Here is a 57,671-nt window from a genome sequence, read left to right on the forward strand (position 1 = left end):
AGCAGCAAAACACCGACCAGAACTAGACAACAACACCGCGCAGGGGGTCAATTTTCCAGAGACCACCCGGGGTCAAAGTTCCCGAAGCGTTGACATGAGCACCCGCCGTCGAGAAGAACGCCCTTTGCGGGATGCAGCGCGTCGACCGACGACGCTCGGCATTGTGTGCTGCCGACTTCAGGGCTGTGTGGTCGGGAGTCGACTACCCCTGCTGCGAAGAAGGTTGGGCTGCACGGCGGCGCGCGAGCTCTGCGGCGTAGCCGGGGCGGGTGTTGCCCGCGTCCTGGGTCCAGCGTGCGGTCGTCCGGTCCGGTCGCGGTGGCGTCACGACGGCCATCGCTAAGTTCCATGAGTAGTTCGCCCAGAGCCGAGGGCACAGCGATCGGCTGCTCGCCGAGCGGCAGCTGCACGCCGTGCCGGGTAACGAGGATGTGCTCGGTGGTCAGGCGTGCCCCGGCTCGGGCGTTTGCCCACTGTCGATCGTCAGCGGCGAGGGCGTCCTACACGGACTGCGCTCAGATCCCCAACTCTCGGGCGACCCCGGGCGCGACCGGGGCGCGGAGCCGCCGGCGACGTCGACGGGCAGCCGGGCCACGATCCGGGCAGTCAGCGCCCGCTCGGCCTGGTGCAGCGCCGAGCGCACGATGCGGTCGACCCGGCCGGCCGCCGGTGGCTCGATCCGCTCCGCCCGGCAGCGCACCAGCACCTCGTCGCGCACCGGCTCGGCACGCCCTCGGCCTCGCGCGGGGGCGACCGAGCGCCTTGTGGCTAACACGAGCACATGGACGGGTGCCGGGGCGCTGCCGCCCCAGTAGTCCCATGCGGACGTGTCGCCGCATGCAGCGCCTCCACCCGTTCGGACCGCGGCAAGCAGCACATGGTCAGCAGGCACCCGGGGCCGGGTTAGACCGTAGTCGTTGGCCGGTGCGGACTGAGGTCTCACGCTGCGGGGATGAGCGCGATTCGGCAGGTGACGCCATGCTGGTCGGTGTACAGGTCCGGGTCCATCCCGGCGGGCATCGGTGCCGTCCCGACCACGAGCACGGCGGCCCGCAGCGCGGGCATGGGCGGTCCACTCGTCACTGCCCGGTCGGGACAACAGGTATGCCTCTTCCTGACCGGTGGGGGCCTCGGCAATCCACGCGGTCAGGATCAGTGCGCCGAGCAGCCCTTCGATCGATCCGTCATCACGCCTCGACCGGTCGCTACAACTGGGCGAGGAGAGTTCAAGGCTTCTGGTGCGTGCCCATTCGTGTGTGCGTTTCGCTGACCTCGAACCCTATTTTGCCAAGCGGGGAAAGAGTTCCTCGGCGGCGGAGCGGTGCACGTCGTCCAGGCGTTCCGCGCCGGGGCCGTTGTAGGTGGCGAGGAAGTGGTCGAAGCGGGCGCTCCATTCCGGGTGTGCTTGGGGGAAATCACTGCCGTAGAGGACGTGGCCCGGCTCCGCGAACGCCAAAAGTGACGGCAGCGAGGTGGGGGTTGCGGACAGGGCTGTTCGGACTCTCGGTTCTGGTCGTGTTCCGGGGCCGCTCTGGTGGTCACCGCGTGCGGGAGTGGATCCGCCACCGCTGGTCCGTCCCGGCAGGCCCGGCAGTACCGCGACGGTCTCGCCGGCAACGGACGACGGCCGATGCGAGGCCGAAACCGTCCCTGGGCGGCTCACCCATCACTCGATCACGGGTTGAAACCAGCCGTCAGCGTGGCGGCCCCAGGATGACGTTCCCGAACATCGTCGCAGCCTCGGCCATCCGGGCCGGGGAAATCTCGAAACCGTCCGGGCGAGGTTCGGCCCGGTCGCGGCCGGCGTGGCGGAACATGCCCTCGATCCCCGCCGGGGTGTTGATCATCAGCAGGTCGGCCTTCGCAGACGTGATGCGATAGGCGTGCGGGATGTTCTTGGGCAGGAAAACGATGCCGCCCTCCGCCAGCTCCATCTCCTCCTCCCCCACCCAGACCAGCGCGGTGCCCTTGATGAGCATGAAGACTTCGTCTTCCTTGGTGTGCAGGTGAAACGGCGGCGCCTCACCCTTGGCGACGTCGAACCGGCCGACCATCAGCCGGCCGTCGGTGGCCGCGCCGTCGAGCAGAATCGACAGCGTGCCGCCGTCGAGCCACTCCAGTTTTTGCTGCTGATCGGGCTGGGCCAGGTAGGCCATGCTCATCGGCCGGCTCCGTTCGAAGTGGACGGTCAGAGGGAACCGAGGACACGCAGCCGATCGGCGACCGCGCGGCGGGCGACGTCGGTGTCCCAGGCGAACGTTTCGAACTCGTGCGGCACCCCGGGATGCAGGTGGAACTCCACGTCGACCCCGGCCGCACCGAGCCGCCGGGCGTAGTCGAGATCCTCGTCGCGGAAGATGTCGAGCTGGCCGACCTCGAGGTACGTCGGCGGCAGGCCCGAGAGGTCGGCCGCCCGCGCCGCGGCGGCGTACGGCGAGACGGCGGGGCCGCCGGCCCGGTCACCGAGCAGCGCCGACCACCCGGTGACGTTGTCCTCGTAGGTCCACGTCGCGAACGGGACCAGCTCCGGGTCCGGCGTCGTCGTGCGGTCGTCGAGCATCGGGAAGACCAGGATCTGGCGCGCCACCGCCGGGCCGCCGCGGTCGCGGGCCAGCAGCGTCACCCCGGCGGCCAGGCCGCCACCGGCACTGTCCCCCATCACGGCGATCCGGGCCGGGTCGACGCCGAGTTCGGCGGCGTGGTCGTGGAGCCACTTCAGTCCGGTGTAGACGTCTTCGATCGGCGTGGGGTCGGGGTATTCGGGCGCGAGCCGGTAGTCGACGGCCAGCATCGGCACGCCGCTCGCGGACACGTACCGGGCGATCGGCGCGTCGTAGAGCTCGACGCTGCCCAGGATCATCCCGCCGCCGTGCAGGTACAACGCGGCCGAGCCCGGGGCGGCGCCGTCCTTGGCGTACCAGCGCAGCAGCACCTTCGCGCCGTCCTCGGCGACCGCGTGGAAGTCGGTGGCCGTCACGTCGGCCGGGGTGGGCTGCAGCGCCGCGGTCTCGGCCATCATCGCTTCCAACGCGACGCGCCGGGTCGCGATGTCGCCCACGGCGGGGTGGGGTGCGTCAGCCATGGCTTCGGCCATCGGCGCCAGGATCGCGGCGACCTGAGGGTCGACGGTGAATGTCACGAAGTCCTTCTTCCCGGCACTCGTGCGCCTTAAACGGAAGATATCGTCCGACTAACAGGGCTGTCAACGACGCCTGCGGGCCATCGAGCTGCGATGATCGGTGCCGTGACCGAGGAACAGGACAAGGTCGTCCGGCGACGGGGGCCACGACGGGACGCGGCCGACAACCGCGACCGCGTCCTGGCGGCCGCCGCCGTCGCGGTCCGCCGGGAAGGGACCGCGGTCCCGATGGCCACCATCGCGGCGGACGCCGGCGTCGGCGTCGGGACGGTGTACCGCCACTACCCCTCGCGGGACGCGCTGCTCGGCGCGTTGACGCACCGGTCCTTCCAGCTGGTGCTGGACACCGCCCGCCGGGCCGCGGCCTTCGACGGACCACCGATCGAGCGGATCCGCTTCTTCCTCGAACGAACCATCGAGCACGGATCGGACCTCGTGCTCCCGATGCACGGTGGCCCGGCACCCGGCGACCAGGCCACCCTCGCGCTCCGGGACGAGGCCCACCGGACGCTGGGCTCAATCCTGGAACAAGGACGAGACGACGGCACGATCCGGGCCGACGTGACCAGAGCCGACATCGTCAGCTTCGGCGCGTTGCTGGCACAGGGCCTCCCCCACGTCCCGGAGTGGAAGCCGACGGCTCGCCGTCAAGCCGACATCTACCTGGCCGGCCTCCTGAACCGGGCGGCCGGCCGGATCCCGGCCGCTGAACCGGCGGGGTCGACGTGATGCAGCAACGCGGTCACACCGGGCGCCGCAGGTAGGCGACATTGGTCGACCCGGTCGTTCCAGCCGCCGGCGACGGCGCCCAACCCCGGGTGACGTTCGGTGGTGTAGCTGTCCAGCAGCACGCGACCCCTTCGGCAGGTCGCCGCTTGCCGGGTGTCGTCGGCGAACCCAGGTGATCAACGATGCCTTCGACCTGCCGACCGAGGGGATCGGCACCTTCGGCAGCAACACCTGACCACCCTCGACCGCTATCCGGACTGCGGACTGCGGGTCCGCTCCACGATCATCTGCAGCGCCTCGACATGCCCGAGAAACCGATGCCGGCCCTCCCCTGTGGCCTGCACCGAAGTCTTCGGCACCCGCCCGGCATACGTCCGCCGCTGCTCGACGTATCCGTCCTTCTTCAGCGTCGCCAACTGTTTGGACAGCGCGGAGTCCGACAGGGACACCGCGTCCCGCAGAAAAGCGAAATCGCACCACTGTGCCGCACACAGCACCGACATGATCGCCAGCCGAGTAGGATCCGACAGCAGGCGGTCCAGCCCGGACGGTGGTGGAGCTGTCATGCGGGCTGCCGCCGCTGGGCCACCGCGAGCAGCAGCTGCGACAGCGCGAACAGCGCGGTGAACGCGGCACCGTACAGCACCCCGCCGACAGTGTTGGGATACCCGGACAGACCGACTGCATCGGCGAGGTCACGGGTGACATCGCCGCCGTAGCGGGAGATCAGCCACGCGCCCAGACCCGCGACGAACGCCACGACGCCGAAGACCCACGGGACGAACGACTGACGGCGCTGCACGCCGCGCACCCTACCCAGCGGCGCCGGGCCGTTCACGCGGCTGGTCGCGAACACCACGGCCAGCACCACCAGAACCAGAACGGCGACGAGTTTCGCGCCACTGAGACTGATGACGTCGTTGAGCGCCATGCCTCCGGCAGCCAGCACGAAGACCGCGACGTAGACCCACCACGGCAGACGTGCCGCCCGCCGGGTCCGGTCCTGGTGCACCCGAACCGCGGCCAGGGCTTCGACTGCTTGCTGCTCGTCCATGACTGCCTCTTCCGTCGACTACTTGCCTACCTGGAAAGTACTCACTTCTTTCCAAATAGGCAAGTAGTCGACGGAGCGCTTGCGCGGGCATCTCACGCCGTGCCCTGCGACCTAACATGCCTTCCCCGAACTCCGTCGCGGTGATGGAGGGCAGGACCGCTGAGAATGGCACCGACGCTGTCCACCGCGGCCTACCGCGCCACCGGGCTCCGGCGACGTCTACCACCCAGCGAATCCATCGCGTTGCCTCTGCAGGGATTCGTGAGCCCGAGAGCAAGGGCTGTTCCAGTTTGGACGGGCCGTCCAGGTTGATCAACGCCGCCCCATCGGTGTGCGGTGCTCGAGTCGAATGAGACAAGCAGCTTTCAGGGCCACGCGACGACGTGCCCACTGACACGGGCAGATCGGCCCGGATACCAGCTGGCGCATGCCCGACGCACCGGTAACCCTGCCCGGCTGGCAGAAGTTTCTGCGCAGCTACAGCGAAGATTTTCTGCGAGTCGACTCCGAGCGGAGTTGATGGATGCACTTCGCGATCTGACTCCGGTGCGTCGGCAAGCAGAGCGCACAGGACAGCCAGTGGCTTCACGCCGGCACGACGGAGAACCGCTGCCGCGCCGCGACGTCGAGCAGCAAGCGATCCCCGCCGAGCACGTCCAGGCTCGCGGCTCATTGGCGAGAACAAGCAGCTCCGGGAGGTCCGGTAGGGATCATCCCGGATGCTCCGGACGCGCTCCGCCGCAACACTGGTTGCCTCACCGACTCGGAGGAAGAATTCCTTGAGACACCCAGGAATCAGGTTCACCGCGCTGGCCGTCGCCAGCATCGCAGGACTGTCGCTCACCACGGTCGGGACCGCCGCGGCGATCGGCGGTCCCGACCGTCAAGCGATCATCCGGGCGTTGGACCTGATGACCACGACCGGAGCCGCCGGCGCGCAGGTTCGAATCGCCGCCGACGGCCGGGAGTTCACCGCCCGCAGCGGCGTCGCCCGGCTGGGCTCCCCCGCCGGCGTGCCGGTGAACGGGCGGTTCCGGATCGCCAGCGTCACCAAGACCTTCACCGCCACCGTCCTCCTCCAACTCGCCGGCGAAGGGCGGCTCGCCCTCGACGACACCGTGTCCCGGTACCTGCCCGGACTGCTGCCCGACGGGGACCGGATCACCGTCCGCATGCTGCTGCAGCACAGCAGCGGCCTGTACAACTACTCCGACGACCTCACCGGCGACCCGGTCGAGCTCCAGCGGCACTGGGACCCCCAGGACCTGGTGGCCATGGCCACCGCCCACCCCCTGAACTTCCCGCCCGGCACCGCGTCGAAGTACTCCAACACCGACTACATCGTCGCCGGGCTGCTCGTCGAACACCTCACCGGCCGATCCTGGGCCACCGCCGTCCGGAGCCGGATCATCCACCCGCTCGGCCTCCACGACACTTCCCTGCCCGGCGACCGCACCACCATTCCCGGCCCGCACGCCCACGGCTACACCCCGCGCGACGGCACACTCGTCGACGTCACCGCGATGAACCCGTCCGTCGGCTGGGCCGCCGGCGAGATCATCTCCACCACCGCCGACCTCGACACCTTCACCGAAGCCCTGTTCGGCGGCCGGCTCCTTCGACCGGAACAACTGGCAGAGATGACCGCGCCGGCGCCGGGCGCGGCTTACGGCCTGGGCCTGAGCACCAACGTGCTGTCCTGCGGTGTGCAGGTGTGGGGCCATACCGGCGACGTCCCCGGCTACCACACGCTCTTGGCCGTCACCCGCGACGGCCGCACCCGCCTGCAACTGTCCCTGACCACCGCCACCAGGCAAACGCCGCTGCAGGGCTATCGCCAGCTCGTCGACGAAGTCTTCTGCGGGTAAGGAAAACCCATGGCACGGCTCGCCGTAGGGTGATACGCCGAGTGCCGAGGTGACCGACGGGTGAGCGGACGGTCGCGGGCGCTCAGGAACCCTCGCCGACCTGAGCCGCGCAATGCTCCCCACCTCGGTGAAGACGTCGTGCTTGGTGATGGAGAACGCGCTCAGCGCGGCCGGCAGCACCAAGGCGGGAACAACGTCAGCGCCACCACCCGCGAGCGGCAGCGACGCTGAGCTCTCGGGCCGCCGCTGCGGTGTCAAGATCGCCGGGCGATGCGGGAGGGCAGCAGGAACGCCAGCAGAGCGATGGCTGCTGCGGCGGCGCCGGTTGCGGCCAGCACAATGTGAGGTGGGGTCGTGGTGATGGTTTCGGCGAGAACCAGGCCGCCTGCGGCGAAGCCCCAGCCGATGGCGGCGTATTGCAGACTGAATCCCGTTGCGCGGCGGTCGGCGGGAAGGATTCGTTCCAGGTGCAGGGACCGGGCCAGGACTACCGGGCCTTCCAGCAGGCCCGCCAAGCCGTAGAGGCAAAGCAGGAAGGTGCTGCCCTGGAAGAAAAAACAGGAGACGACCACGGCGCCCAGCAGAGCCAGGCACACGTCGGCCTGTTGTTCGTGGCTCCCCGGCCACGTGCGACGGGCGCTGTAGAGCAGGCTGCCCAGACCGGTGCCGATCGCGTAGGCGCCCAGGGCGACGCCCGAAAGCGCCGATTCGAACAACGGCGGTGCGACGACCGTCATCGCACCCAGCAGCAGACGGAGCACGGCGGTCAGCAGGAGCGAGCGACCCAACAGGCGGGCCAGCGGCCACAGGGCCGTCCTGGCCACGTCCTCGCGGTGCGGGGGCGTGCGTGGCAGCCACAACGCCGCGACCGTCCCCATCGCGGGAATGGCTGCGACGAGGGCGATGGTCATGGTCGGTGAGAAGAGGGTGGCCGTCACGCTGGCCAGGATCGGCGCCAGCCCCCAGCAGGCTTGATTGAGCACCGTGTCCAGCGACAGCGCCCGGGGCAGGGCGGCAGGGCCGACGACGTGGGTCAGCGTCGAACGCAGGCCGCCCGGCGCGCCGGCGGGAATCGCGCCCGCGAGCGCCGCTGTCGCGAGCAGGACCGCGGGCGGGGCGTCCGCGGTCACCGAGACCGCCAGGGCGACGAACAACAGCGCCTCCACGGCCAGACACGGCGCGAGCATGCGGCGCGGTGACCACTTGTCGACCAGGGTGCCGGCGACCGGTGCCGCGCACGCCTCGCCCAGGGTGTGCGCGACGACCAGCAGGCCGCCGAACGCGTAGCCGCCACTGGCCTCGTGCCCGACCAGCACCAGCGCCAGCGGTGCCATGGCCACCGGCAGGCGGGACCCGATTGTCGCCACGGCCCACGCCGGCCAACCGCGGCTCGAGACGATGTCGCGGTAGCGGTACTTCGCCTCGTCGGTCCGCAGTGCGCTCACGATGCCTCCCGTTACCGGTGACGGTACCTTTGATGGTAAACAAGGTGGACTCAGCCCGCGATTCGGACGGAGGTGGCCATGACCGGTTCCTACGCGCGCAACCTCGCGCCGCCCGAGCTGGAACCCGTTCGCTGCCTGCTGAACAGCTGGTCGATCTCGCACCGCACGCGTGAGCCGGAGGACCTGTTCGACGAGGTCGCGAGCGGCAGGAAGACGTGGTCGGCGGTGGTGCCCGTCCTGCCGCGGCCCATCGACATGGCCGAACTGCGCCGCCTGCGCGACGACTTGCGCGACGTCTTGGGCGAGGGTGCGCCGCGGAACCTGGCCCGGTGGCTGGAGCGCTACCCGTTGCGGGTGGTGCTGGACTCCGGGACGCCCCGGCACGCGCCTCCGAACGGCCGGTGCGTCGAGCACGTGCTGGCGCTCGTGGTGGACGCCGTCGCGGCGGGCACGTGGAAGCGGCTGCGCGCTTGTCCCGACTGCCGCCGCGTGTTCTACGACCGCTCGCGCAACCTCAGCCGCACCTGGTGCGGTATGTACGCCGAAGGTCCGGACGGGCGCGCCTGCGGCAGCATCGCGAAGGTCCGCAGGTACCGCAAGCGCGCCCAAGCCCGCCTCACCCAACAGGGCGAGTCCTGACGATCTCAGGCCCGGCCGAGTTTGCCCAGGAACCGCTGCTTGTCGATGACTGCCCGCCGGTGCGTGCCTCGGCTGACGACCACACCCCCGGCGTCGGTGACGGTGAAGTCCACGTCGATTCCCCGGCCATGGCGCTTCATCACCACGTCGTAGGTCACGGTGTCGCCCATCGGCGTCGGCGCCAGGTGCTCCAGGTGGACGTCCACCCCCACGGTCATCTCGCCGGGCTCCAGCTCCGCGGCGATCGCGGCGACGCAAACCCGCTCCATCCCACCCAGAATGGCCGGCGTGGACAGCACGTAGAGCCCTTCATTGCCCCACCGGACGGCGCAGTCGTCCTCTTCGACGACCCGGCTGTCACGTCCTTCGATCGTGTGGCCTTCCATCCCTGCTCAGCTCCCCTGCGTGGCGAACCGCTCCACCACGTCCTTGTAGATGTTCTTCTTCTGCATTTCGGTGGTGCCGCCGGCGATCCGGATGGCCACCGCGTCGCGCAGCCGCCGCTCCACACCCTGTGTCCGGTCGTAGCCGGAGTGCCCGAAGATCTGCACCAGTTCCAGCGCCGAGGTCACCCCGCCTTCGGAGGCCGCCAGCTTGGCGCACGAAGCCAGAGCGTTGTAGCTGCTGTCGCGGCGGATCAGCGCGTCCGCCGCCGCGTAGGCCAGGTGGCGCGAGGCCTCGACGGTCGTGCGCATCGCCACGACTTTGTCCTGGACGTATTCGTGGTTGCCGATGGCCGTGCCGAACGCCTGCCGGCTGGAGGTGCGCGCGATCGTCGCCGGCAGCAACGCTTCCAGCTGCGAGGCCACGACGATGCCGTACATGAGCCGGTCGAACGCCAGGAACGAGTACAGCGTCGTCAGACCGTCACCGGCCGGTCCGACGATGTTCGCCTCGGTGACCGGCACGTTGCGCAGGTGGATCGGCCCGGTCGGGCTGGTGCGCTGCCCGAGCAGGTCTTCCGGCTCGCCGGTCGACACACCGGTCATGCCGCGATCCACCACGAACAGCGTGATGTCACGCTTGCCGATGCCGTCCAACCGGCCCACGACCAGCAGAATGTCCGCGACCGGCGCATTGGTGATGTGGCTCTTGTCGCCCGACAGCAGCCACCGTCCTCCGTCGTGGACGGTGGCGCGGGTGTGTACGGCGGCCACGTGTGACCCGCCCGTCGGCTCGGTGGCCGCGGTCGCCCCCACCGCGCCCGACATCAGCGGCGGCAACAACCGGGCCTTCTGCTCGGTGGTGCCGTGCTCCAGCAGCACGTGCACCAAGCCGGCGTGTGCCACGGCGGTCAGGACGAATCCGGAGTCGTCCGCTCCGAGCGCCAGGCCCTCCAGCCCCGCCAGGAAGTCCCACAGCGACCCGCCCTCGCCACCGTGCTCGACGGGCACGTGCGCGGTCCAGAACCCCTCGTCGGCGAGTGCCTTCCACGAATCGGAATGGAACGTCCCCGATCGGTCCCGCTCCGCCGCGCCGGGTGCCACTTGCTCGGCGCCGAACCGCCGAAACTTCTCGCGTCGCTCGCGCTGCTCCTGCGTCCATGTGATTTGCACTGGGGTTCAGCCCTTCCTGCTCTGCGAGATGTCGGTCAGGGAGTCGGCCACGGCGGCCGCGAACTGTTCGACGTCGTCGGTGGTGGTGCACGTCGCCACACAGCCCATGCCTCGGGGCGCGAGGACCACGCCCCTGTTCAGCAGCGCCAGGAACAACGCGTGCTGCAACTCGGCGTCGATCGAGCGGGTGTCGCGGAAGACCTCCACCCGCTCGACACCCACGTGGAGGTTGAACAGCGACCCGGTTCCCGTCACCGCGACCGGCACCGGCGCTCCGGCGACCGCGGCCGACACCCGCTCACGCAGCAGACCACCCATCGCGTCGAGAGCGGCGATGGTGGCGGCGTCGAGTTTGTCCAGTGTCACGATGCCCGCGGTCAGGCTGAGCGCGTTGCCGGTGAACGTCCCGCCCTGGTACAGCGCGGGACCGCCGGAGCGCGGGTCGTAGACGTCGGTGCCGCCGCGCGGCTCCAGCAGCGCCATGATGTCGCCCCGGCCGCCGTACGCGCCGATCGGCAGACCGCCGCCGATGATCTTGCCCATGGTGGTCAGATCCGGCGTCACGCCGTACGCCTGCTGCGCGCCGCCCACCGCCAAGCGCAGCGTGATGACCTCGTCGAACACCAGGACGATGCCCAGCTCGTCGCACAGTGCCCGCATCGCGGCCAGGTACTCGCGTTCGGCCGGGATCATGCCTCCTACACCCAGCACGGGCTCCAGGATGAGCGCGGCGATGCGGTCGGCGTTGCGCCGGATGATCTCCTCGGACGCGTCGACGTCGTTGTACGGCACCACGACGGTCTCCTGCAGCCGCGACGGCGAGATGCCCGCCATCTCCGGTACCGGCAGCGGTGACCGCGCGTCGCCCGCTGCGTCCAGCGGCGGCCGCACGCTGATCATCACCTCATCGGTGGTGCCGTGGTACCCGCCCTCGGCCTTGGCGATCGCCGTGCGCCCGGTGAACGCCCGTGCCAGCCGCAACGCGAACATCACCGCCTCCGTGCCTGACCCGGTGAAGCGCACCTTGTCCACCGACGCGACCCGTTGGACGATCCGCTGTGCCAGGTCCCGCTCGGCTGCCCCGGAGAACGAGTGCGCCGTGCCCGAGCCCAGTTGCGCCGCCAGCGCCGCAGTCACGTCCGGATCGGCGTACCCGAGCGGCAGCGCGGTGTAGTTGGCCAGGAAGTCGCGGTAGACGTTGCCGTCCACGTCCGTGAGCCGCACCCCCGAGCCGGCCTTGACATACACCGGGTGCGGCGGCCAGGCGTTGAGACTGCGCGTAGCTCCCGCCGGGATCAGGTGCGCCGTCTCCTCGAAGTGCTTGCGAGACAGGCGTGTGCGGTCCGCGTACTGCTGTGCCACCGTCATGACCGGCCACCACCCCAGGTGAGCAGCGTCGTGCCCCACGTCATGCCGCCGCCGAACCCGGCCAGCAGTACCCGATCACCCGGCAGCACGCGTCCCTCGTGCACGGCGTGGTCCAGCGTGACCGGAATCGACGCAGCCCCGGTGTTGCCGTAGTGGTCCACCGTCAGAGCGACCTGGTCGGGAAGGAAGCCGACCTCCTTGGCGACGTCGACCAGGATGCGGCCGTTGGCCTGATGCGGGACGAACAGGTCGACTTCCGACACGTTCATGGCACACGCCCGCATGACGCCGTCGATCATCTGCGGCAGCCGTTCTTCGACGAATTCGCGGACGGATCGGCCGTCCATCTTGAAGAAGTGGTCACCCGAAGCGAGCGTGTCCGCGGACAGCGGATCCCGGCTACCGCCGGCGGGAATCTGCACGTAATCGACCTTCGTCCCGTCGCTGCCCAGCCGCGAGTACTCGATGGACGCCGCCGTCTCCGATCGGCCCAGCACCACGGCCCCGGCACCGTCACCGAACAAAACCGCCGTGCGCCTATCGCGGTAATCCAGGATGCGCGAATAGGTGTCGGCGCCGATGACCAGCGCATAATCGAAGGCGGGCTCACAGAGCATCATCTTGTGTGCCACGTCCAGCGCATACACGAAACCGGTGCACACCGCGTCGATATCCATGGCGACGGCATTCGAAGCGCCCAAGTTGGCTTGCACCTGGCACGCCGTCGCGGGCAGCGGCATGTCCGGCGTGGACGTCGCCACGATGATGAGGCCGATGGCGTCGGGTCGCACCCCGGCGGCGTCCAACGCCCGCCTGGCAGCCGCCGTGGCCAGGTCAGACGTGGCTTCGGAACTGTCCGCGACACGCCGTTCCAGAATTCCCGTCCGGTCCTCGATCCAGCCCGGCGAGAGGCCGAGTGACCTCTCCAGCACCTCGTTGCCCATTGTCGATTTTGGCAAGTAAGAACCGGTCGCCAGAACTCCAGTAGAACATCCAGGCATACTCAACTCCTTTTTTTGTTACATCCAAGACGACATCACGGAATTTCGGGCACTGCAAAACGAGCACCATCCCGGGTCGGATTGAATGCGAAATTCGGAAACGCGTGGACGACAACCCGCCAGTCGTCACTTACGACGCGCTGAAGGAAGCTTGCGCTCTGACCCCCGTCCCCCATTGATTCACTCCCCTGTCCGCAAAGTACCCGGCATGCACAGAGGAAAACGACGCCATTGGATGTTCACTCGATCGGCCCAGGAGGACATGTCATGGACAGCGTTGCGCATCCAATAAGTGCAAGTGCGATTTTCGTATGACAGAAAACGAATCGATGATGGTTTCGTATCGGCTTGCGGTCGCCGGCCCGGCCAACCGATACGGGCGTCGAGCCGGGAGTGGTGACCGGCCGGCCGCGATGGCGACCGAGGATCTCGTCCAACCCGGCTGCGGCCGCGAGCATGAGCACCGTTCAGCCCGCGCCGGCGTGGGCGGCCCGGCCGGGCCGCTCGTCGACCAGCGGGGGTCGCCCTCGGGCCGCCGTGGCGTGCGTCTGGGGTCCGTCTTGTAGTACTTGTTCACCGCGTCGATGCGGGAGACTGCGCCGGTTTGCCGAACACCTTGCACAGGTGGCGTTTCACCGTGGCTTCGGAAGTGTTCAGGTGGCCGACGTTGCTCATCGCTCGCACGGTCAGCTCCATCGCCTCCCGCTCGCGGCTGGACAGCCGGTCCGTCAGCGGCTTGTCGTTGTTCGACAGGGAGTCGCGGGCCGCACCGGGCCTGAAGGGCGCAGAGCGGTTGGCGGCGCCAGGGTCTGCAGCGAAGTCGTCTCGTGCAAGTTGAGCTGAGCCGGTGCTGTTGGGCGTGTCGGTGGCCGGCATGGGGGTGAGGTCTGCGGGTGGCCACCCCACGGTGGCGTTTGTTGATACCGCACTCCACCGCATGGCGCTGCTTGTAGATCTCGGCATCGAAGGCCGGTGGCCGACCACCTTTCGATCCCTTGGCCTTGCGATGCGCGTCCTGATCGGCCTTGCTCGGAATAGTGGCTTTGATCCCACGACCCCGCAGGTGAGCGCGGTTGGCCTTCGAGGTGTAAGCCTTGCCGGCCAGCACCCGATCAGGACGAGTGCGGGACCACCCACCACCGGTCAGCCGGGGCACCCGGATCCCGGCCAGGACCGGAACGAACTGCGGGCTGTCGCCACGCTGCCCGGCGGTCAGCACGATCGACAACGGCTTCTGCCCCTGCTCACACCCCACTGGCGGGCGAGATCGCCGGTGAGCCGGTCCCGGGTCGTTTCGGCGAGCGCGCCATCGGCGTCGAGGAGCTCGACCAGGTCGGCGTGGCAGATATGCGGAAAGCCGTGGAGTCGAGCCGAATCCGCGGCTTTCCGCACGGGTGAACTTTTAACCGCGAGCCGAGCGGCCGAGGACGTAGCCGGGCACGCCGTCCGGCGCCACCTGATCCTCGAACCGACCGTGCTCGTCCTCAAACCCTGACCGGCACCCGCGTGCGCTCAGTCGTCACCGCCGCTTTCGGCCTCGTCGGCCCGCTCACGGTTGCGCTGCTGCCGCTCCCGCTCACGCCGGCTGTAGGTCGCCCGGCGGACGCGTTCCTCGTCTTCGACACTCGACCCCACCGCCCCCGCGACGATACCCACGGAAGCCGACAGCCACACCAGCTTGAAATACGAAGCCGGCCCCGCCGGATGGCCGAGGACCTGCCCGAAGTAGACGCCTTCGATCAGGACGACCGACGCCACCAGCGCCAGCACGAACAGGATGACGTACATGCAAGCCACCCCGATCGACAACGTCAACACGGTGGAAGCGTTGTACAACAGCGCTTTCCGCCGATCCAGATGCTCGGACGGCGAATCCCACAGATGATTGTGCACCACCAGCCAACCCGCCATGACCACGATCGCCAAAACCGTGATCCCGGCCAGCCGCAGCGCGGGCAGGGCTTCGGCCAGCTTCCAGAACGACGTGGTGATGATGCCGTACGCAGCCGTGGCCGCCGCGGCCGCGGTCGCACCGGCGAGGTTGGGCACCAGCCGCCACGGACGGTTGTCCCGGATCATCCCCGCCAGCAGCCGCAGGCGGCCGCGCACCCCCACCAAGGCCAGGTGCTCGTCCGCGGCGCCACGGCCGCGGATGTGCCGCGTCGGCGCCACCAGCTCCCGCAGCCGGTCCAGGACCCCCCGCGGTGGATCAGCCTCCTTCTCCGAGCGGTGCGCCACCAAGTGCCGGACCAGGTGGACGACCAGCCGGGACGCCCGGCCGCGCAGCCGCAGGGCACCGAGCGCGGGCAGCGACACCATCGCCACGCCGTGGTAGTCCGACGCGATCGGGACCGTCCCGGCCCGCCGCGGAAGGTCGGTGATCAGCACCAGCAGGTCCCAGCCGTGTTCGACCCGGCGCTGCTGCGCCAGGTCCAGCATGGGAATGTCCCCCTCCTCGTTCAGCGGAAGGGACTGCGTCTCGTGCTCGACGCGCCAGGTCGTCTCCTCGTTCAGCGGAAGGGACTGCGTCTCGTGCTCGACACGCCAGTCCGTCTCCTCGCCCAGGTCACGGGCCAGGCGGGCGGGCAGGCCGTCCGCGATTCTCCCGGCGAGCTGCCCGGGCAACCCGTCATCGGTCAGCAGGCCCACCACCAGGGCCTCCGGCGCACGCTGGGCGGTCGTGCTCGAGCCTTTCCCCGGTCTCCGAAGGGAGCTCGGCGGGTTCCCGGCTTGACCACCGGCTTCCTTCGGCGCTACCGCCCGGCCGGAGCACCGGGTACGGCCGTCGCAACCATATGAAAGAGACGACCGAGCTATCAGGCCTGCTGATCCGGACCGCCTCGGCCGGCGGCCCGGCGCCGCCCGCTGGGGCGCAGGGGCTACTTCAGCACGCTGACCGCGCGGGCGATGACCAGCAGCGACGTCAGCAGCGCCGCGACGCTCTGCACCGCCATCAGCACCTTCGCCCGCGACGACAGCGGCATCGTGTCCGTGGGGCTGAACGCCGTCGAATTGGTCACCGACACGTACAGGTAGTCCACCAGGGTCGGCACCCAGTCGGACTTGACACTGGAACCCTCGGCGACCTCCTCGACGGCGTCGTCGTTCTCGTCCTGGGAGAACCGGAAGTCGGCCAGCGGCAGGTCGGCGCGGGCGGCCTGGGTGCGCTTGACCGGGCCGCCGCGGTCCAGCTCCCAGTAGGCCAGGCCGAACGCGATCACGTTCGTCAGCCACACCTGCAGCGCACCCAGCAGCAGGGCTTGGCCACTGCCGGCCGCGCCGGCGACCAGGTCGTGGATGAGCAGCCCGAGCGCCCCCAGGTTGGTGACGCCGATGACCACGACCAGCGCCAGGGACACCACCCGGGAAAACCGCGTCTGCCGGGTGACGCGCCGCGGGTTGATCGCGATCAGCGGGACCAGCAGCACGATCTCCAGCGCCGGGACCACGAACCGCGGGGCGACCAGCAGCTGTTCCGGCAGCGCGAGGTAGAGGGTGATGGCCACGAGAGTCGCGATGGCGGCCGGCAGCCGCGCCTCACCGCGGCGCTGGTGACGAGGATGACGGGTGCGGGCCGCGACCCGATCGGCTGACATGACGGCGGTGACTCCTCGGGAACGGCCGCTGACCGGCCCTTGTTCGGCGGGCCGCCAGCCTAGCCTCCGGCGCCCCGGACCGCCGCCGACGGCACACGCAGGCCGCCCTCCGGACGGCGTCTGCTCGTGAGGCCGGCAATAGTCGTCGCCCCACCCGGCGGGCGGGGAGGGGTATACCGCCACTCTTCCCCGGGGAGGTGTCACGGGCGCCGGAGGTCTCTCAGCGTTTTCACAGCGGGTTTGCGCCAAGGTCGGCGCCGTCCGTCGTAGGGGAGGTTTTGTGCACGACCCGCTGACCCGGCGCCGCCTGTTCGGGGTGACGCTGGGCGCCGCCGCGCTGGCCGCGTGCTCGGCACCCGGGCAAACTCCGGCTCCGGTCGGTTCCACCCCGCCGCAGGCGGTGCCGCCGCCGTCGAGCACACCCCCACCGGCTCCCTCGCCGCACCCGAAGGGGCCGGCCACCGAATTCGTCCGCTCCTCGTCGGGGCGGCCGCAGGTCGCGCTGACGTTCCACGGCGCGGGCGACCCGCAGGTCACCCGCCAGGTGCTGGACGTCGTGCACCAGCACGGCGCCCGGATCACCGTGCTGGCGGTCGGCACCTGGCTCGCCGAGCACCCGGACGCCGCCCGGATGGTCCGCGACGGCGGCCACGAACTGGGCAACCACACCTGGAGCCACCCGGCGCTCGCGGGGTACGCGGCGGAGCCGATGTACGCGGAAATCCAGCGGTGCCGGGACAAACTCGCCGAACTGACCGGCTCGCCGGGGAACTTCTTCCGCCAGTCCCAGGGCCAGCACGCCACCCCCGAGGAACTCGCCGAAGCCGGCAAGGCAGGCTACGCCCGGGTGCTGTCCTACGACATCGACTCCCTGGACTGGAAGGACCCCGGGCCGGCCGCCATCCGCGCCGCGGTGGCGAAGGCCCGCGCGGGCAGCGTGATCAGCATGCACCTCGGCCACCCGGGCACGGTGGCCGCGCTCCCCGGCATCCTGACCGCACTGGCGGCCCGTGGCCTCACCCCGGTCACCGCGTCGGAACTGCTGGCGTAAGCGGATGCGCGTCCGGCTGACCGCCGTGGTCTTCAGTCTCGTCCTCGCCGCCGGCTGCTCGCCGGGCACCGGCTCGGACATGTCCGGGATGCCGGGCATGTCCGGCGGCCCGGGCACGTCCGTGCCGCACGTGCCCACTCCGCCGGTCCCGGCGCTGAACCCGCTGCCCGGCATGCCCGGCGTCCCGGACCCGCACGACGTCGATGCGGCGGCGGGCGCCGGGATGCTCTCTCCCGCGGTCGCCGGCGACAAGCCCCTGGTTTACGTGCCGCACAGCGGCTCCGGCGACGTCTGGGTCATCGACCCGGCGACCTTCCGCGTCGTCGCGAAGTACCCGGCGGGCAAGGAACTGCAGCACGTGGTGCCCTCGTGGGACCTGCGCACGCTCTACGCCACCGACGACCGCGGCGACCACGTGCTGCCGTTCGACCCGAAGACCGGGCTGCCGGGCCAGGCGTTCCCGGTCGTGGACCCGTACAACATGTACTTCAGCCCGGACGGGCAGTACGCGATCTCGGTGGCCGAACGGCTGCGCAAGCTGGTCTGGTACGACCCGCACACCTGGCAGGTCCACGACGAAACCCCGGCTCCGGAGTGCGCGGGCATCGACCACGCGGACTTCTCCCCCGACGGGCGCACGGCCGTCTTCACGTGCGAGTTCGCCGGCCGCGTCGCGGTGGTCGACGTGGCTTCCCACCACCTGCTGCGGATGATCGACATGCCGCACCGCAACACGAAAATGGGCCCACAGGACATCAAGCTCGCCCCGGACGGCTCGGTCTACTACATCGCGGACTCCGACGCGAACGGCCTCTGGGTCCTCGACGGCGCGGCGACGAAAGTGCTCCGCTTCATCCCGACCGGCCGCGGCGCGCACGGGCTCTACTTGTCACGGGACGCGAAGCAGCTGTATGTGACCAACCGCCACGAGGGCAGTGTCAGCGTGCTCGACGCCTACACCGGCGCGCCGGTCACGACCTGGCACATCCCGGGCGGCGGAAGCCCGGACATGGGCAACGTGACCTCCGACGGCACCCAGCTCTGGCTGTCCGGCCGCTACGACCGGGTGGTGTACGTACTGTCCACAAAGGATGGAACGCTGCTGGCGAAGATCCCCGTCGGGAACGAGCCGCACGGCCTGTGCGTCTGGCCACAGCCGGGCCGATATTCCCTGGGCCACACCGGCATCACCCGATGAGCCACCGCAACCACGGAGACGGGTGCGGCGGGCAGCCGAGGGAACGGGCGCCCGCTCAGGCTTCAGCCCGACGAGGTCACCACGAGCGCCGACAACCGCGCAACAGCGGCCCAGAACTCGGTGAACAGGCCTGACTCCCCGCCGCTCGCCTGCGGTCGTTACAACTGGACCATCCAATGTTACGGATGTAACCTCGCGATGTGAGCATCGAACCAGACAGCCGGGGCTGGCTGGTCATCAGCGTGTCCACCGCGAGCGCGCCGGACTCGCTGCGGGTGCAGGTGTGGCGGAAACTTCGCTCGCTCGGCGCCCTCTACCTGCAGCAGTCGGTGTGCCTGCTGCCCGCCCGGCCGCCGGTCGTGCGGGAGATCCGCCGCCTGGTCGACCGGGTCCGCCACCAGGGCGGCACGGCCCGGGTGCTGCCGATGGCCTTCACCGACCCGGCCGAGGAACAGGCGGTGATCGCCGAGCTCAACGCGGCCCGCGACACCGAGTACGCCGAGGTCCTCGAGCGCCTTCCCGGATTGCGGCAGGAACTCGCGGACGAACAGGCGCGCGGCAACGCCACCTACGCCGAAGTCGAGGAGTCCGAGGCCGACCTGCAGCGCTTCCGCACCTGGATGGGCAAGGTCGCCGCCCGGGACTACTTCGACGCCCCCGCCGGCCAGGCCGCCCGCGACGCGGTGGAGCAGGCCGCCGAGGAGCTGGCGGCCTTCGAGGAAGCGGCCCTGCACGCCGAGGCCCCCCGGCTGCGGGCGGTGAAGGAGAAATGACCGGCTCGTTCTGGGGGGACCTGCTCATCGGCGTCGGCTGCGCACTGCTGCTGACCTGGCTCGTCCTGATCGTGGCGCTGCTCGTGATCCGGCCGCGCGGTGGGCGCCTGCGGGAGGCGCTGCGGCTGCTGCCGGACGTCCTGCGGCTCATCCGGCGCCTGGCCGCCGACAAGACACTTCCCCGCGGCGTCCGGGTCCGGCTCGGGTTGCTGCTGGCCTACCTCGCGCTGCCCATCGACCTGGTGCCGGACTTCATCCCCGTCCTCGGCTACGCCGACGACGCCATCATCGTCACCGCCGTCCTGCGCAGTGTCGTCCGCCGCGCCGGACTCGACGCCGTCCGCGCCCACTGGCCCGGCACCGACGACGGCTTCGACGCGCTGACCCGGCTCACCGGCTTGCGCCGGTCCTCGCGGTAGGCGTTCGAAGCGAGAGGTGACACCGACGATTCCACCACGACGACGACCGCTTGAGGGGAATCAGCCCAGGCCGTGGACCTTCTTGTACTCCAGGGCGTAGGCGAGCTTGCCGGGCTTGGCGTCGGTGTAGGGCTTGCTCAGCTTGCCGAACTCGCCCTTGGCCTCGGCCGCGCCGTCGTTCCACGCGCCCAGGGCGTCGAGGTCCGCGGCCGTGAAGCCGCTGTCCACCACGGTGTCCTTGGGCAAGGCGACCATCGCCTGGGTGACCGACTTGACCGTCGCGAGGTAGCCGACCAGGTCACCGGAGTTCCCCGTGCCCAGGGCGACCGGCTTGGCGTCGCGCAGCCAGTCGCCCCAATAGAACTCCTGGAACGGCAGGTCATTCTGCGCATAGCCGATGTCGCGGCCGAAGTAGAGCAGGCCGCGGAACCGGTCGTCGCCGAAGTGGGCCAGCCCGACCGACTTCGGGAGCTTGTTCACGGTGATCGGGTTGCCGTCTGCATCGCGCAGCCACACCCACTTGTGCTCCTGCATCCGCGCCCAGAAGTCGCGGCGGGTCAGCGTGCTGTAGTTCGCCAGCACCCGCAACCGGACGTGCAGGTTCAGCCCGCCGTCGGGGGTCTCGGCGAAGGAGGTCAGCGTGTGGTGCCCGTCGGTCAGGAACGGCTCACCACAGGGCCCGATGACCACCGTCTTCATCGCCGCCACGCTGTCCGGCGTCTCCGCGCCGACGGCCAGCCGGCAGGTGAACGAGGACGGATCGTCCAGGCGCGCTCCGGGCGACACCGACGCCGCGGCAATCCGGCCGTCGGCCTCGCACCAGTCGTCGAACTTCTTGTCGACCGTGTCCTTGCCGAGCGTGTAGCGACCCAGCTTGGAGTAGACCTCGTCGTAGCCCAGCGACGGCTGCGTCGGGCGCACGTCCCCGATCCGCACGTCGAGCAGGTCACCGGTCTCGGCGCACAAGTACCCCGCGGACGGCCTCGACCGGTGGTCGTGACCGCAGAACGCCGGCCGGCTGCCCGGCGCACCCGGGGCGGCCGCCGCAGCCGAGCTCATCAGCCCGGCACCGGCAGCCGCCGCGACGACGACCGCGAGGAACCGGCCAAACTTGGCGCGAGTACGCATCTTCACCCCAGGGAGTGGGAGGGACATCGCCGAGATCCTGCGGTGCTCCAGGGAACACCGCTCGACACCCAGGTGGCCATCCGGCGACTCCCCCGTGAACTGACGAGCGAGGCGCTGCGACTGCCCCACGGACCGCCCCAAGCCAGTGGCAGCTTCGAGTTGAGGTCACGTGAACGACCGGTGGGTCACCTGCGGCCGCAGGTGACCCACTCGGGACGTTGTCAGCGGATGCCGACACTGTTCGTATAGATGTCCTCGTCGTTGGCGATCGACGCGTTCGGTGCGCCGGCCTGGCAGGTGCGCGGCGGGGTGCCGGGCGCGCCGGTGCCGGGGCAGAGGAACAGGTCCGGTGGGCGGGTGTCCGACCAGACCGGGTAGGCGGTGCGGGCCGTGACGGCGATTCCGGCGTAGTCACCGTAGAAGGTGCCGGTGAACTGCGTCGGCGGCGGCATGCTGCTCGACGTCGCTCGGGTTGGGGAGAACCCGGTGGAGACCGTGATGTCGGAGAAGCCGGTGGTCTCGTCGGCGCCGTACTGGCGGTCGTAGTAGCTGACCGTGAAGGTGCCGTCCGGGCTGAACGCGGCGCCTTGCCAGAACTGGTCGGTCCGCGCCTGGCCGGGTGCGGCGGTGACCACCGGCAACTGCCGGACGTCGGTGGTGCCGCCGGCGAACGAGGCGCCGGCGTTCGTCGACGTCGACAGCACGATGTCGTTGTTGCAGGTGCCGTTCTTCACCCCGGTGTAGGTGTTGATGCCGGTGGCGGGGTTGAACCCGGTCGGCGTGCAGCCGGTGGCCTCGTTGGAGTTCCGGCTGATGTAGGAGCCGTAGGTCACCAGGACGCGGCGCGGGTTCCGCGGGTCGACGCCGCCGATCGGGTAGTTGCTCGCGCGGAACACCGAGTTCGCCGACGGGCCCTTCTCCGGGATACAGGCTCGGCCGGGGTCCTGGCCGTTCTGGTAGGTCGCGCAGTCGGGCAGCTCGTGGTAGCTGCCGACGAGCACGGGGGTGGAGAACGTCTGCCCGCCGTCGGCCGAGCGGGCCAGCAGGACCTGGTTGTGGTTGTCCGCCGGGTTCGCGGTCGCATTGTTGAAGTTGTTGAACACCACGTACAACGCGCCGTCCGGGCCGACGAACGGCTGCGAGTCCTGGTTCTGGTTGCACCGGCCCCGCGGGGTCGGGAAGCCGAGCGGGTTGGCGCACAACGCCGTGTCGGAGCTGACCAGGACCGGCGCGGAGAACGTTTCGCCGTAGTCGGCGGAGTAGGCCTCGTAGATGTAGCCGGTGCCGTCGTCGGCGAAGGTCGTCCAGGACACGTAGACGCGGTCGCGGAACGGGCTGCGCGGGTTGCTGTCCACGGTCAGCAACTGCTTGTCCAGCAGGAAGTTCCCGGCGCCGGCAGTGTCGTCGTGGGTGGCGACGGGCCGTCCGGGGAAGTTCCAGGACGCGCCGTTGGTGCCGGTGGAGCGGAAGACCAGGAACGCGCTCGATTGGTCCGGGTTCGGCGACACGGCGCTGCCGCGGTTGAACACCTGGCACGACAGGTAGGCGTTGCCACGGGAGTCCCAGGCCACCGACGTGTCGCCGCCGGACTGCCAGTACTCCCGCGGTGCGCCACCGAAGTCGGTGCCGCGGCTGAAGCCGTTCGGCGTGGTCGCGTCGGCCCAGGTCCGGGCGCCATCGAGGGAGTAGCTGACGCCACAGGTTCCGTCGCCGCGGCGGTAGTCGTTGTAGGTGGCGATGACGTGGCCGGCGTTGTTCGGATCGGCGGCGGCCCAGGTCTCGTTCTGGGCCTGGGCGCGGCCCTGCAGATCGGGGTCGGTCAGGTTCAGGCAGTTCTGGTTGACCTTGATATTCGCACCGAACCGATTGGCGCACGGCGCGGCGGCCGAGGGCGTGGCCCGGTTCGGGACCAGCGCGCGGGCGGCGTTGGCCGGGTCTTCGCCGTTGAGGACCGTGGACAGCAGCCCGGAGACGTGGCGTTGCTGCACGGGGTTGAGCTGGTGGTAGCCGAACGGCTGCGCGGCGGCCGGGGCCACGGCGAACACGCCGAGCGCGGCCGTACTCAGAATCGTCACACTGATCACGGAAATGGTGCGGGGACGCGACACGGGCGTACTCCCTCTTTTGACCGGTATTTCCGGTTTGCGGTCAGCCACACGGAATCGACCGTGCCTTGGCCGCCGTGGGAATGGTCGTCCCGAAACGCCCGGTCGTTACCGAGGTGTCCACTGTCCACACGGGAGCAAGTAAGCGCACGGCCAAATCTTGCGCCGTTCGGCCGCCCCCGAACGGGTCTGGATCGGTGGAGACCCCTTTACAGCATCCGATCCGAGTGGCTGGATCGACAGTCGTCATGGCCCGCAGCGGCGACCCCGCTGCCCGCCTCACTGCCGCATATCACCGGAGAAGGTGAACGCGCCATGCCGCTTTCCCGAAGAATCCTCACCGCCACCCTGCTGCCGGCCGTCGTGGTTGGTGGCTTGCTGGTGTCCGCGACGTCCGCGTCCGCGAACGTCGCCGTGACCCAGGTCAGCGCCGATCCGTTCACCGACGCCCAAGCCCAGCACCGGACCGAGGTCGAACCGGACACGTTCGCGTTCGGCTCCACGATCGTCTCGGCCTTCCAGGTCGGGCGCGTCTCCGGCGGCGGGTCGTCCGACATCGGCTTCGCCACCTCCACCGACAGCGGCGCCACCTGGACCCAGGGCTTCCTGCCCGGCACCACCGCCAACACCGGCGGCCCCTGCGGCCAGATCAGCGACGCCGCCGTCGCCTTCGACGCCAAGCACAACGTCTGGCTGATCTCCTCCCTCGGCGTCAACTGCCCCACCGGCGAGCCGGTCCTCACCAGCCGCTCCACCGACGGCGGCAAGACCTTCGGCAACCCCGTCACCACCGCCACCGGCTCGCTGGACAAGAACTGGATCGTCTGCGACAACACCACGACCAGCCCGTTCTTCGGCAACTGCTACACCCAGTACGACATCACCAGCTCCGGCGACTCGATCCGGATGAAGACCTCCAGCGACGGCGGCCTCACCTGGGGCCCGGCCCGCGCCACCGGCGACAGCGCCACCGGCCTCGGCGGCCAGCCCGTCGTCCGGCCGAACGGGACCGTCCTCGTGCCCTACCTCTCACTGAACGACCAGATCCGCTCGTTCCGCTCCACCGACGGCGGCGCCAGCTGGCGTTCCACCGTCCTCGTCTCGAGCATCAGCCACCACGACGCCGCCGGCGGCCTGCGCGAAGAAGCCTTGCCCAGCGCGGAAATCGACAACGCCGGCACCGCCTACGTCGCCTGGTCGGACTGCCGGTTCCGCTCCGGCTGCCCCGGCAACGACATCGTGCTGAGCAAGTCCACCAGCGAAACCACCTGGGGTGCCCCGACGCGGGTGCCGATCGACGCCACCACCAGCACCGTCGACCACTTCGTCCCCGGCATCGGCGTCGACCCCTCGACCTCCGGTGCGAGCGCCCGGGTCGGCCTGACCTACTACTTCTACCCCACCGCGAACTGCACCGCCGCGACCTGCCGGCTCGACGTCGGGTTCATCTCCTCGACCAACGGCGGCACCAGCTGGGGCGCCGCCACCCAGGTGGCCGGGCCGATGAACCTGTCCTGGATCCCGAACACCTCCCAGGGCCGCATGTTCGGCGACTACATCTCCACCTCGGTCCGCGCCGGGGGCAACGCGTTCCCCGTGATCCCGATCGCTTCGGCCCCGAGCGGCACGACGTTCACCATGGGCATGTTCTCTCCCACCGGCGGCCTGCCCTTGACCGGCGGCGCCCGCCGCTCGTCGGACACACCCACGTCGCAGGCGTCCGCTGGAATCACGCTGACTGCCTTCTGATCGTGAACACCGATCCGGCGCCCACGTCAGGACGGAGGTGGGCGGTACAGAGGTCACCAGCCGGTCAGGTCAGCTCGGCGGGTTCGGCCGGGTCAGGCCGAGGTCGTAGGCGAAGATCACCGCCTGGACGCGGTCCCGGGCGCCCACCTTCGCCAGCACCCGGCCGACGTGGGTCTTGACCGTGGATTCCGACAGCACCAGACGTTCGGCGATCTCGCCGTTGGTCCACCCGCTGCCGATGGCGACCAGGATTTCCTGCTCGCGTTCGGTCAGGGTCAGCCAGCGAGGATCGGTCCGGGACGACGGATCGGCGCTGCCGTCCGGGAGCCGCTGGGCGTAGGTGTCGAGGAGCCGCCGGGTCAGCGCCGGGGCGATGACGGCGTCACCGCCCGCGACCGCCCTGATGCCCGCGAGCAGTTCTTCGGGATGGGCGTCCTTCAGGAGGAACCCGCTCGCTCCGGCGCGCAACGCGGCGTAGGCGTACTCGTCCAGGTCGAACGTGGTCAGGACGAGGACGCGGGACCGGCCGCCGGTGGCGAGGATCTGCCGGGTGGCTTCGATGCCGTCCATGCCGGGCATGCGGATGTCCATGAGGACGACGTCAGGCCGCAGTTCCGCGGTCCGCCGCACCGCTTCGGCCCCGTGCGCGGCTTCGCCGACGACTTCGGTGTCCGGCGTCGCGTCGAGCAGCATCCGGAAGCCGAACCGTTGCAGGGGCTGGTCGTCGACGATGAGCACGGTCGTCACAGCGCACCGCCGGGCGGAACGGAGATCGGGGTGAGATCCAGGACCGCCTGCACGACCCAGCCACCGCCGGCGGTGGGGCCGACGGTGACCGTGCCGCCGTACAGGGCCGCGCGTTCCCGCATCCCGGCGATTCCGTGCCCTTCCTCGACGGGTGGCTCGCACGGCGTGGCGGCGCCGGGCGGTCCGGTGTCCTGGACACGGATGCGCAGCGCCGGACCCTCGACGGCGATCAGGACGTCGACCCGGGTGCGCGGGCCGGCGTGCTTGAGCGTGTTGGTGAGCGCCTCCTGGACGATCCGGTAGGTCATCAGCTGCACCCCGCGATCGAGGGTGTCCAGCTCACCGGCGGACCGGAGGAGGATTTCCGGTCCGGCGGCGCGGATCCTCGTGCACAACGCGTCGAGGTCTCCGATGCCCGGTTGCGGGTTCAGGTCCGGCGCGTCCGACTTGTCCCGCAGGACACCCAGCATGCGCCGCAGCTCCCCCAGCGCCTGCCGGCCGGCGTCGCCGACCAGCTCGAGCGCTTGCTTGCTGCGTTCGGGGGTGACCTCGGCCGCGTAGGCACCGCCGTCGGCCAGCGTGATGATGACCGACAGGTTGTGGCCGATGATGTCGTGCATCTCGCGGGCCATCCGGGTGCGTTCGGTGACGGCGGCCAGCCTGCTGCGCTGGTCCCGCTCGATCTCCAGCTGCCGCGCGCGATCGCGCAGGCTCGCCAGCTGGGCCCGGCGGATCCGGACGGCCAGCCCGAGCGCGACGGCCGCGGTGACGGCGGTGAGCAGGAAGAACAGCGCCTCCCAGAACGACACCGCGGACACCGCCCGGGAGACCCGGGCCGCCACAGGGAGCAGGAGCGTGACCACCCCGGCACCCGCCCACGGCAGGTGCCGCGGCCGGGCGTGCAGGGTGACGCTGTAGAGCGCGACGAGCAGGGCGACGTCGGCGCGCAGGAAGACCCCGAGCGACCACTGGACGACGAACGCCGCCGCGGTCAGGGCCAGCGCGACCGAGGGGGCCCGGCGCCGCCAGAACAGCGGCAGCAGCAAGCCGGCCTGCAGCGCGAGGGTGCCGGCCGCCGGCAGGTGGGTGAACGCGAGCCGCAGCTCGTCGGGACCGCGCCCGTCGTCGTGCGGGACCAGGTCCGGCACGCAGAACAACAGGAACAGCGCGGCGATCACCGCCAGGTCCAGGACCCACGGGTGGCGCCGGTCGGACTGCCGCAGCCGCTGGCCGTACGACGTGAGGCGCACGACCAGCGGGGGTCCGGTCCACGACGGGACCGCGGCTGGGTCGTCGGGCACGGGCGTCACCTGCTCATCGTTGCGGAAAACCGCCGGCGCGGCACCAGGGGCCGCGCCGGCGGTGGGCGTCGTCAGGCGTCGGACCGTGCGAGCCGGTAGGCGGCGCCACCCAGCAGGAGGACCGTCCAGCCGGCGAAGACCAGCATCCCGGCGGCCGGCGCCAGCGTGGTGGCGTCGTGGGTCAGGGCGAACATCGCCTGTCCCGCGTTGCTGGGCAAGTACGGGCTGATGTCGCTCTGCCACGACGCCGGCAGCAGGGAGATCAGGCCCGGGATCAGCATCAGCGCGCCGACGAGGACCGAGATGCCCCCGGCGACCGAGCGCAGGAGCGCACCGAGCGCGACCCCGATCACGCCGACCAGGCCCAGGTAGAGCCCGGTGCCCAGCAGGCTGCGCAGCACGCCCGGGTCCGACAGCGACATCGCCGCGGGCGTCCCGGCCACGATGGCGTTGCCGAAGACGAAGGCGAGGAACGCGCCGGCCGTGCCGACGAGCAGCGCGACGACGCCGAACACGGCCGACTTGGACCACAGCACCGGCAGCCGGCGCGGGACCCCGGTCAAGGTCGAGCGGATCATGCCGGTGGAGTACTCGCCGGCGGTCACGAGCACGCCGAGCACACCCAGCGCCAGCTGCGCGAAGTTCGTGCCGAACAGCGACAGGCTCAGGGCGGTCGCGTTGGCGAAGTCGGGGTCGAGCGGCTGGCCGGAGCCGATGTTCGACTTGTACCGGGCGGCGGAGATCAGCCCGAAGGCGACCAGGAACACCAGGCCGAGGACCAGGGTGATCCAGGTGGAGCGCAGGGACCAGAGCTTGGTCCACTCCGAGCGCAGGACGTGGCGCCCGGTCACCCGGTAGACCGGGCGGACGGTGCGGGCGGGCGCTTCCGGGGTCAAGGTGGTCATGCCGCCCTCCCGAGCGCGTCGATGCCGGTGGTGACGCCGTGGTATTCCACGGCGTCGCGGGTCAGGTCCATGAAGGCTTCTTCGAGGGAGACGGTCCGGGCGGACAGCTCGAACAGGGCGATGCCGTGTTCGGCGGCCTTGGTGCCGATGGCGCGTGCCGAGAGGCCCTTCACCTGCAGCTCCTCGGAACCCGTGCGGCCCGCGATCTCGACGCCGGGACCGGCCAGGACCTCGCGCAGGCGCGCGGGGTCCGCGGTGGCCACCTGGACGGTGTCGCCGCCGGCGTCCCGGACGAGGTCGTGCACGGTGGTGTCGGCGAGCAGGCGGCCCCGGCCGACGACGATGAGGTGCTCGGCGACCAGCGCCATCTCACTCATCAGGTGCGACGAGACGAACACGGTGCGGCCGTCGGCGGCGAGCCCGCTGAGCAAGTTGCGGATCCAGAGGACGCCCTCGGGGTCCAGGCCGTTGACCGGCTCGTCGAGCATGATCGTGGCCGGGTCGCCGAGCAGGGCCGCGGCGATCCCCAGCCGCTGGCCCATGCCGAGGGAGAAGCTCCCCGCGCGCTTCTTCGCCACCGACTGCAGCCCGGTCAGCTCGATCACCTCGTCGACCCGCCGTCGCGGGATGCCGTGGGTCTGCGCCTGCGCGAGCAGGTGGTCGAACGCCGACCGGCCGCTGTGGACGGACTTCGCCTCGAGCAGGACCCCGACTTCCTGCAACGGAGAGGTGTGCTCGGCGTAGCGGCGGCCGTTGACCTTGACCGAGCCGCTGGTCGGCGCGTCCAGTCCGACGATCATCCGCATCGTGGTGGACTTGCCCGCCCCGTTGGGCCCCAGGAACCCGGTGACGGTGCCCGGCCGGACGGTGAAGTCCAGGTGGTCGACCGCCGTCTTCTCCCCGTACCGCTTGGTCAGCTGGTGTGCCTCGATCATCGTTCATCCCCTGGATCCGCGGACCGGTCGCCCCGGCCCGTTCTGCCTCAACGGTAGGAAGGGACCCGGGTCGCGACGTGGTACCGCGGGAGGCAATTCGCCGCGGCGAGTGGTACCGCGGTACGACAGCTCCCCGCCGGCCGCGCGGTGTCAGGCGCCGAACCGGCGTTGCCGGCCTGCGTAGTTGCGCAGGGCGCGGAGGAAGTCGGTGTCCGCGACCTCGGCGAGTGTGCTGCCGGAGGTCGCGCGCTCGATGAGGAGGCCGCCGTACCCGATCGCCGGTACGCCGATCCTCGCGCCGGCCGGTTACGGCACCGTCCAGACGCGGACATGACCAAGACCGCCTCGTCGACAGGCGGCGACGCACAGACAGAACTGCCTGGGAGGGCCGAGATGATCTCGACCCTCCCAAGACAGTCCGGTACGAGGATCAGATCTTGCCCGCGGCCACGTCGGCGAGGGTCACGCGGGAGGACCTGTAGTTCACCACCCAGCGCTTGGCCGCTTCCGCCGACGTGATCTCCTCACGGATCGGCAGGCCGTTGTCGGCGTTGATGATGAGGACGTCCGTACTGCCGTCCAGGATGGCGGGGGGCGCAGTGAGGGTCAGCGCGGCATGGCCGTCGACCTTGGTCTTGCCGACGATCATGTCCGGGATGGTCGCGTACAGCTTCAGCACGCCCGCGCGGACCTCCGCGTCGGCGGCGTTGGCGAACAGCGCGTGTTCGATGTTGCTCAACAGGTGGTTGTTGACGAGGTTCTCCAGGTCCTTGCCCGTCGGACGCGGTTTGGGGCCCGGGAACGGCTTGCCGATCTTGCGGAACATCTCCGCGGCCTCCGCTTGGGCGGCCGCCCAGGCCTTGTCCGCCTCGGCGGGGCTCAGGCCGATTCCCAGGGGATTGCCGGACGCGGTGATCATCGCGATCCTGGCCTTTTCGACGTCGCCGTTCGCGGCGAGCCGGGCCGCCGCCATGACCTTCCCGTCGTACGGCGTGGCAGGCTGGGCGTCGCCCTTGGCGACTGCGGCCACCAGGGACTTCGTCGAGTCGCCCGTGAACTGCTCACCCTTGTCGGTGTAGATGGTGTAGTAGAGGTCCGGCTTGTTGTTCAGCCCGAACTTCGTGTTGATGATCAGCGACGCGTCTCCGGGCTGCGTGCCGGCCGCCTTGACCGCGGAGGCCAGTTTCACCAGTGGTGCCTCGGGCGCCTGCGGGGCCGCGTCGGACGGGCCGGCCGGGACGCTGCCGCCGGACGTACTCACCACCACCACCGCCGCCGCGACGGCCGCCGCGCCCACGGCGGCGACGCTGACCTTGGGCCAGGAAAACCAGCGCTTCGGTCGCACGACCGTGGCCGCGGGTTCCGCCATCGCCGTGTGCAGTGCCGTGCGGGCGCGGTCATAGGCCTCGGGGCCGGGGGACGGCACGTCGCGCAGATTCTTCATGAGATCCATTTCGTCCATGGGTTGTCTTTCAGGTTGTCGGGACTTGCAGCAGCGCGACCACTTCGGGGGCTTCACGCAATGCCTTGCGCGCCTGGTGCAACAGGCGGCGGGCCGTGCCGGCCGGGATGTCGAGCACCCGCCCGGCTTCGGCGACGGTCAGGTCCTCCCAGGCGACCAGGCCCAGCACTTCCCGCTCTTCCGGTTTGAGCCGAGCCAGTGCCCTGCTCAGCAGTGCCTGCGTGTCCACGCGGGCATCCACCGCCGGCCACGGATCCCAGTCACTCGCCACGCCGGTCAGGTCCGACGCCGGCTCCTCGGCCGGTTCGGACCGCCAGTGCCGGCGCAGCCTGTTCAGCGCGACGCCGTACAACCAAGGCCTGGCTTCGGGATAGGAACGGTCGTAGTTCGCACGGGACTCGTAAGCCGCCACCCACACATCGCCGAGCACGTCCTCGGCGGCCTGCCGCCCCACTCTGCGCGCCAGGTAGTTCCCGAGCGCGGTCTCGTGCCGGCTGATCACTTCGACGAAGGCATCGGTGTCTCCGCGCAGCGACCTACCGATCAGTTCCGCGTCTGACGACATGAAGCTCCTCGGGTTTCGCTTCGCCCTGACACCCCGTCTTTGCCAACGCGCACCCAAAGCGTTCAGGTTGTGTCACCGCATGACGAACATCGCTGGTCAGACGTGCGCGAGGGCGAGGAAGTGCCCGGCTTTGCGTTCGTAGCGCGGAGAGTCAGACCCCGGCGTCCGGTCGGCGGAGATCCCGCCGCATCAGCCAGCGAACCCGGCGATCGGCCCGCGCCTCGGTCGGCCGGACCCGCTCGAATCCCGCCGCTTCGAACAGGGACGTCATGCCGACGTGCGCCGCGCTCGAACTGATGCGCGCGCCCTCCGGATCGACCGGGTAGCCCTCCACCGCCGGGGCGCCGCACGAACGCGCGTAGTCGACCGCCCCGGCCAGCAGCGCCGCGGACACGCCCTGGCCCCGGTGCGACGAACGCACCACGAAACAGACCACGCTCCACACCGCCAGATCGTCGAGCGGCGGCATCGTCCGGGAGCGTTTCAACCGTTCCATGCTCGAGCGCGGCGACACTCCACACCAGCCGACCGGCGTGGCCCCGTCATAGGCGAGCACGCCCGGCGCGGACTCGTCCGCGCACAGGCCACGGACCCGCTCGGCTCGTGCTTCACCACGCAGCGCGCTGTACTCGGCCGCCGTGACGCGGTAAGCGAGGCACCAGCAGGCACGCTCGTTCCCGCTCGGGTTCAGGATCGAAGCGACGTCGTCGAAGTGGGACGCGGGGCGAACGATGACCATGGAATCACCGTAGAATCCGATTCCCGGCAAAGCCACGTCGGGTAAGGGGACCGCGGATGGATCGGCTCGTCGGCTCCGGCCGTGCGGACCGTCGAACGCGACGTCACCCGCCTGCGCACGGCGGGCGTCCCGGTCGAGGTCGACGTCAAGGCCGGCGCCGGCGGCGGCTACCGGCTCACGATGCCGGCCGTCGTGCCACCGGTGAGCTTCAGCCCCGGCGAGATCGCCGCCCTCGTCGCGTCCCTCGTGGCCCTCGGCCCCTACACCTCCGCCACGGCCGCCGGCGCGCTGGGCAAGCTCCTCACCGCCTTACGCTAGCTCGCGGCGTTGTCCCCACGACGGAGGAACCGCCGACCGGCAGGCAGTTCACGGGCGCCCCGCGACGAACACCCGCACGTCCCGAGCACCCAGCCGGACCGTCGCACCGCCGGGCGCGGTACTCCCGTCCAGGACGTCGGCCAGCGTCGCCGGCGTCTCCACCTCGGCGGCCAGCCCGCTCCAGTTGTGGACGACATGCACCCGGCGCCCGTCCGGCGCCGTCCCCGTCGTCACCGTGACCGGTGGCGGCAGGCCGGACCAGCCGCTGACCGGTTCGGGGGCCAGCCACGCCGCCAGCGCCCGGGCCAGGTCGCGGCCGGGCACCGTGCCGACGCAGGTGACCCGGCCCGCGCCGTGGCCGCGGGTGGTGACAGCGGGCCAGCGGCCGAAGTGCGGGTGGTCGTACTCCGCGAGCACCTCGGCGTCGACGACGGTGAGCCCGTCCACCCAGCGGGTCGCGGTGGCCCCCGGCGGCAGCCGGAGCGGGCTGCCGGGCACCGCGCGCAGCGGCAAACCCGTGGCCAGGTTGCTGAACTCGTCGTACCGGACTCCCGCGGCGGCCACGAGCCGCGGCGGAGCCTGCTCGGGCCGGGCCCGGGCTTCGTGGTCGGCGTAGCCGGTGCGCGGACCGAGAACGAGGTGACCGCCACTGTGCGCGTAGGCGGCGAGCCAGTCGAGCATCGCGTCATCGGCGATGTAGAGGCCTGCGGCGATCAGCACCGGGTGCCGTCGCGCCGCGGCCTCGGGGGAAATCCCGTCGCGCAACTGGCGGGCGTGGAAGATCCGGACCTGACGCCCGGCGTCGAAGGCGCCGCGGTAGAACGGATCGAAGATGCGGTGGTAGGCCGCGGGGTCCGGGCCACCGTCCGCTGTGGACAGTGGCGGGTACTTCTGCATCAGCCACTTGCTCGGCACGGAGTAGACCATCGCGATGTCGGCGTCCGGTTCGATCCCGGCGGCCACCGGCCCGGCCGCGGCGAACTCGGCGCCGAGCCGGGCCAGCTCGGCGTACACGCGGCCGGGACGCCCGCTGTGCGGCAGGACGCCACCCCAGTACGTCTCGGTCCCGAAGTGCAGGGTGTGCCAGTGCCAGTACTCGATCATCCGGGCGCCGCGGGCGACCAGCGCCCAGGCGGCCTGACGCCACTGGCCGTCGTAACCGGGCCGGTTGTCCCACGGGGAGCTGATCGCCTGCGCGTTCGTCTCGGTGACGAGGAACGGTTCCTGGCGGGAGGAGAAGATCCGGTCCGCGCTCTGGAGGAGTGCCCAGACGCCGGTGGTCTTCCACTGCTGCTCGTGGTCGTCGGGGGTCGGGTCGGGCAGGACGAGACCGTCCTGCAGGTCGTAGTACGGGTTGCCCGCGGTGACGTCCAGGTTGTCGGTGAGCTCGTCGTCCTCCAGCGCGACGTGACCGTAGGAGAGGCAGGTCGTGACGAACTGGCCGGGCCGGGCGTACTCCCGGGCGAGATCGGCCTGCCAGGCGACGAACTCGGTGGTCTGGCGCGCCTGGAACGCCCGCCACGCGAGGTCGTACTGCGGCTGCCCGTTGCCGTCCGGGGTCCACAGGTCGGCCCAGGTGGACAGCCGGTGCGACCAGTACACCAGGCCCCATTCGCGGTTCAGGGTCTCGACGTCGCCGTACCGGGCGCGCAGGTGGTCGACGAACCGCTGGAAGAGGCCGTGGTTGTGCGGCAGGCGCAGGCCGGGCTCGTTGTCCACTTGGAAGCCGATCACCGCCGGGTGCCCGGCGTAGCGGCCGAGGATCTTCCGCACCACCCGCTCCGCGTGGAAGCGGAAGGCGGGATGGGTGAAGTCGGCCTCCTGCCGGGCACCCCACCCGACGCGCTGCCCGGTCGCGTGGTCGGCGGCGATCTCCGGGTACTGCCGAGACAGCCAGGGCGGCACGGCGTACGTCGGCGTGCCGAGCAGCACCGCGATCCCGCGTTCGTGGGCGCCGTCGAGCACCGGCTGGAGCCACTCCAGGTCGAACCGCCCGTTCTCCGGCTCCCAGGTGGACCACACCGACTCGCCCACCCGGATCACCGTGAACCGGGCCTGGGCCATCAGGTCCAGATCGGCTTCGAGCCGCTCGTGCGGCTGGTACTCGGCGTAGTAGGCGGCGCCGAACAGGACGCGCGCGGGCAGGGCGGCCATCAGGAAACGGTGCCGGTCACGGCGGTTCCCGACTTGGTGACGGAGTACCGCACGGTGGCGCCGCTCCAGAAGTGGAAGGTCAGCGTCACCCGGGCGCCGCCGGTGACCGCACCGAAGAACGCGGGCGTCAGCGTGATCGCCCCGCCGGGGTAGTCGGGCGAGAACGCGTCGTTGAACTGCTGGTAGGAGGTCCAGTTCGCGGGCCCGGCGTTGCTGCCGTCGTCGTACTCGGCCTCCATCGTCGCCAGCGCGTCGCCCTGGAACCGGACCGGAACGGCGAACGAGCCGGTCGTGCCGGTGGCGTCCGCCAGTACCGGCGGGTCGTAGGTGATCACGCTGACCGGCCACGGGATTCCGCGGGAGAACCGGGCCTGGAGGGTGGCGTTGACACCGTAGGCCCGGTCGCCCGTCAGCCGGGTGAGCGCGGCCGCCGTCAGGGTGAGCTGGTCACCGGAGACGGTGTAGTCCCGGCCCCGGCACAGCGGGGTGGCGCCCTGCCACAGTCCCAGGAACGCCGAGCCGTTCGGGTCGAGGGTGAGCGTCTGGGCGGTGACCGGGCCGGACTTGCGCACGAAGACCTGGTCCGTCGACGCGGTGCCGGAGCGGGTGGTCCAGCTCGACTTGATCTGGGCGACCAGGCCGGGATCCCGCCACTGCAGCGTGTCGCGGTTCAGGAACGAGAACGGGTCCCACAGGGCGGTGGTGACACCGTTGATCCGCGCCTGGTGGCCGAGCGCCTCGAAGTACTTCAGCGCCTCGCCCCGCTCGACGACATCGGGATGGAAGTGGTCGGGGTAGCCGAGCAGGCCGTACTCGCCGAGGTAGACCGGGATGCCCTTGGCCACGAGCGCGGCGTGCATCGCCGCGAAGGTGTCGGTCATGTCCTTCTGGACGGTGGCGTCGAACCGGGTGTAGCCGGCGATGTTCACGCTGAACGGCCAGAAGCTGTAGTAGTGCACGGTGGCGACCAGGTTCGGGTCGTGCAGCGAGCTGATCGTGGTGGCCAGGTCGTCCATTTGCGGCCGGCCCGGGGTGCCGCTCGGGGTCGACAGGACGAGCAGGCGGGTCGCGTTCCGGCCGCCCGAACCGCGCACGATGGTGTGGAACGTCGTGTTCAGCTCGTTGAGCAACCGGAGTTTCTGCGCGTCGGTGGCGTTGGTGAACGCCGGTTCGTTGACGCTCTCGAAGAGCAGCTTCGCGGGTTCGTCCCGGAACGCGGCGGCGATCTGGCTCCAGGTGGCAGTGAAGCGCGCGAGGACGTTGTCGTGATCGGTGGTGATGGCGGCGATCCACTGCCACGAGTCGTGGTGGACGTTGAGCACGACGGAGAGACCGTCGGACTCGGCCCAGCGGACCACCTGCTCGACCCGCGCCAGGAAGGCCGGGTCGATCGTGTACGGCGCGGTCGCCGACTGGTGACCGCCCCACGTCACGGGAATCCGGACGCTGCGGAAGCCCTGCGCACGGATCGTGTCGAACAGGGCCTTGGTGACCGGAGGGTTGCCCCACGACGTCTCGTCCGGGATCGCGTCCAGGGTGTTGCCCAGGTTCCAGCTGGGCTGCATCGCCGCCACGGCGGCCATCGCGGTCGGGGGCGCGTGGGACGTCTCCGCGGACGCCGTGCCGGTGGTGAGCCCGCCCAGCAGGGTCAAGGCCGTCAGCACGCTGGTCAGCAGCCGGACCCCGCGCCGTCGTGTTTCCGCCATGTCTCAAGCCTTTCGGTCGTGGTCGCCCGGCTCGTAGTCGAACCAGTCGAAGTGGACGGTGCCGGCGGCGGCGTACACGCCGATGACGCGGCCGGTGAAGCCGCCGGCCACCTCGGTCGACAGGTACCGGCCGTCCAGGGTGCCGAGCACGGTGAAAGCGCCGTCCGGCTCCTCGACGCCGAACGCGACGGAGTCGGGTCCGGAGCGCGGCTCGCCGGGGACCTGCGGGGTCACGTCGACGCCGAGCACCACGGGCCCGGCCGGCACCGGCAGAGTGGCGACCACCGTGCGCAGCGGGCCGATGCGAGCGAGCACCGTGACCGCTCCGGACCCCGCCTCGATCTCGTAGTGGTGCTCCTCGTCGAGCCGGACCGCCAGGCCACCGCGTCCGTCCGCCGGGTCGATCAGCGTGCGCACCCGGCACGAGAAGTGCTGCTGGCGCCGTCCGGCGAACACGACACCGGGATCGTCCATGCCGCCGCCCCGCGCTCGCAGGGTCAGCCACCCGGGCCGCTCCTGCGTGGTGCAGTGCTCCTCGGGCCTGCTGCGCACGGACACCCAGTGCGGCCGCAGCTCGCCGACGTCGAAGTCGTCCCGCTCCGGCACGGCGGGGCCGGGCCGGAGCGGCCACGGCGGCGCGGGCAGGTCGAGTTCCAGCGGGCCTGGGACCGGCCAGCCGTCGACCCACTCCACCGGCGCCAGGAAGGTCTCCCGGCCGAGCACGTGCCAGCCGGGAGTGCCGCCGCCCGGGCGGACGCCGAGCAGCACCAGCCACCAGGAACCGTCGGGGGCCTGCACCAGGTCCGCGTGGCCGGTGTTCTGGATCGGGTGGTCGGTTCCGCGGTGCGTGAGGATCGGGTTGGCGGGGCACGGCTCGAACGGGCCGGTGGGCGCGGGACCGCGGGCGATCGAGACGGCGTGGCCGCGCTCCGTGCCCCCTTCGGCGATCAGCAGGTACCAGTACTCGCCGATCCGGTACAGGTGCGGTGCTTCCGGGGCTTTGCCGCCGGGTGTGCCGGACCAGAGCCGGCGCTGCGGACCGAGCGCTTCCCCCGTGCGTGGGTCGATCCGGACCTGCCCGACTCCCGCGTACGTGCACCAGCAGGCGCCCTCTTCGTCCCAGGCGAGGTCCGGGTCGATGCCGGGCACCGCCGGCAACCGGACCGGCTCCGACCACGGGCCCGCCGGATCGGTGGCGGTGACCAGCAGGTGCCCGCCGTCGCTGACGTTCGTGACGATCAGCCAGAACCGGCCGTCGTGGTGGCGCAGCGTCGGGGCGTAGATCCCCGCGGACGACGGCGTTTCGACGGGGAGGCGCAGCTGGCTCGGCCGGTCCAGGACGTTGCCGAGCTGCGCCCAGTGCACCAGGTCACGACTGTGGAAGAGAGGCACGCCGGGGAAGTACTCGAAGCTGGAGCACACGAGGTAGTAGTCCTCGCCGACCCGGCAGACGCTGGGATCGGGGTGGAACCCGGGCAGGACCGGGTTGGCGACGGTCTTCGGGGGCACGGCCATGCGCTCGCTTTCCGTTCCGGGTACGTCAGGACAGCCGCAGCACGGCGCAGCCGCCGGCGGCCAGCTCGCCCACCGTCGTGCCGGTGAGCAGGTCGTGGGCGGGTTCCGGCAGCGGCACCGCGTCGGTCCGGTGGTTGAGCAGGAACTGCCACCGCCGTCCGTCCTCGGCGTGGCGGGTGACGGCTTCGACGCCGGTCGGCAGCTCCGGCCGTTCCCGGTCGACGCCGGTCTCGGTGACCAGCCGGCCGATCAGGGCGGCGTAACCCGGGTCGTCGAGGGTGGTGGACAGGTACCAGCCCTGACCCGCCCCGAAGCGGTGGCGGGTGAGAGCCGGGGCGCCCGCGAGCATGCCGTCGCGGTACGCCGCCAGCGTTTCGGCTCCTTCCGCGCGCACGGACTCGCTCCAGACGGTGCCGTGCGAGCCGTCGGAGAGGGCGATCCGCTCGGCCCGCCGCAGCGGCCGGTGCTCCTCGACCCGGATCCCCAGTGCCTCGCGCAGCGGGGCGGCGGGGTAGCCGCCGAGGCGCGCGTGGACGCGTTCGTCGACGACCCCGCCGAACTGCTGGACGAGCAGCGTGCCGCCGTCGGCGACGTAGCGCCGGAGACCGGCGGCGCCGGCGTCGGAGATCAGGAACAAGGCCGGGGCGATGACGAGCGGGTAGCGGCTCAGGTCGTCTTCCGGGTGCGCGAAGTCGGCGGTGACGCCGGCGTCCCACAACGTCCGGTGCGCGCGGCGCAGGGTCGCGTGGTAGTCGAGGTCGGCCGAGGGCAGGCCGTCACCGTCCGACGCCCACCACGCGTCCGCGTCGTGCAGCACGGCCACGCGCGCCTGGACCGTCGACCCGGCCAGCTCGCCGAGGCCGGCGACGGCCGCACCGAGCGCCGTCACCTCGCGGAAGATGCGGCTGTCCGGCCCGGCGTGCGGGACCATCGCCGAGTGCCACTGCTCGGCGCCCGCGCGGGACTGCCGCCACTGGAAGAACAGCGCGCCCTCCGAACCGCGCGCGATGTGGCCGAGGCTGTGCCGCAGGATCTCCCCCGGTTCCTTGCCCAGCGTCCGATCGCCGGCGTAGACGGTGTTGGTGCCCTGTTCCATCAGCAGCCACGGCCGGCCGCGGGCGAACGACCGGGCGCGGTCGGCACCGAAGGCGGTGTCCGCCGCGGCGTCGACGCCCGAAGCGTCCGGGTAGTGGTCGATGGCGACGAAGTCGACCTCGCGGCCGAGCGCCCACAGGTCCAGGTTCTGGTACCCGGGCACCATCAGGTTGGTCGTCACCGGCCGGTCGCTGCGGTCGCGGATCACGTCGCGCTGCTCGCGGTAGGCGGCGACGACCTCGTCGGACCAGAACCGGCGGAAGTCCAGTGCCTGGCCCGGATTCTTGTGCCACTGGGTCGCGCGAGGCGGGAGCACCTGCTCCCAGCCGGTGTAGTGCTGGCTCCAGAAAGCCGTACCCCACGCCGCGTTGAGCGCGTCGAGCGAGCTGTGGCGGGCCCGCAGCCACCGCCGGAACGCCGCGGCGGTGTGCTCGCACCAGCAGAGCGTGGCGTACTCGTTGTGCACGTGCCACAGCGCCACCGCCGGGTGGTCGCCGTAGCGCTCGGCCAGCGCGGCGGCGATCCGGCTCGCCGCGCTGCGGTAGGCGGGCGCCGCGAGGCAGTAGGTGTCCCGGCTGCCGTGGACCAGCGTGGTGCCGTCGGCGGTGACCGGCAGGGCGTCCGGGTGGGCCAGCGTGAACCACGGGGGCGGCGACGCGGTCGGCGTGGCCAGGTCGACGGCGATCCCGTTGGCGTGGAGGCGGTCGAGGTGGGCGTCGAGCCAGGCGAAGTCGTAGCGGCCTTCTTCCGGCTCCAGCAGGGCCCAGGAGAAGACGCCGACCGTCGCCAGGTTGACCCCGGCCCGCCGCATCAGCTCGTCGTCTTCCCGCCACACGGGCTCGTCCCACTGCTCGGGGTTGTAGTCCCCGCCGAAGGCGAGCCCGCCGAGCCTGCTGACCAGCCGGCGCGTCACCGGTGGACGACCTGTCGTGGCGGGGGTCCCGTGCTCTCGCTCACCGTCAGGACCGGGCTGAGCAGGACCAGCCGCTCGTCCGGTTCCTGCCCGTTCGCCGCCGCGGCGATGTTGCCCAGGACCTGGTCGACGGCGACGCGGCCGAGTTCCTGGGCCGGACCGGTCACGGCCGTCAGCCGGGGCGCGTACTGCTCGACGAGCTGTTCCGGGCAGAGGGCGATCACCGAGGCGTCCTCGGGTACGGTCCGCCCGCTGGCGCGCAGGAGGCCGAGCAGCGGACCGATCGCCCCTTCGTTCTGCACCACGAAACCCGTGGTCCCCGGCCGGTCGGAGAGAATGCGGGAGAGCACCCCGGCGGTGCTCTCGTAGGTGCCTTCGCAGGGCCGGTGCACGTACCGCAGGCCGCGCTGTTCGGCACGCTCGCGGAAGCCCTTGACCGTGCGTTCGGCGTACCCGGCGTGCCGGTCGTAGACGCCGGACCCGTAGCCGATGAAGGCGATCTCCCGATGCCCCAGGTCGGCCAGGTGGTCGGTGCAGAGCGCACCCGCCGCCGCGAAGTCGTGGTCGACGCAGGACAGGCCGCGCGGGTCGTCGGGCAGGCCGATGAGTGCGGCCGGGGTGCTGTTGGCCCGCAGCGCGGGAATGCGCTCGTCCTCCAGCTCCACGTCCATCAGGATCACGCCGTCCGCCAGCCCGCTCGCGGCGACCCGGCGCACTCCCTCCGGGCCCTCGTCGTTGGTGATCAGGAGCACGTCGTAGCCGTGCTGCCGGGCCGACACGGTGACCGAGATGGCGATCTCCATCATGATCGGCACGTAGACGTCGGCGCGCAGCGGCACGACGAGGGCGATGATGTGCGAGCGGCGTCCGGCCAGTGCCCGGGCACCCGCGTTGGGGTGGTAGCCGAGCTCGGACACGGCCCGCTCGACCCGGCGCCGGGTCGCTTCGGAGATCGTGCGCTTGCCGCTCAGCACGTAGCTGACCGTGCTGGCCGAAACGCCCGCGCGTCTGGCCACGTCGGCGAGGGTCACCATGGGGGGTGTACCTGCCTTTCTGGTGTCGTTCCGGGGAGAATCCGGAACCTAGCCCTTGATCGCCCCGGTCAGCACGCCGGTGCGGAAGTGTTTCTGCATGAACGGGTAGACGAGCAGCAACGGCACCAGGGTCAGGACCACCACGGCCATCTGCAGCGCCAAGGGCGCGGTCTGCGCCTGGATCGTGCCGAAGCCCGCGTTGAGCGAGCCCGGCATCCCGTTTCCCCGGCTGACGTAGGTGAGCAGCACGTACTGCAGCGGCCACTTCTCGCTGTCCGTCGGCATGTAGAGCATGACGTTGAAGAACGAGTTCCAGTAGCCGACGCCGTAGAAGAGCGCGATCACCGCGGTCACGGCGCGCGAGGTGGGCAGGACGATGGACCACAGGATCCGCCAGTCCCCCGCCCCGTCGAGGCGCGCCGCCTCGATCAGGTCGGCGGACGTGCCGGAGTAGAAGGAGCGCAGCACGAGGATGTTGAAGACCGAGACCGCGCTCGGGAGGATCAGCGCCCACCACTGGCCGTAGCCGCCGAGGCCGGTGACGACCAGGAAGGTCGGGATCAGGCCGCCGCTGACGAACATCGTGACGACCAACAGGGTCAGCAGGAACCGGTGGCCGAACGAGCGGGCCCGGGACAGACCGTAGGCGCACAGCACCGAAACGGCCATGGACACGACCGTGCCGACCGCCGTGATGCCGAAGCTCACGAGCAACGCGGAGCGCACGGTCGTGTCGGCCAGCATCTGGCTGTAGGCCTCGAAGGTGAGCCCGTCGGGCCAGATCACCAGCCCGCCGGCGCGGTTGATCGCGCCCTGGGTGGACAGGCTGGTCACCACGACGATCCACAGCGGGACGACGACGACCGCCAGTACGCCGGCGAAGGTGAGCCCCTTCGCGGCCTGGCCGACGGTCGTCGGCGGCTCCTCCCAGGCCGGGCGCGCGGACCGCTTCCGGCTCCGGGCGGGCGCCTTGGGCACCCGGGTGGTTCCGTTCTTGCGCTGGATCGTGAGCACGTCGGTCATTTCCGGTACAACCCGTCTTCACCGAAGGCGTGCGCGAGCCGGTTCGCACCCCAGATGAGCAGCAGTGAGATGACGCTCTTGAACAGGCCGGCCGCCGCGCCGTAGCTGTAGTTGCCGGTGGCGATGCCGTAGTAGAACGAAAAGGTGTCGAGCACGTCGGCCGCGTCGTGGCCGACCGCGTCCCGCTGGATGAGGAACTGTTCGAAGCCGACCGTGAGCGCGTTGCCGAGGCGCAGCACCAGCATCAGCATGATGACACCGCGCAGGCCGGGCAGCGTGATGTGCCACATCCGGCGGAACCGCCCCGCCCCGTCCACGGCCGCCGCTTCGTACTGCTCGGTGTTGATGGCGGCGAGCGCGGCCAGGAAGACGATGATCCCCCAGCCTGCCTCCTTCCAGATGGCCTGGGAGGTGACCAGCAGCGCGAAGGTGCCCGGGTCGGTCATGACGTCCCAGGTGCCGAGGTCGTGGCCGCGCAGGAACTGGTTGAGCGCGCCCGCGCCGCCGAGCATCTGCTGGAAGATCGTGACGGCGAGCACCCACGAGAAGAAGTGCGGCAGGTAGACGACGGACTGGATGAAGTTGCGCAGCCGCTCGCTGAGCACCGTGTTGAGCAGCAGGGCCAGCGCGATCGGGATCGGGAAGAACAGGATCAGCTGCACGAAGCTCAGGTAGAGCGTGTTCTTCAGCGATCCCCAGAACAGCGGGTCGGTGAAGAGCCGGCTGAACTGGTCCAGGCCGACCCATTCGCTGTACCGGACCCCGACCAGCGGGTCGTATTCCTGGAACGCGGTGACCAGCCCGGACAGCGGCACGTAGTTGAACACGATCAGCAGGACGACCGCGGGCAGCGTCATCAGCAGCAGCGACCGGTCGCGCCGCAGCCGGAACCGCCAGTTCCGCCGCGACGGCGCTGCCGCGCGCCGCGGTACCGCCGTGCTCACTGACCCGTGCCGTACTTCTGCAGCACGTTGTCGGTCATCCACTGCTTCAGCCGGTCACCGCCGCCCGACTTCCAGCCGGCGATGGCCGCCTGCACGTCGGAAACCTTCTTCTTGCCGTGGTAGCAGTCCTTGATGGTGTCCTCGACGGCCTGCGCGGCCTCGGCCGTGGCCAGCGCCTGCGACAGGGCGACGTTCATGTTCCAGAAGACCGGCTTGTAGACGGCCTTCGCGTTGGCGGCCTGCCAGGCGGCGTTGTCCTTGGTGACGACGTCCGCGCCCGGGTTGCTGATCACCTGCGGCGGTGAGGCCAGGAACGGGTACGTCTGCGCCTGGACGTTCTTCTTGCCGTCGTCGGTGGGCGTCGGCACCCCGTTCACCCTCGTGTGGTGGACGCCTTCGACGCCGAAGTTGACCATCGTGTACTCGGCCGAGCCGTACGGCGCCGCCAGGTAGTTCGCGACCGCCAGCAGCTCCTCGATCTGCTCGGGCTTCAGGTTGCTGTTGAGGTAGCTCAGCTCGGACGTCGAGTTGGTCAGGAAGAGCTGCGGATTGCTCTTGCCGTCGGCGGCGATGATGTTGAACGCACCGCGCCGGTAGCCAGGGGTCGCGGCGGTGCCGGACTCGTGGTCGGCGACGTTCCACGCGCCGTTCCCGGCCCCGCCACCCTGGATCAGCGTCTTCCCGGCGTAGAACCGGGGACTGGCGTTGGCGTTGTCGCCCGCCAGCGCGTCCGGGTGCACGTACCCGGCGGTCGCGAGCCGGTAGTGCCAGTCGAGGGCTTCCAGGAACTCCGGCATCTCGTACTTGTGGACCAGCTTGCCGTTGTCGACCTTCCACCGGAAAGGCACGCCCCAGGCCGGGGAGAGGTAGGTCCACACGTCGTCGAAGGCCCACACGCCCCGCTTGGCGTCGGTCAGTTCCTTGCCCAGGTTCAGGTAGTCGTCGGCGGAGCGCACCTGGTCGGCGGTGATGCCCTTCGCGTCGAGGATGTCGCGCCGGTAGTAGACGATGCCGGCCAGGGGCAGGCCGGTGGCGAAGCCCGGGATCCCGTAGAGCTTGTCGCCCCAGATGCCGGTCCGCCAGGCGGCGGTCGGGATGGCCGCGAGGTTGGGGTACTTCTTGATCTTGTCGCCCGCGAGGTAGGGCGTCAGGTCCGCCAGCTGCGTCCCGGCCAGCCCGCCGAGGTTGAAGTTGGGGTTCCACCAGGCCGGGAGCTGGATCCAGTCCGGGAGCCGCTTCGCGGCGGTCATGGTGGGGATGATCGTGTTGTAGTTGTTCCCGTCCGCCGGCTTCATGGCGAGGTCGACGCCCAGCGCCTTGTTCATGGCCTGGTAGAAGGAGTTGCCCGCCGACGGCACGGTGCCCCACAGCGGCGTGACCGCGGTGTAGCTCCCGCCGCGCCCGGGCACACCGGCGACGGTGGCGACCGGATTGGCCGGGTAGGTGAGGAAACCGGCGTCGGTCAGCACGTCGGGACCGCCCGCGACGCTGGGGATCTCCGGTCTGATCGCGGTGTTCGGCAGGTAGGCCGGCAGGGCCGCGCGGAGACCCGGCTCGGTGTTCGCTCCGGTCTGCGGGGCCGGGCTGCCCGAGCACGCGGAAAGCGCCGGCGCCATGGCGGCCGCTCCGACGACGGTGGCGGCGGCACTGATGAACCTTCTGCGGTTCCACTCGATGGCCATGGGTGTGGCGACCTTCCTCGTCGAAGTGTCGAAGCGCTTGAACGCTGGCCGTGAGCGTAATCACAGGTCTTCCCGTTCGGCAAGAGCCGATCCGCTCTTCGCGGTCAAAACTCCTGGTAGTTGACAGGGGAACACCCCCATGCGACCGTCGAAGCGCTTCACATCCGGCCTTGACCCGAAGGGTTACCACGTGAGTTCGCTCCCCGCCCCCGCCGCCGAGCGGCTCCCCTTCCGCGATCCGGCGCTGACGCTGCGCAAGCGCGTCGACGACCTGCTCGAGCGGCTGACGCTCGACGAGCGGATCGCAATGGTGCATCAGCACGCCCCGGCCGTCCCGCGCCTGGGCGTCGGCGCCTTCCGCACCGGGACCGAGGCCCTGCACGGTGTCTCCTGGCTCGGCCCGGCCACGGTCTTCCCCCAGGCGGTGGGGCTCGGCGCGACGTGGGACGAGGCGCTGGTGCACCAGGTCGCCGAGGCCGTTTCGGTCGAACTGCGCGCGTTCCACTACCACCGCCCGCCCGTCGAGGGCACCGCGGCCAACAGCCTGCAGGCCTGGGCACCCACGGTGAACCTGCTGCGCGACCCGCACTGGGGGCGCAACGAGGAGGGCTACTCCGAGGACCCGGTGCACACCGCCCGGCTGGCCATCGCCTTCTGCCGGGGGCTGACCGGCGACCACCCCCAGTTCCTGCGCGCGGCCCCGGTCCTCAAGCACTTCCTCGCCTACAACAACGAGGACGACCGCTGTGTCACGTCCTCCGGCCTGCGCCCCCGGGTGCTGCAGGAGTACGACCTCGCCGCCTTCCGGCCCGTGGTCGCCGACGGCGCGGCCACCGGCGCGATGGCCGCCTACAACCTGGTGAACGGCCGCCCCTGCCACGTCAGCCCGCTCATCGAGACCGAACTGCGCCGCTGGGCCGAACCGACCGGCCACGAGCTGTTCGTCGTCAGCGACGCCGAAGCGCCGTCCAACCTGGTCGACCTCGAGCACTACTTCGACGACCACGCCGAGTCCCACGCCGCCGCGCTCAAGGCGGGCATCGACAGCTTCACCGACCACGGCCTCGACAGCGGCGTCACGATCGGACGGTTGCGCGAGGCGCTGGACCGCGGCCTCATCGACACCGACGACGTGGACCGCGCGGTGCGGCGGCAGTTGCTGCTCCGGTTCCGGCTGGGCGAGTTCGACGAGGACCTCGATCCCTACGCGGGGATCGGCCCGGACGTCGTGAACTGCCCCGAGCACCAGGCGCTCGCTCTCCGTGCCGCGACCGAGTCGGTGGTGCTGCTGAAGAACGACGGCCTGCTGCCGCTCGACACCGCCCGGGTACGCCGGGTCGCCGTCATCGGCCCGCTCGCCGGCACGCTGTGCGAGGACTGGTACAGCGGCACCATGCCGTACCGCAGCACGGTGGCGGACGCGCTGGGCGCGGCACTCGGGGCGCACGGCGGCGAAGTCGTCCACGTGCCGGCGGCCGACCGGATCACCCTGCGGTCGCGCACCTCCGGCGCGCTGCTCGGCGAGACCGCGTTCGACGTCGTCGACTGGGGTGGCGTGCTGACGCTGCAGTCCGCCGCAACCGGCCGGTACCTGAGCCTCAAGGACGCCGACGCGTCGCTGGTCGCCGACCAGGAGCAGGTCAAGAGCTGGGACGTGCACGAGACCTTCCGGCTGGAGCCCGCTCCCGACGGTGGCGCGGGGGTGGTACTGCGCAGCGTTCTCACGGGCCGGTACGCCGTCGTCGACGGCGCGGACGGCCGGGTCGGCGTCACAGCCGAGACGCCCGAGGCCGCCGAGTGCTGGCAGCGCGAAGTGCTGCGCGACGGCGTCGCGGAGGCCACCGCCGCCGCGCAGGCGGCCGACGTCGCGGTGGTGGTGCTCGGCAACCACCCGCTCATCAACGGCCGCGAAACCGAGGACCGCCGGAGTCTCGCGTTGCCCGCAGCGCAGGAGGCGCTGCTGCGCGCGGTCGCCGCGGTCCGCCCGGAGACGGCGCTGGCCGTGATGAGCAGCTACCCCTACGCCCTGGACTGGGCGGAAGCGCAGCTGCCTGCGGTGCTGTGGACCTCCCACGGCGGGCAGGAGACCGGTCGCGCGCTGGCTTCCGTGCTCCTGGGCGAGGCCGACCCCGCCGGCCGGCTGCCCCAGACCTGGTACCGCGGCGACGACGAGCTGCCGCCGTCACTCGACTACGACATCATCAAGGCGGGCTGGACCTACCAGTACCACCGGGCCGCGCCCCTGTACCCCTTCGGCCACGGCCTGTCCTACACCGGCTTCGCCTTCCGCGACCTGCGGCTGTCCCGGGCCACGCTGACCCGGGACGACTCCGTCGACGTGTCGGTGACGCTGGCCAACACCGGCGCGCGGGCCGGCAGTGAGGTGGCCCAGCTCTACGTCCGGGCGCTCGACGCCCGCTATGCGGCGCCCCGGCTCCGGCTGGCGGACTTCCGCAAGGTCCGGCTCGCCGCGGGCGCCCACACGGAACTGGTCTTTTCGTTGCCCGCCGAGGAGTTCGCGCACTGGGACGTCGCCACCGGGGCCTTCACCGTGGACCCCGGTGCCTACGAGGTCATGGTGGCCCGCTCCGCCGAGGACGTCGTCCTCACCGCGGGGCTCACGGTGACCGGGCCCGCTCCCGCGTCGCGCGTGGTCGTCGACCGGACCACCCCGGCCGTCGGCTTCGACGACCACACGGACGTCACGGTCGTCGACGCCGGCCGCACCACCGGGGACGCGGTCCGCGCGGGCGAGCCCGCGCGGACGGCGACACTGGTGTTCGGCTCCGTCGACCTGTCCGGTGCCGCCGTCGTCGAGGCCGAGGTCGCCAAGGAAGCCGGGGAGCCGGGCGAAGCCCTGCTCGAATTCCGGGCGGACGACCGGTTGCTGGCGGTGCTCCCGGTCCCGGTCACCGGCGGCCGCTACGCGTGGACGATCGTGGCCCGGGAGCTCGCCGCCGGGCTGGACGGCGTCCACGATCTGCGCCTGACCCTGCACGGCGACTTCCGGCTCGCGAGCTTCCGCTTCGGTTCGTCCCCCCTCCCGGGAGGAACGCCGTGCCCTTGACGGACCTGCCCCTCGAAGACCTGACCGGCTACCGCCCGGAGCTGCCCGCCCCCGGGGACTTCGACGCCTTCTGGGAACAGACGCTCGGCCAGGCACGCGGCCACGGCGCGGCGGTGAAGGCCGACCGGGTCACCGATCAGTACCTGCTGCGCACGGTGGACGTCGACGACGTGCGCTTTCCCGGCTGGAACGGCGAGCCGGTGGCCGCCTGGCTGCTGCGCCCCCGCGGTGCCGAACGTCGGCTGCCCGTCGTCGTCACGTACCTCGGCTACAGCCAAGGGCGCGGGCTGCCGACCGACCGCCTGGTGTTTCCGGCCGCCGGGTACGCCCAGCTCGTCGTCGACAGCCGGGGTCAGGGGCACGAGACCCCGGACCGGGGTTCGGGCGAGGGCACCCAGTGGGTCAAGGGCTTCATGACCCGCGGCATCGACTCCCCCGAGCACCACTACTACCGGCGCCTGATCACCGACTGCGTCCGCGCCGTGGACGCGGTGGGCGAGCTGCCCGGCCTGGACCCGGACCGGGTGATCGTCGCGGGCGGCAGCCAGGGCGGCGGCCTGGCGCTGGCCGTCGCCGGGCTGGCGCCCGGCCGGGTGGCCGCCGTGCTGCCGGACGTGCCCTTCCTGTGCCACTTCCGCCGGGCCGCGGAGATCAGCGGCGACGGGCCCTACGTGGAGCTCGCCGAGTACCTGCGTTGGCACAGCCGCGACGGCGTGGAGCCGGCTTTCGCGACGCTGTCCTACTTCGACGGCGTCCACTTCGCACCCCGGGCGACGGCGCCGGCGCTGTTCAGCGTCGGGCTGATGGATCCGGTCTGCCCGCCGTCCACGGTCTACGCGGCGTTCAACCGCTACGCGGGCGAAGACCGGCGGATGACCGTCTGGCCGTTCGCCGACCACGGCGGCGGCTACGGCTCGAGCCCGGCCGTCCAGCTGGCCTGGCTGCACGAGCACGGCCTGGCTCCCTGACCCGCGCGCTCGGCTACGTCAGCTCGACGGTGCCGTCGCCGGCTCGCCAGAGCCGCTCGCGGGGTGTGCCGGCCGCGTCGCGCCAGCACAGCCGGACCGTGCCGCCGTCGACGGCCTCCGGTGCGGCGGTCAGGTCGACGCGGACCGGGACGCCGTCCGCCCAGGCGAGCAGGTCGACCCGGAAGCCGCCCCGGGCGCGCAGCCCCCGCACCTCGCCATCGGGCCAGGCGGCCGGGAGTGCGGGGAGCAGGTCGAGCCGGCCGCTCCGGTGGGACTGGAGCAGCATCTCCGCGATGGCCGCCGTGGCCCCGAAATTGCCGTCGATCTGGAACGGCGGGTGGGCGCAGAGCAGGGACGGGTAGACGCCACCGGCGTCCTCGGAGCCGTCGGCCGGGACGGGCCGCAGCAGCAGGCCGAGCAGGCGGTGGGCCGCGTCCCCGTCGCCGAGCCGGGCCCACAGCGCGGCCTTCCACGCGGTCGACCAGCCGGTGCCCTCGTCTCCGCGTCCTTCGAGGCTGCGGCGGGCCGCCGCGCGGTGCTCCGGAAGTAAGGAGCTGCCGGGGAAAACGCCGACCAGGTGCGAGAGGTGCCGGTGCGCCTGCTCGGTTTCCCCGCGCTCGACGTGCCACTCGAGCAGCCGTCCGTCCGGCCCCACCGCGGGCGGCCGCAGGCGCGGGAGCGCCCCGGCGATCTCGGCGAGCAGCCCGGCGTCCGCCGCTCCGCCCGCATCCGCCGCGCTCCGTTCGAGGAACGCGAAAAGCTCGCGGAGCAGGGTGCCGTCCATCGTGGTGGACCGGTCGACCGACGCCGGGCCGTCCGCGGTCACGAAGCGGTTCTCCGGTGACGTGGCCGGGCCGGTGACCAGCAGGCCGCCTTCGTCCTCGTGGAGCAGGTCGAGCGCGAAGCGAGCCGCCCCGGCGGCGACCGGCCAGGCGGTGCGGCGGAGGAAGTCCCGGTCGCGGCCGAACTCCCAGTGCTCGGCCAGGTGCAGGCACAGCCAGACGCCGCCCATCGGCCAGAACGACCACATCGGATCGTCCCGGCCCTCCCCCACCGGCCAGGTCCCCCGCCAGAGGTCGGTGTTGTGGTGGCAGGCCCAGCCGCGTGCCCCGTGCAGCGCGCGGGCCACGCCGCGCCCGGCGGACGCGAGCTCGGCCGCGAGGCGCAGCAAGGGTTCGTGGCACTCCGGGAGGGCGGCCGGCTCAGCCGGCCAGTAGTTCATCGGCGTGTTGATGTTCACCGTGTAGTCGCAGTTCCACGGCGGCGTCACCTGGTCGTTCCACAGACCTTGCAGGTGGGCGGGCTCGGTGCCGGGGCGCGACGATCCCAGCAGGAGGTAGCGCCCGAAGTCGAAGAGCACCGGCACCAGCTGCTCGTCCGGCTCTCCCCGAGCCCGGGCGCGCAACCGGACGTCGAGCGGCCGTGTCCCGGGCGGCACCGGCGGGCGGCCGAGCCGGAGCGTGACGCGGCCCATCCGCGCGGAGTGCTCGGCCGCGTGCCGCGCACGCAGTTCCGCCCACGCTTCGGGAACGGCCGGCGCGATGCCACGCGCGGCGGCCGTCGCGCAGGCCTGTTCGTCACGCACCGGTGGGCGGTCCCAGCCCTCGAAGCCCGTGACCACGTTGACGAAGACCGTCACGGCCCGGACACCGCGCAGCCGCAGGGCCCGGCCGTCCGCGGCCGGCTCCACCGAGCCGGCCCCCTCGACGCGGACACGGGCCACCGCGCCGGCGCGCAGGGCGTGTTCGGCGTACTCCACGACGGGTCCGTGTTCGTCGCGGCCGACCCGCGACGGCGCGGCCACCAGGAGCGCCAGCGCGTCCGCCCCCTGGGGCCGGATCGCGTGCCGCCGCTGCGGCGTCCGCCAGGACAGCTCACCGTCCCTCGGGACCGGGCTCTCCCAGTGGAGCAGCAGCAGTCCGTGCCGCACCTCGGCGAGGACTTCGGCGACGGTCCCGTCCGCCAGGCGGTGCCGGACGACGCCGCCGGCGAGATCCAGCTCGCGGCGCGGACCGGCCGGCCCGGGCGGGCCGGTCCAGCGCAGCACCAGATCACCCACCGGCTGGAACGCCTCGGCGTTGCGGCCCTGGGCGGCCTTGAGCAGTTCGCCGGCCGCGACGTGCCGGCCCGCGCCCAACTCCGCGTCCACAGCTTCGAGCAGCCCCGCCGGCACGTCCGGTTCGCCAGGGGACGGCGGCCCGGACCAGAAGGTGTCCTCGTTGACCGAACAGCACAGCTGCGCGGCGTCACCCAGCACCATCGCCCCGAGGCGGCCGTTGCCGACCGGCAGGCCCTCCACCCAGCGCGTGGCGGGACCGTCGAACCAGAACGGGGAACGTTCCATGGGCACAACTCATCCTCGATCGGGTTCCCCAGCCGGGTTCGATCATGCCAGAGGATCCCGATCACCGCCCTGATCGGCGCGATTGCGCCAGGGCCGCCGGAACCCGGACGGATCAGAAGCCGACGGACCAGCGCTGGTCGAAATTGAGGGTGTTGCACTGACGGACGGCCAGTGTGCTGGCTGTTCCGGACATGCAGAGGTTGTGATCACGGTGGTTCGCCCTGGTCCGCAGCGAGACCGAGTTGGGCAGCTCAGCGCTGGAGGACCACTCGGCGTTGCTGACCGAGTCCCCGCCTTGGACGCGGCATTCGTCCAGCAGCACGGCCGATCCGTTGAAGGGGTTGTCACCGACGAACATGCACAACCCGCTCGGGCTCTCGAACCTGAGCAGGTTCGTCTTCGGCGTCGGAAGCGTCTGCCAGCCCTGAAGGGCGACGCCGCTGTTGCAGTTCGCTTGGAAGATCGGCGAACCGAAGCTTCCGCTCTGCGCCTGAAGACACAAACCCGTGATGACGTTCCGGATCAGGTGGAACTCACCAAGACGCGGGGTGCTGGTCCCGGTGGATGCCGCTTGCGTGCCGGCCGACGCGGTGCCCGCGACGGGGCCGAGACCCGCCAGCAGGAGCGCGCCCCCGGCGCAGGCGAGTGCTTTTGCCAATCTGAACACGTTTTCTTCCTTCCGTTGGTGACCGGATGGCCCCTGCCACGCAGTGGTCGCCGGGCTACCGCTCGGTTGAACCGGATGCAGGTCGTCGCGTCGCGGCGAACGTTCGGCCTAGCACCCACCTTGAGTCAGATCGGGCCGCCGGGCATCCGTGCCCGCCACGGAGCCGGCGATTCCGTGGCCGCCACGGATGCCTCCGCCGTTCTCGCGTTCGGCTGACAGAGACAGGCCGGCGAGAGACAATCCGAACGTGGCCAACCAGGAGGTACCTGCCGAGGTGGGCATCTCCGTACGGGAGGCCGAAGTACTCGGTGCGCTCGGTGAACACCTGACCAACGCCGAGATCGGCGCCCGGCTGTTCATCTCCACCCGCACCGTGGAAAGTCATGTCTCCTCTCTGCTGCGGAAGCTTCGGGTGGCCGATCGCCGCGCCCTGGCGGTTATCGCAACGACCACGCAGCCCGCGCTGGGGACGCAACCGGTCAGGGCTACGACAGCCGCCGCCGTGCTGCCCTCGCGGCTGACGCCCTTCGTCGGGCGGGTGGCCGAACGGGCAGCGCTCACCGAGGCGCTCGGTGCGCACCGCCTGGTCACGGCCGTCGGTCCGGGCGGGGTCGGCAAAACCCGGCTGGCCTTGACCATCGCCGGTGAGGTGACCGACCGGTTCGCCGATGGCGTCCGGTACGTCGACCTGGTCCCGGTGACCGATGGGTCGATGATCGCGTCGGCGATCGCCGACGCGCTCGGCCTCGCGGAGAGCCAAGGCCACTCGGCCACCGACCATGTCCTCGGGTGCCTGGCCGACCGGGAGACGCTGCTCGTGCTGGACAACTGCGAGCACGTGGCGGACGGTGTGGTGGTCCTGCTGGAACAGCTCCTCGCCGGCAGTCCCGGGCTGAGGGTGCTCGCCACCAGCCGGGCCAGGTTGCTGGTGCCCTTCGAATGGGTGTTCGCAGTGCCCGGGCTGTCCGTCGAGGCCGACGACGGCGGCCCGGGCGACGCGGTCGAGCTGTTCGCCGGGCGAGCTGCGGCCGGCGGGAGCCCACCGACGTCCGGGGACATGAAACGTGTCGCCGCGGTCTGTCGCGCCCTCGACGGCATGGCGTTGGCGATCGAGCTGGCCGCCGCCCGGTTCCCGTCGCTGGGGCTCGATGGGCTCGAAGCCGGGCTGGCCGACCGGCTGCGCCTGCTGACCGGCGGCCCGCGCCTCGACGACCGGCACCGTTCGTTGCGTTCGGCCCTGGACTGGAGTTACGCACTGCTGGCCGAGCCCGCCCAGGCGGTGCTGCGCCGGGTCTCGGTTTTCGCCGGCCCCTTCACCGCGGCCGCGGCCGCCACCGTGGCCGGTCGGCCGCCAGTGCCGGCCGACGCCGTTCCGGCCATCTTGGCCGGGCTGGCCGAGCAGAGTTTGCTGGTGCCGATCGTGGGGCCGGGCGAAACTCGTTACCGCGTCTGGGAAACCATCCGCCAATATGGTGCCGATCGGCTCGAGGAGGCGGGCGAGCCGGTCGAGGCGTTCTCCCGTCATCTGAGCTGGTGCCTGGCCCAGGGTGCTGCTCTGGTGTCCCGGGAACCGGCCGACGCTTGGCGGGCGGCATTCGACGAGGTCGCCGATGAGCTGCGGGCCGCGCTGGCCTGGGCGGCGGGCACCGCGCGATACCGCCCGGATGCTCACCGGTTGGCGATCGGTCTGGCCGGGCTGAGTTTCACCCGGGGCCTGGCCGGCGAGTCGCAGCGACGCTACGAGCAGGCGGCCGAGCTGGCCGCTGACGACCTGGCCGCCGCCGACGCCCTGCGCAGCGCGGCGGGTGCCGCGGAGGCGCGGCATGCCGGCAACGCTGCTTTGCTGTTGCGCCGGGCCGCAGCCGACGCGGCGCTACGCGGCGGTGATCGGGCCGGCGCGGCCGGTGACCTCGCCCGGAACGCCGAGTTCATCAATCGCTGCTCCGGACTCATCGCCACCGCGCCCGCGGACGGTGAGGCGGAGGCGCTGATCGCCGAGGGATGGGCGCTGGCCGGCGACGACCTGCTCGCGCAGGCCCGACTGCGCACCGCCGAGGCGTTCAACAGTGCCACCGACGACCCGGCCACCGTCGGACTCGTCGAGTGCGCTCTCACACTGGCCCGCCGCACCGGCGACCCGCTGATCGAAAGTGCCGTACTGGACCAGCTCACCGCCGTGCAGCTCACCCGGGGAGACCTCCGCGCCGCCGCGGCCGGCGCACTGCGGCGCAGCGAACTGCTCGTGCCGGTCCCGGTGACGGCCGCATCCGCGATGGAGCTCCTCGATGGTGTGGGCATGGCCGCGAACTGCGCCCTCGCCGCCGGCGACCTACCGGCCGCGAGACGACAAGCCGAACGCCTGCGGGATCTGCCGTTCTATCGGGAACAGGGGCACCTGGCGACCCGGCTGCTGCTCGTCGTCACGACGCTCGCGGGCGACTGGGACGAGACGATCACCCTGGCCGAGCGATTCCGCGAGGGATGGGAGCGGGCCGGACGCCCCCGGGCCGGCAACCTCAGCCGGGCCCCGCATGTGGTCGCGACCGTGCACGGACTCCGCGGAAACGACGACGACCGGGCCGCCTGGCTGGACATCACCGGCACCATCGAGACACCCGGGCGCACACCGTCGGAACGGCACTTCGGCGAGTACCTCGACGCCTTGCTCCTGCTGCACCGCGGCCTGCCCCAGCAAGCGGCGCAGGTCCTCAACACCCCGCCGGACCGGTTGAAGGAGTGGTACAGCGGCCTGTGGCGGCCTTGGTACGCCGCACTGTGGGCCGAGGCGGCCGTGCTGTCCGGGCACGAGGACGTCACTGCCCGGATTCAGCGCGCCCGCTCGGCAGCGGCCGGTAATCCGATCGCGATCGCCATCGTCGACCGCTCAGCGGCCCTGCAAGCCGGCGACCGCGACGAGTTGAGCGCCGCAGCCGCCGCCCTGCACCACGCGGGTTGCCGCTACCAGTGGGCCCGGACGCTCGTCCTCCTCGGCGGGGAACAGCGAGTACGCGGCGAAGCCGTGCTGGCAAACATGGGCGCCACGGCTACGGTCTGGCCGCCACGATAAGAGCCCGCGGTGCTCACCGCCGCCGACCGGGCTTGCGCCGACGTCGCGGCGACGATGCTCGACCGCGGAGAGCGATGGTGCTCACCGTTGCATGCGTCATGCGCTGCTTCACCATTCTCCCGGTGAGAAACCCGGGCATCCGGGTCATGCGTCGACGATCTGCCACTGCTGGTTGGTGCCCGTGTTGACGGCCCAGGCGATCACTCGGGCGCCGTCGTTCGCCGAGCCGCCTTCCACGTCCGCGCACAGGCCGGTGCGGACGTTGACGAGCCGGTAGTAGCCGTCACCGGTGTCGGCGAGCTTCCACCACTGGTTGTCGCTGCCGGTGTCCTGCGCCTGGTCCAGCTGGGTGCCCTGGCCGGCTCCGGCCGGGCTGTCGAGCAGCCGGCCGCTGTTGCGGTTGACCAGGCGGACCGAGCCGTCCGGATTGGACAGACGCTGCCACTGCTGGTTGGCGCCGCCGGACCAGGTCCACTGGACGATCTTGACGCCGTCGGCCGTTCCGTTGCCGGTGACGTCGAGCACCTTGCCGCTGCTCCGGTTGACCACCCTGACGTACCCGCTTTGCGAGGGCTGGGACAGGGAAACGGTGATGTCGGTGCGCTGGTTCCCCTTCAGGGACACCACTCTCGCGTAGCCGCCGAGGGGCGAGGTGGTGACGGGCGCGGACGTGGTCACCGACGTCATGCCCCGGCGGCTGATCAGCGTGACGTCCTGGTCGATCGCCGACGTCACCGACAGCGTGGCCGTGCGGGCGGACAGGTCCCAGCCGAGACTGTGGACCTGGATCCGGCCCCGCGCCCGGATGCCGGTGATCGAGCCCTTGGCCAGTTGCCCGGGCAGGGCCGGGAGGATCTCCAGCACGCCGGGGCGGGAGTAGCACAACGCCTCGGCCAGTACCCCGGGTATCGCGTGGGCGGCGTCGGCGTTGTAGGTCTGCAGGTTCGGGTTGTGCGACGTCATCAGCGACCGGAAGATCATGGTGTTGCCGATGATCTTGCGGAGGTTGGTGTAGACCTTCCCGCCGTCCTTCAGCCGGGCGGCGGCCAGCGCCCGGTGCAGGCTCCCGTGGGCGGAGAGGTTTTCGTCGCCGCGCAGTTCCAGTGCCCGCAGCGCGGGGGCGATCAGGTCGGGCCGGGTCTCGGGGTTGATCTCGTGCAGCGGCCAGGCGCCGTACAGGTGGTGGACGTGCCGGTGGTTGTAGTTGTCGGTGAGGCTCGGCCAGGACCACTCCGCCAGGGCGTTGTCCCCGTTGATCCGGTACGCGGGCAGTTTCCCGAGCAACGCCGTCCAGCGCTGGACGCCCTGGCCGCTGCCCTGTTCCACGCCGAGCGCGTTGGCCGCCGAGATGGCGGCTTGGAGGGCGTGCTTGCCGGCCATGATGTCCCCGGTGGCGTTGACGGACAGGAGCACACCGGTGTTGCCGGGCGCGTTCTCCATCGAGAACGCCGGGACGAACACGACCTTGCCGCTGGAGTCGGTGCGGGTCAGGAAGTCCTCGTAGAACAGGGCCAGTTCCATGAGCGCGGGGCCCAGCTTGTCCCGCAGGAACGCCTGGTCGCCGGTGATCTCCCAGTACTCGACGAGCGGGTAGAGCAGCCAGTCGGCGCCGCCGGTCCAGGTCTGGCCGGGGAAGCCGGCGTCGAAGTGGAGCATGTGCCCGTACTCGCCGTCGGTGCGGGACGGGGCGAGGAAACCGCGGGCGCCGTAGAGGTTCCGCGCGTTGGTGCGCCAGTGGGCGAGCTGACCGAGGATGAGGGTGAAGTAGCCCTGCATGGCCTCGGGGGTGTCCAGGATGTTGCCGCCCGCGACCTGGAGGTTGATGTTGGCGTCGGTGGTGAAGTCGTCGGCCCAGGCGCCGGTCCACGTGCCGGTCCAGATTCCCGTCAGCCGCGGCGGCAGGATCCCGCTCGAGCTGATGAAGAGGTACCGTCCCGAGTCGTAGAGCCGCTCCAGCAGCGCGAGGTCGATGACGCTCTTGGTGGTGTTCTGCCGGGTGATCAGCTCGCTGACCGACAGACTCCGGTCGGCGGCCGAGACGTTGAGGTCCAGTCGTGAGCGGTCGTACCAGGCGGTGTGGATCGCGGTGTGCCGTGACCGCAGCGCGGTGTAGTCGGTGTCGACCGCGGCCAGCGCCGCGTGCAGCGGCTGGGAATCCCACGCGTTCGGTGTCTCGTACCGGTCGAGCTTGGTGAGCAGCAGCAGCCGCGTCGCCTTGGCCACGACAACGGTGGCCCCGACGGCGGACACGGTGCCTCCGGTCGCGACGACGCGCGTGACGCCTTCGTAGCCGAACGCGCCCTGTCCGGAGGGGTAGGTGCCGCGCAGGTTCAGGTAGCCGGAACCGTTGCCGACGGTGGCCCGGGTCGTGAAGCCCACGCTGCCGGGCGCTCCGTCCAAGGCGGTGTTCACGCTCAGCGTCGCGTCGATCGTCCGGCCGGGCGCCGGCGTCAGTTCGTGCACGATCACGCGGTCGGCGCGGGAGACGAACGCCCGGCGGCTCCACGTGCCGTAGCCGTCGGTCCAGCTGGCGCTGACCTCACCGGTGCGGAAGTCGGTCACGCGGCCGTAGTCGTTGGCCGTGGTCATGTCCGGCGTCGCGATCCGAAGCTCGTACGCCGGGTGGTAGGTCTGGGTCCAGCGCAGCGACCAGCCGGCCGCGAAGTCCCGGTTCGCACCGGCGTAGTCACCGGCGAGCGCCTTGTCCCTGACCCCCTGCAGACGTCCCGAAATCACCGGTGGGGTCACCGATCGGGAGCCGTTGGGCAGCACGAGGCGGTGGTAGTTGAAGATCACCTTCTCCAGCGTCGGCGCGCCGTACAGCGTGGCGCCGTACTCACCGTTGCCGGTCAGGAAACCGTCCGTCCAGGACGTGGCCGGTCCGGTGTCGTGGATACCCCGCTCGGGCAAGGTGATCTGCGGCGGGACGGCCGCCGCTGCACGGGCCGGCAACCCACCGGGCAGGGCGGCGGCCCCGGCGGTCAGCGCGGCGGCGGTGAGGAAGCGCCTGCGGTCGATGGGCAGGTCCATCACGCGAACTCCTTTGTCCGGCAGCTGTCCCTCGTCGCGCTCGTCCTGTCCGGACCGAAGAACGACCAGGACATGTGATGGATTTTCAGCCGATGATCTGGCCGGTGTCCATAGCCGGGATGGTCAGTGCGGCAAAGTGCCGCCGATCGGCCCAGATCCGGGCAGCATCCGGCGGCATGGAGGGAAGCCGGGACGCTTCGTCAGTCAGGAGACATATGATGTCTTGCCGTCGCGCGGGTAGTTTCCGGAACTGTGGCCGGGGCGGCATCACGTCAGGAGGCGGCCGAGGTCACGGCGGCCGGGTCAGCGGCAACGGCCCTGCCGCGTCCGGTGGTTCTTCGGCTTGCCGAAAGTCAAGCCAGTGCCGACGAGAGGCTTGGTGTCACCGTTTTCGCCAAATTCGACGATGGAATCCGTGGCGCGAGACTTTCCGGAACGTGACACGAAACCCCCCCGAACCGCACCGAGCCATGACCGAACAGCCGTCGCCAGATTCGAACCGTTCGACATTTTGCAGCTGACCTCGCTGAACATTCCCGCGACTGTGCACGTTCCCAGAAATTCCTGCGCAACTCTTGCGGCCATCCCCTGACTTGCGGTTCCATCGTCACCAGAACCGCACGTGGCAGTGCTTGCACACACTCCCATCGCAAACGCAGTTTCCGTTTCCAC

General features: G+C 71.0%; 47 protein-coding genes and 1 pseudogene. 13 read left to right on the forward strand and 35 right to left on the reverse strand.

What is annotated here, in order from left to right:
• Positions 1–442 precede the first annotated feature (442 nt).
• From AB0F15_RS21275 to AB0F15_RS21290, 4 genes are all read right to left on the reverse strand, one after another.
• A complete protein-coding gene (locus AB0F15_RS21275; protein WP_360272739.1) occupies positions 443–718 on the reverse strand; it encodes a hypothetical protein in 276 nt (91 codons plus the stop codon).
• 221 nt (positions 719–939) lie between these two features.
• Positions 940–1,065: a hypothetical protein gene (locus tag AB0F15_RS21280; RefSeq protein WP_360272742.1), complete on the reverse strand. Its 126-nt coding sequence runs from the start codon at positions 1,063–1,065 to the stop codon at positions 940–942.
• Between the two features lie 629 nt (positions 1,066–1,694).
• Positions 1,695–2,162: a cupin domain-containing protein gene (locus AB0F15_RS21285; RefSeq protein WP_360272744.1), complete on the reverse strand. Its 468-nt coding sequence runs from the start codon at positions 2,160–2,162 to the stop codon at positions 1,695–1,697.
• Between the two features lie 26 nt (positions 2,163–2,188).
• Positions 2,189–3,139 carry an alpha/beta hydrolase gene (locus AB0F15_RS21290; protein ID WP_360272746.1) on the reverse strand — a complete coding sequence of 317 codons (951 nt, stop codon included), beginning with the start codon at positions 3,137–3,139 and terminating at the stop codon, positions 2,189–2,191.
• Between the two features lie 105 nt (positions 3,140–3,244).
• Between AB0F15_RS21290 and AB0F15_RS21295 the strand changes: the two genes are divergently transcribed.
• Entirely contained in the window at positions 3,245–3,868 is a 624-nt protein-coding gene (locus AB0F15_RS21295) for a TetR/AcrR family transcriptional regulator (protein ID WP_360272749.1), read from the forward strand.
• A 248-nt stretch (positions 3,869–4,116) separates the two neighbouring features.
• Here AB0F15_RS21295 and AB0F15_RS21300 read toward each other — a convergent pair whose 3' ends face one another.
• Both AB0F15_RS21300 and AB0F15_RS21305 read right to left on the reverse strand, forming a co-directional pair.
• Entirely contained in the window at positions 4,117–4,434 is a 318-nt protein-coding gene (locus AB0F15_RS21300) for a transcriptional regulator (protein ID WP_360272751.1), read from the reverse strand.
• A complete protein-coding gene (locus AB0F15_RS21305) occupies positions 4,431–4,922 on the reverse strand; it encodes a hypothetical protein (protein ID WP_360272754.1) in 492 nt (163 codons plus the stop codon). The genes AB0F15_RS21300 and AB0F15_RS21305 overlap by 4 nt, the downstream gene beginning before the upstream one ends.
• 779 nt (positions 4,923–5,701) lie before the next feature.
• Between AB0F15_RS21305 and AB0F15_RS21310 the strand changes: the two genes are divergently transcribed.
• Positions 5,702–6,790 (forward strand): serine hydrolase domain-containing protein, encoded by a 1,089-nt coding sequence (locus tag AB0F15_RS21310; protein WP_360272757.1) that lies wholly within the window; start codon positions 5,702–5,704, stop codon positions 6,788–6,790.
• A gap of 254 nt (positions 6,791–7,044) precedes the next feature.
• On the opposite strand, the gene AB0F15_RS21315 is transcribed toward AB0F15_RS21310, so the two are convergent.
• Positions 7,045–8,235, reverse strand: a complete 1,191-nt coding sequence (locus AB0F15_RS21315; protein ID WP_360272760.1) for an MFS transporter — start codon at positions 8,233–8,235, stop codon at positions 7,045–7,047.
• A 78-nt stretch (positions 8,236–8,313) separates the two neighbouring features.
• Here AB0F15_RS21315 and AB0F15_RS21320 point away from each other — a divergent pair, with 78 nt between their 5' ends.
• On the forward strand, positions 8,314–8,874 hold the full coding sequence (locus tag AB0F15_RS21320) for a CGNR zinc finger domain-containing protein (protein ID WP_360272763.1): 561 nt from the start codon (positions 8,314–8,316) through the stop codon (positions 8,872–8,874).
• Between the two features lie 5 nt (positions 8,875–8,879).
• On the opposite strand, the gene AB0F15_RS21325 is transcribed toward AB0F15_RS21320, so the two are convergent.
• The 8 genes and pseudogenes from AB0F15_RS21325 to AB0F15_RS21360 form a co-directional block, all read right to left on the reverse strand.
• Positions 8,880–9,260: a hotdog domain-containing protein gene (locus AB0F15_RS21325; RefSeq protein WP_360272766.1), complete on the reverse strand. Its 381-nt coding sequence runs from the start codon at positions 9,258–9,260 to the stop codon at positions 8,880–8,882.
• 6 nt (positions 9,261–9,266) lie between these two features.
• Complete coding sequence (locus AB0F15_RS21330) at positions 9,267–10,430, reverse strand: acyl-CoA dehydrogenase family protein (RefSeq protein ID WP_360272769.1); 1,164 nt, start codon at positions 10,428–10,430, stop codon at positions 9,267–9,269.
• A gap of 6 nt (positions 10,431–10,436) precedes the next feature.
• Positions 10,437–11,798, reverse strand: a complete 1,362-nt coding sequence (locus AB0F15_RS21335; RefSeq protein ID WP_360272772.1) for an aspartate aminotransferase family protein — start codon at positions 11,796–11,798, stop codon at positions 10,437–10,439.
• Positions 11,795–12,799 carry a beta-ketoacyl-ACP synthase III gene (locus tag AB0F15_RS21340; RefSeq protein ID WP_360272774.1) on the reverse strand — a complete coding sequence of 335 codons (1,005 nt, stop codon included), beginning with the start codon at positions 12,797–12,799 and terminating at the stop codon, positions 11,795–11,797. Before AB0F15_RS21340 ends, AB0F15_RS21335 begins: the two co-directional genes overlap by 4 nt.
• 573 nt (positions 12,800–13,372) lie before the next feature.
• Positions 13,373–13,675 (reverse strand): hypothetical protein, encoded by a 303-nt coding sequence (locus tag AB0F15_RS21345; RefSeq protein ID WP_360273014.1) that lies wholly within the window; start codon positions 13,673–13,675, stop codon positions 13,373–13,375.
• A 46-nt stretch (positions 13,676–13,721) separates the two neighbouring features.
• Positions 13,722–14,054 (reverse strand): annotated as a pseudogene (locus AB0F15_RS21350) (transposase); the annotation flags it as partial.
• 257 nt (positions 14,055–14,311) lie between these two features.
• Positions 14,312–15,451 (reverse strand): hypothetical protein, encoded by a 1,140-nt coding sequence (locus tag AB0F15_RS21355; RefSeq protein WP_360272777.1) that lies wholly within the window; start codon positions 15,449–15,451, stop codon positions 14,312–14,314.
• A gap of 227 nt (positions 15,452–15,678) precedes the next feature.
• Entirely contained in the window at positions 15,679–16,395 is a 717-nt protein-coding gene (locus AB0F15_RS21360; RefSeq protein ID WP_360272780.1) for a hypothetical protein, read from the reverse strand.
• Positions 16,396–16,675: 280 nt separating this feature from the next.
• Between AB0F15_RS21360 and AB0F15_RS21365 the strand changes: the two genes are divergently transcribed.
• The 4 genes from AB0F15_RS21365 to AB0F15_RS21380 all read left to right on the forward strand — a co-directional run bounded on the left by AB0F15_RS21365 (position 16,676) and on the right by AB0F15_RS21380 (position 19,836).
• Positions 16,676–17,446 carry a polysaccharide deacetylase family protein gene (locus tag AB0F15_RS21365; RefSeq protein ID WP_360272783.1) on the forward strand — a complete coding sequence of 257 codons (771 nt, stop codon included), beginning with the start codon at positions 16,676–16,678 and terminating at the stop codon, positions 17,444–17,446.
• Between the two features lie 4 nt (positions 17,447–17,450).
• Positions 17,451–18,644 carry a beta-propeller fold lactonase family protein gene (locus tag AB0F15_RS21370; RefSeq protein ID WP_360272786.1) on the forward strand — a complete coding sequence of 398 codons (1,194 nt, stop codon included), beginning with the start codon at positions 17,451–17,453 and terminating at the stop codon, positions 18,642–18,644.
• Between the two features lie 200 nt (positions 18,645–18,844).
• Positions 18,845–19,417, forward strand: a complete 573-nt coding sequence (locus AB0F15_RS21375) for a Chromate resistance protein ChrB (RefSeq protein WP_360272789.1) — start codon at positions 18,845–18,847, stop codon at positions 19,415–19,417.
• On the forward strand, positions 19,414–19,836 hold the full coding sequence (locus tag AB0F15_RS21380; protein WP_360272792.1) for a YkvA family protein: 423 nt from the start codon (positions 19,414–19,416) through the stop codon (positions 19,834–19,836). The genes AB0F15_RS21375 and AB0F15_RS21380 overlap by 4 nt, the downstream gene beginning before the upstream one ends.
• Before the next feature lie 60 nt (positions 19,837–19,896).
• Here the strand turns inward: AB0F15_RS21380 and AB0F15_RS21385 are convergent, their stop codons facing one another.
• Entirely contained in the window at positions 19,897–20,964 is a 1,068-nt protein-coding gene (locus tag AB0F15_RS21385) for a ParB/Srx family N-terminal domain-containing protein (protein WP_360273008.1), read from the reverse strand.
• 221 nt (positions 20,965–21,185) lie between these two features.
• Positions 21,186–23,039 (reverse strand): sialidase family protein, encoded by a 1,854-nt coding sequence (locus AB0F15_RS21390; protein WP_360272795.1) that lies wholly within the window; start codon positions 23,037–23,039, stop codon positions 21,186–21,188.
• Positions 23,040–23,384: 345 nt separating this feature from the next.
• Between AB0F15_RS21390 and AB0F15_RS21395 the strand changes: the two genes are divergently transcribed.
• Positions 23,385–24,818, forward strand: a complete 1,434-nt coding sequence (locus AB0F15_RS21395; protein WP_360272797.1) for a sialidase family protein — start codon at positions 23,385–23,387, stop codon at positions 24,816–24,818.
• 69 nt (positions 24,819–24,887) lie between these two features.
• Here AB0F15_RS21395 and AB0F15_RS21400 read toward each other — a convergent pair whose 3' ends face one another.
• The 4 genes from AB0F15_RS21400 to AB0F15_RS21415 all read right to left on the reverse strand — a co-directional run bounded on the left by AB0F15_RS21400 (position 24,888) and on the right by AB0F15_RS21415 (position 28,706).
• Positions 24,888–25,565 carry a response regulator transcription factor gene (locus tag AB0F15_RS21400; protein WP_360272799.1) on the reverse strand — a complete coding sequence of 226 codons (678 nt, stop codon included), beginning with the start codon at positions 25,563–25,565 and terminating at the stop codon, positions 24,888–24,890.
• Complete coding sequence (locus tag AB0F15_RS21405) at positions 25,562–26,866, reverse strand: histidine kinase (RefSeq protein ID WP_360272802.1); 1,305 nt, start codon at positions 26,864–26,866, stop codon at positions 25,562–25,564. Before AB0F15_RS21405 ends, AB0F15_RS21400 begins: the two co-directional genes overlap by 4 nt.
• A gap of 71 nt (positions 26,867–26,937) precedes the next feature.
• Positions 26,938–27,771 carry an ABC transporter permease gene (locus AB0F15_RS21410; RefSeq protein WP_360272805.1) on the reverse strand — a complete coding sequence of 278 codons (834 nt, stop codon included), beginning with the start codon at positions 27,769–27,771 and terminating at the stop codon, positions 26,938–26,940.
• The gene (locus AB0F15_RS21415) at positions 27,768–28,706 is read right to left on the reverse strand and encodes an ATP-binding cassette domain-containing protein (protein ID WP_360272808.1); all 939 of its coding nucleotides are present in this window, start codon (positions 28,704–28,706) and stop codon (positions 27,768–27,770) included. Before AB0F15_RS21415 ends, AB0F15_RS21410 begins: the two co-directional genes overlap by 4 nt.
• A 208-nt stretch (positions 28,707–28,914) precedes the next feature.
• On the opposite strand from AB0F15_RS21415, the gene AB0F15_RS21420 reads away from it, so the two are divergent.
• Positions 28,915–29,040 (forward strand): hypothetical protein, encoded by a 126-nt coding sequence (locus tag AB0F15_RS21420; RefSeq protein WP_360272811.1) that lies wholly within the window; start codon positions 28,915–28,917, stop codon positions 29,038–29,040.
• 96 nt (positions 29,041–29,136) lie between these two features.
• On the opposite strand, the gene AB0F15_RS21425 is transcribed toward AB0F15_RS21420, so the two are convergent.
• The 3 genes from AB0F15_RS21425 to AB0F15_RS21435 all read right to left on the reverse strand — a co-directional run bounded on the left by AB0F15_RS21425 (position 29,137) and on the right by AB0F15_RS21435 (position 31,472).
• On the reverse strand, positions 29,137–30,150 hold the full coding sequence (locus AB0F15_RS21425; RefSeq protein WP_360272814.1) for a hypothetical protein: 1,014 nt from the start codon (positions 30,148–30,150) through the stop codon (positions 29,137–29,139).
• Positions 30,151–30,178: 28 nt separating this feature from the next.
• Complete coding sequence (locus AB0F15_RS21430) at positions 30,179–30,733, reverse strand: sigma-70 family RNA polymerase sigma factor (RefSeq protein ID WP_360272816.1); 555 nt, start codon at positions 30,731–30,733, stop codon at positions 30,179–30,181.
• A 151-nt stretch (positions 30,734–30,884) separates the two neighbouring features.
• Positions 30,885–31,472, reverse strand: coding sequence for a GNAT family N-acetyltransferase (locus tag AB0F15_RS21435; RefSeq protein WP_360272818.1), 588 nt, complete (start codon positions 31,470–31,472; stop codon positions 30,885–30,887).
• A gap of 81 nt (positions 31,473–31,553) precedes the next feature.
• Here AB0F15_RS21435 and AB0F15_RS21440 point away from each other — a divergent pair, with 81 nt between their 5' ends.
• Positions 31,554–31,790: a hypothetical protein gene (locus AB0F15_RS21440; RefSeq protein WP_360272821.1), complete on the forward strand. Its 237-nt coding sequence runs from the start codon at positions 31,554–31,556 to the stop codon at positions 31,788–31,790.
• A gap of 48 nt (positions 31,791–31,838) precedes the next feature.
• Here the strand turns inward: AB0F15_RS21440 and AB0F15_RS21445 are convergent, their stop codons facing one another.
• The 8 genes from AB0F15_RS21445 to AB0F15_RS21480 all read right to left on the reverse strand — a co-directional run bounded on the left by AB0F15_RS21445 (position 31,839) and on the right by AB0F15_RS21480 (position 43,856).
• Positions 31,839–33,944, reverse strand: coding sequence for a beta-galactosidase (locus AB0F15_RS21445; RefSeq protein ID WP_360272824.1), 2,106 nt, complete (start codon positions 33,942–33,944; stop codon positions 31,839–31,841).
• On the reverse strand, positions 33,944–35,650 hold the full coding sequence (locus tag AB0F15_RS21450) for a cellulase family glycosylhydrolase (protein WP_360272827.1): 1,707 nt from the start codon (positions 35,648–35,650) through the stop codon (positions 33,944–33,946). Before AB0F15_RS21450 ends, AB0F15_RS21445 begins: the two co-directional genes overlap by 1 nt.
• 3 nt (positions 35,651–35,653) lie before the next feature.
• A complete protein-coding gene (locus tag AB0F15_RS21455; protein WP_360272830.1) occupies positions 35,654–37,165 on the reverse strand; it encodes a glycoside hydrolase family 43 protein in 1,512 nt (503 codons plus the stop codon).
• Between the two features lie 25 nt (positions 37,166–37,190).
• Positions 37,191–39,173, reverse strand: a complete 1,983-nt coding sequence (locus tag AB0F15_RS21460; RefSeq protein WP_360272833.1) for a beta-galactosidase — start codon at positions 39,171–39,173, stop codon at positions 37,191–37,193.
• Positions 39,170–40,189: a LacI family DNA-binding transcriptional regulator gene (locus AB0F15_RS21465; RefSeq protein WP_360272836.1), complete on the reverse strand. Its 1,020-nt coding sequence runs from the start codon at positions 40,187–40,189 to the stop codon at positions 39,170–39,172. The genes AB0F15_RS21460 and AB0F15_RS21465 overlap by 4 nt, the downstream gene beginning before the upstream one ends.
• 66 nt (positions 40,190–40,255) lie before the next feature.
• Entirely contained in the window at positions 40,256–41,230 is a 975-nt protein-coding gene (locus AB0F15_RS21470; protein WP_360272839.1) for a carbohydrate ABC transporter permease, read from the reverse strand.
• Complete coding sequence (locus tag AB0F15_RS21475; protein ID WP_360272842.1) at positions 41,227–42,174, reverse strand: ABC transporter permease subunit; 948 nt, start codon at positions 42,172–42,174, stop codon at positions 41,227–41,229. The genes AB0F15_RS21470 and AB0F15_RS21475 overlap by 4 nt, the downstream gene beginning before the upstream one ends.
• Positions 42,171–43,856, reverse strand: coding sequence for a hypothetical protein (locus AB0F15_RS21480; RefSeq protein WP_360272845.1), 1,686 nt, complete (start codon positions 43,854–43,856; stop codon positions 42,171–42,173). Before AB0F15_RS21480 ends, AB0F15_RS21475 begins: the two co-directional genes overlap by 4 nt.
• A gap of 190 nt (positions 43,857–44,046) precedes the next feature.
• On the opposite strand from AB0F15_RS21480, the gene AB0F15_RS21485 reads away from it, so the two are divergent.
• Together AB0F15_RS21485 and AB0F15_RS21490 are read left to right on the forward strand one after the other, a co-directional pair.
• A complete protein-coding gene (locus AB0F15_RS21485) occupies positions 44,047–46,923 on the forward strand; it encodes a glycoside hydrolase family 3 C-terminal domain-containing protein (protein ID WP_360272848.1) in 2,877 nt (958 codons plus the stop codon).
• Entirely contained in the window at positions 46,914–47,891 is a 978-nt protein-coding gene (locus AB0F15_RS21490; protein WP_360272851.1) for an acetylxylan esterase, read from the forward strand. The genes AB0F15_RS21485 and AB0F15_RS21490 overlap by 10 nt, the downstream gene beginning before the upstream one ends.
• A 13-nt stretch (positions 47,892–47,904) precedes the next feature.
• On the opposite strand, the gene AB0F15_RS21495 is transcribed toward AB0F15_RS21490, so the two are convergent.
• Positions 47,905–50,235 (reverse strand): glycoside hydrolase N-terminal domain-containing protein, encoded by a 2,331-nt coding sequence (locus tag AB0F15_RS21495; protein WP_360272854.1) that lies wholly within the window; start codon positions 50,233–50,235, stop codon positions 47,905–47,907.
• Between the two features lie 112 nt (positions 50,236–50,347).
• On the reverse strand, positions 50,348–50,893 hold the full coding sequence (locus AB0F15_RS21500) for a ricin-type beta-trefoil lectin domain protein (RefSeq protein ID WP_360272857.1): 546 nt from the start codon (positions 50,891–50,893) through the stop codon (positions 50,348–50,350).
• 256 nt (positions 50,894–51,149) lie between these two features.
• Here AB0F15_RS21500 and AB0F15_RS21505 point away from each other — a divergent pair, with 256 nt between their 5' ends.
• Positions 51,150–53,969 (forward strand): LuxR C-terminal-related transcriptional regulator, encoded by a 2,820-nt coding sequence (locus AB0F15_RS21505; RefSeq protein ID WP_360272860.1) that lies wholly within the window; start codon positions 51,150–51,152, stop codon positions 53,967–53,969.
• A gap of 144 nt (positions 53,970–54,113) precedes the next feature.
• Here AB0F15_RS21505 and AB0F15_RS21510 read toward each other — a convergent pair whose 3' ends face one another.
• Entirely contained in the window at positions 54,114–56,999 is a 2,886-nt protein-coding gene (locus tag AB0F15_RS21510) for a glycoside hydrolase N-terminal domain-containing protein (RefSeq protein WP_360272863.1), read from the reverse strand.
• Positions 57,000–57,671 lie beyond the last annotated feature (672 nt).

The sequence above is a fragment of the Amycolatopsis sp. NPDC026612 genome (genome assembly GCF_040638285.1).
Lineage (GTDB): Bacteria > Actinomycetota > Actinomycetes > Mycobacteriales > Pseudonocardiaceae > Amycolatopsis.

Excerpts from the sequence above, each read along its gene's own strand:
- AB0F15_RS21300 (WP_360272751.1), bottom strand. The coding sequence starts at position 4,434 with ATGACAGCTCCACCACCGTCCGGGCTGGACCGCCTGCTGTCGGATCCT.
- AB0F15_RS21285 (WP_360272744.1), bottom strand. The coding sequence starts at position 2,162 with ATGAGCATGGCCTACCTGGCCCAGCCCGATCAGCAGCAAAAACTGGAG.
- AB0F15_RS21410 (WP_360272805.1), bottom strand. The coding sequence starts at position 27,771 with ATGACCACCTTGACCCCGGAAGCGCCCGCCCGCACCGTCCGCCCGGTC.
- AB0F15_RS21470 (WP_360272839.1), bottom strand. The coding sequence starts at position 41,230 with ATGACCGACGTGCTCACGATCCAGCGCAAGAACGGAACCACCCGGGTG.
- AB0F15_RS21320 (WP_360272763.1), top strand. The coding sequence starts at position 8,314 with ATGACCGGTTCCTACGCGCGCAACCTCGCGCCGCCCGAGCTGGAACCC.
- AB0F15_RS21360 (WP_360272780.1), bottom strand. The coding sequence starts at position 16,395 with ATGTCAGCCGATCGGGTCGCGGCCCGCACCCGTCATCCTCGTCACCAG.
- AB0F15_RS21435 (WP_360272818.1), bottom strand. The coding sequence starts at position 31,472 with ATGGTCATCGTTCGCCCCGCGTCCCACTTCGACGACGTCGCTTCGATC.
- AB0F15_RS21430 (WP_360272816.1), bottom strand. The coding sequence starts at position 30,733 with ATGTCGTCAGACGCGGAACTGATCGGTAGGTCGCTGCGCGGAGACACC.
- AB0F15_RS21335 (WP_360272772.1), bottom strand. The coding sequence starts at position 11,798 with ATGACGGTGGCACAGCAGTACGCGGACCGCACACGCCTGTCTCGCAAG.
- AB0F15_RS21345 (WP_360273014.1), bottom strand. The coding sequence starts at position 13,675 with ATGCCGGCCACCGACACGCCCAACAGCACCGGCTCAGCTCAACTTGCA.
- AB0F15_RS21305 (WP_360272754.1), bottom strand. The coding sequence starts at position 4,922 with ATGGACGAGCAGCAAGCAGTCGAAGCCCTGGCCGCGGTTCGGGTGCAC.
- AB0F15_RS21480 (WP_360272845.1), bottom strand. The coding sequence starts at position 43,856 with ATGGCCATCGAGTGGAACCGCAGAAGGTTCATCAGTGCCGCCGCCACC.
- AB0F15_RS21445 (WP_360272824.1), bottom strand. The coding sequence starts at position 33,944 with ATGGCCGCCCTGCCCGCGCGCGTCCTGTTCGGCGCCGCCTACTACGCC.
- AB0F15_RS21395 (WP_360272797.1), top strand. The coding sequence starts at position 23,385 with ATGCCGCTTTCCCGAAGAATCCTCACCGCCACCCTGCTGCCGGCCGTC.
- AB0F15_RS21415 (WP_360272808.1), bottom strand. The coding sequence starts at position 28,706 with ATGATCGAGGCACACCAGCTGACCAAGCGGTACGGGGAGAAGACGGCG.
- AB0F15_RS21455 (WP_360272830.1), bottom strand. The coding sequence starts at position 37,165 with ATGGCCGTGCCCCCGAAGACCGTCGCCAACCCGGTCCTGCCCGGGTTC.
- AB0F15_RS21280 (WP_360272742.1), bottom strand. The coding sequence starts at position 1,065 with ATGCCCGCGCTGCGGGCCGCCGTGCTCGTGGTCGGGACGGCACCGATG.
- AB0F15_RS21510 (WP_360272863.1), bottom strand. The coding sequence starts at position 56,999 with ATGGACCTGCCCATCGACCGCAGGCGCTTCCTCACCGCCGCCGCGCTG.
- AB0F15_RS21495 (WP_360272854.1), bottom strand. The coding sequence starts at position 50,235 with ATGGAACGTTCCCCGTTCTGGTTCGACGGTCCCGCCACGCGCTGGGTG.
- AB0F15_RS21380 (WP_360272792.1), top strand. The coding sequence starts at position 19,414 with ATGACCGGCTCGTTCTGGGGGGACCTGCTCATCGGCGTCGGCTGCGCA.
- AB0F15_RS21385 (WP_360273008.1), bottom strand. The coding sequence starts at position 20,964 with ATGCGTACTCGCGCCAAGTTTGGCCGGTTCCTCGCGGTCGTCGTCGCG.
- AB0F15_RS21370 (WP_360272786.1), top strand. The coding sequence starts at position 17,451 with ATGCGCGTCCGGCTGACCGCCGTGGTCTTCAGTCTCGTCCTCGCCGCC.
- AB0F15_RS21450 (WP_360272827.1), bottom strand. The coding sequence starts at position 35,650 with ATGGCGGAAACACGACGGCGCGGGGTCCGGCTGCTGACCAGCGTGCTG.
- AB0F15_RS21340 (WP_360272774.1), bottom strand. The coding sequence starts at position 12,799 with ATGCCTGGATGTTCTACTGGAGTTCTGGCGACCGGTTCTTACTTGCCA.
- AB0F15_RS21425 (WP_360272814.1), bottom strand. The coding sequence starts at position 30,150 with ATGAAGAATCTGCGCGACGTGCCGTCCCCCGGCCCCGAGGCCTATGAC.
- AB0F15_RS21325 (WP_360272766.1), bottom strand. The coding sequence starts at position 9,260 with ATGGAAGGCCACACGATCGAAGGACGTGACAGCCGGGTCGTCGAAGAG.